The organism is Mesorhizobium sp. Root552, from assembly GCF_001427285.1.
Classification (GTDB): Bacteria; Pseudomonadota; Alphaproteobacteria; order Rhizobiales; family Rhizobiaceae; genus Mesorhizobium.
This window is the reverse complement of sequence record NZ_LMFV01000002.1, coordinates 1-57444: the sequence shown is the minus strand read 5'-3', so window position 1 is coordinate 57444 and position 57444 is coordinate 1. Positions and strand designations below refer to the sequence as shown.

The 57444-nt window shown below is 60.9% G+C and carries 52 protein-coding genes (1 of these 52 only partly in view); 22 read left to right on the top strand and 30 right to left on the bottom strand.

Going from position 1 to position 57444, the window contains the following annotated elements; translation table 11 throughout:
- Positions 1-1608 carry the 3' portion of an ABCB family ABC transporter ATP-binding protein/permease gene (locus tag ASD50_RS01585; protein WP_056234950.1) on the top strand. 285 nt of this gene lie to the left of the window's left edge, so 1608 of the gene's 1893 nt are visible here — the last part of the coding sequence; its start codon lies beyond the left edge, outside the window; it ends in the stop codon at positions 1606-1608.
- Positions 1609-1694: 86 nt separating this feature from the next.
- Positions 1695-2072, top strand: a complete 378-nt coding sequence (locus tag ASD50_RS01580) for a YciI family protein (protein ID WP_056234946.1) — start codon at positions 1695-1697, stop codon at positions 2070-2072.
- Positions 2073-2078: 6 nt separating this feature from the next.
- Here ASD50_RS01580 and chrA read toward each other — a convergent pair whose 3' ends face one another.
- Both chrA and ASD50_RS01570 read right to left on the bottom strand, forming a co-directional pair.
- Positions 2079-3488, bottom strand: a complete 1410-nt coding sequence (chrA, locus tag ASD50_RS01575) for a chromate efflux transporter (RefSeq protein ID WP_056234943.1) — start codon at positions 3486-3488, stop codon at positions 2079-2081.
- Between the two features lies 1 nt (position 3489).
- Positions 3490-4311, bottom strand: a complete 822-nt coding sequence (locus ASD50_RS01570; protein WP_056234939.1) for a chromate resistance protein ChrB domain-containing protein — start codon at positions 4309-4311, stop codon at positions 3490-3492.
- Positions 4312-4517: 206 nt separating this feature from the next.
- Here ASD50_RS01570 and ASD50_RS01565 point away from each other — a divergent pair, with 206 nt between their 5' ends.
- The gene (locus ASD50_RS01565) at positions 4518-5216 is read left to right on the top strand and encodes a phosphatidylserine decarboxylase (RefSeq protein WP_056234936.1); all 699 of its coding nucleotides are present in this window, start codon (positions 4518-4520) and stop codon (positions 5214-5216) included.
- 8 nt (positions 5217-5224) lie between these two features.
- On the top strand, positions 5225-6049 hold the full coding sequence (pssA, locus tag ASD50_RS01560; protein ID WP_056234931.1) for a CDP-diacylglycerol--serine O-phosphatidyltransferase: 825 nt from the start codon (positions 5225-5227) through the stop codon (positions 6047-6049).
- A 95-nt stretch (positions 6050-6144) separates the two neighbouring features.
- On the opposite strand, the gene ASD50_RS01555 is transcribed toward pssA, so the two are convergent.
- The 3 genes from ASD50_RS01555 to ASD50_RS01545 all read right to left on the bottom strand — a co-directional run bounded on the left by ASD50_RS01555 (position 6145) and on the right by ASD50_RS01545 (position 10480).
- Complete coding sequence (locus ASD50_RS01555) at positions 6145-8373, bottom strand: AMP-binding protein (protein ID WP_056234928.1); 2229 nt, start codon at positions 8371-8373, stop codon at positions 6145-6147.
- A gap of 263 nt (positions 8374-8636) precedes the next feature.
- Positions 8637-9539, bottom strand: a complete 903-nt coding sequence (locus tag ASD50_RS01550; protein ID WP_056234925.1) for a DMT family transporter — start codon at positions 9537-9539, stop codon at positions 8637-8639.
- Between the two features lie 56 nt (positions 9540-9595).
- Positions 9596-10480, bottom strand: coding sequence for a DMT family transporter (locus tag ASD50_RS01545; RefSeq protein WP_056234920.1), 885 nt, complete (start codon positions 10478-10480; stop codon positions 9596-9598).
- Positions 10481-10664: 184 nt separating this feature from the next.
- Between ASD50_RS01545 and ASD50_RS01540 the strand changes: the two genes are divergently transcribed.
- A complete protein-coding gene (locus ASD50_RS01540) occupies positions 10665-11171 on the top strand; it encodes an OsmC family protein (protein WP_056234916.1) in 507 nt (168 codons plus the stop codon).
- A 23-nt stretch (positions 11172-11194) separates the two neighbouring features.
- Here the strand turns inward: ASD50_RS01540 and ASD50_RS01535 are convergent, their stop codons facing one another.
- The 3 genes from ASD50_RS01535 to ASD50_RS01525 form a co-directional block, all read right to left on the bottom strand.
- Positions 11195-11425: a hypothetical protein gene (locus tag ASD50_RS01535; RefSeq protein ID WP_082549456.1), complete on the bottom strand. Its 231-nt coding sequence runs from the start codon at positions 11423-11425 to the stop codon at positions 11195-11197.
- A 178-nt stretch (positions 11426-11603) separates the two neighbouring features.
- The gene (locus tag ASD50_RS01530) at positions 11604-12230 is read right to left on the bottom strand and encodes a hypothetical protein (RefSeq protein ID WP_056234909.1); all 627 of its coding nucleotides are present in this window, start codon (positions 12228-12230) and stop codon (positions 11604-11606) included.
- 175 nt (positions 12231-12405) lie between these two features.
- Positions 12406-13167 (bottom strand): SDR family NAD(P)-dependent oxidoreductase, encoded by a 762-nt coding sequence (locus ASD50_RS01525; RefSeq protein ID WP_056235093.1) that lies wholly within the window; start codon positions 13165-13167, stop codon positions 12406-12408.
- A gap of 167 nt (positions 13168-13334) precedes the next feature.
- Between ASD50_RS01525 and ASD50_RS01520 the strand changes: the two genes are divergently transcribed.
- Positions 13335-13739 carry a DoxX family protein gene (locus ASD50_RS01520; RefSeq protein ID WP_056234905.1) on the top strand — a complete coding sequence of 135 codons (405 nt, stop codon included), beginning with the start codon at positions 13335-13337 and terminating at the stop codon, positions 13737-13739.
- A 27-nt stretch (positions 13740-13766) separates the two neighbouring features.
- On the opposite strand, the gene purF is transcribed toward ASD50_RS01520, so the two are convergent.
- The 11 genes from purF to ASD50_RS01465 form a co-directional block, all read right to left on the bottom strand.
- Entirely contained in the window at positions 13767-15236 is a 1470-nt protein-coding gene (gene purF, locus ASD50_RS01515) for an amidophosphoribosyltransferase (RefSeq protein ID WP_056235089.1), read from the bottom strand.
- 349 nt (positions 15237-15585) lie between these two features.
- Positions 15586-16245, bottom strand: a complete 660-nt coding sequence (locus ASD50_RS01510; RefSeq protein WP_056235084.1) for a CvpA family protein — start codon at positions 16243-16245, stop codon at positions 15586-15588.
- A 27-nt stretch (positions 16246-16272) separates the two neighbouring features.
- On the bottom strand, positions 16273-17688 hold the full coding sequence (radA, locus tag ASD50_RS01505) for a DNA repair protein RadA (RefSeq protein WP_056234900.1): 1416 nt from the start codon (positions 17686-17688) through the stop codon (positions 16273-16275).
- Positions 17689-17697: 9 nt separating this feature from the next.
- Positions 17698-19188 (bottom strand): replicative DNA helicase, encoded by a 1491-nt coding sequence (locus tag ASD50_RS01500; RefSeq protein ID WP_056234897.1) that lies wholly within the window; start codon positions 19186-19188, stop codon positions 17698-17700.
- A gap of 193 nt (positions 19189-19381) precedes the next feature.
- Positions 19382-20347, bottom strand: a complete 966-nt coding sequence (locus ASD50_RS01495; protein WP_056234893.1) for a small ribosomal subunit Rsm22 family protein — start codon at positions 20345-20347, stop codon at positions 19382-19384.
- Positions 20348-20350: 3 nt separating this feature from the next.
- Positions 20351-20674 (bottom strand): YnfA family protein, encoded by a 324-nt coding sequence (locus tag ASD50_RS01490; protein ID WP_056234890.1) that lies wholly within the window; start codon positions 20672-20674, stop codon positions 20351-20353.
- A gap of 95 nt (positions 20675-20769) precedes the next feature.
- Positions 20770-22089 carry an SAM-dependent methyltransferase gene (locus tag ASD50_RS01485; protein WP_056234887.1) on the bottom strand — a complete coding sequence of 440 codons (1320 nt, stop codon included), beginning with the start codon at positions 22087-22089 and terminating at the stop codon, positions 20770-20772.
- Between the two features lie 133 nt (positions 22090-22222).
- Positions 22223-22801 (bottom strand): 50S ribosomal protein L9, encoded by a 579-nt coding sequence (rplI, locus tag ASD50_RS01480; protein ID WP_056234884.1) that lies wholly within the window; start codon positions 22799-22801, stop codon positions 22223-22225.
- 255 nt (positions 22802-23056) lie between these two features.
- A complete protein-coding gene (gene rpsR / locus ASD50_RS01475; protein WP_024923879.1) occupies positions 23057-23305 on the bottom strand; it encodes a 30S ribosomal protein S18 in 249 nt (82 codons plus the stop codon).
- Positions 23305-23790, bottom strand: a complete 486-nt coding sequence (rpsF, locus tag ASD50_RS01470; protein WP_056234881.1) for a 30S ribosomal protein S6 — start codon at positions 23788-23790, stop codon at positions 23305-23307. The genes rpsR and rpsF overlap by 1 nt, the downstream gene beginning before the upstream one ends.
- Before the next feature lie 297 nt (positions 23791-24087).
- Positions 24088-24465: a YkvA family protein gene (locus ASD50_RS01465; protein ID WP_056234876.1), complete on the bottom strand. Its 378-nt coding sequence runs from the start codon at positions 24463-24465 to the stop codon at positions 24088-24090.
- 256 nt (positions 24466-24721) lie between these two features.
- Between ASD50_RS01465 and ASD50_RS01460 the strand changes: the two genes are divergently transcribed.
- Positions 24722-25882 (top strand): iron-containing alcohol dehydrogenase, encoded by a 1161-nt coding sequence (locus ASD50_RS01460; RefSeq protein ID WP_056235082.1) that lies wholly within the window; start codon positions 24722-24724, stop codon positions 25880-25882.
- Between the two features lie 4 nt (positions 25883-25886).
- Positions 25887-26321, top strand: a complete 435-nt coding sequence (locus ASD50_RS01455) for an acyl-CoA thioesterase (RefSeq protein ID WP_056234871.1) — start codon at positions 25887-25889, stop codon at positions 26319-26321.
- Here the strand turns inward: ASD50_RS01455 and ASD50_RS01450 are convergent.
- The 5 genes from ASD50_RS01450 to topA form a co-directional block, all read right to left on the bottom strand.
- Entirely contained in the window at positions 26318-27499 is a 1182-nt protein-coding gene (locus ASD50_RS01450) for an MFS transporter (protein WP_056234865.1), read from the bottom strand. The two genes, ASD50_RS01455 and ASD50_RS01450, sit on opposite strands and share 4 nt — an antisense overlap.
- A gap of 129 nt (positions 27500-27628) precedes the next feature.
- On the bottom strand, positions 27629-28369 hold the full coding sequence (locus tag ASD50_RS01445) for an NUDIX hydrolase (RefSeq protein WP_056234861.1): 741 nt from the start codon (positions 28367-28369) through the stop codon (positions 27629-27631).
- Between the two features lie 92 nt (positions 28370-28461).
- On the bottom strand, positions 28462-28896 hold the full coding sequence (locus ASD50_RS01440; protein WP_056234857.1) for a DUF983 domain-containing protein: 435 nt from the start codon (positions 28894-28896) through the stop codon (positions 28462-28464).
- The gene (gene rnr / locus ASD50_RS01435) at positions 28896-31196 is read right to left on the bottom strand and encodes a ribonuclease R (protein ID WP_056234854.1); all 2301 of its coding nucleotides are present in this window, start codon (positions 31194-31196) and stop codon (positions 28896-28898) included. Before rnr ends, ASD50_RS01440 begins: the two co-directional genes overlap by 1 nt.
- Positions 31197-31201: 5 nt before the next feature.
- The gene (gene topA / locus ASD50_RS01430) at positions 31202-33823 is read right to left on the bottom strand and encodes a type I DNA topoisomerase (protein ID WP_056234851.1); all 2622 of its coding nucleotides are present in this window, start codon (positions 33821-33823) and stop codon (positions 31202-31204) included.
- Positions 33824-34103: 280 nt separating this feature from the next.
- On the opposite strand from topA, the gene ASD50_RS01425 reads away from it, so the two are divergent.
- The gene (locus ASD50_RS01425) at positions 34104-34307 is read left to right on the top strand and encodes a hypothetical protein (protein WP_056234847.1); all 204 of its coding nucleotides are present in this window, start codon (positions 34104-34106) and stop codon (positions 34305-34307) included.
- A gap of 56 nt (positions 34308-34363) precedes the next feature.
- On the opposite strand, the gene ASD50_RS01420 is transcribed toward ASD50_RS01425, so the two are convergent.
- Positions 34364-34741, bottom strand: coding sequence for a hypothetical protein (locus ASD50_RS01420; RefSeq protein ID WP_056234844.1), 378 nt, complete (start codon positions 34739-34741; stop codon positions 34364-34366).
- Between the two features lie 179 nt (positions 34742-34920).
- Here ASD50_RS01420 and ASD50_RS01415 point away from each other — a divergent pair, with 179 nt between their 5' ends.
- The 4 genes from ASD50_RS01415 to ASD50_RS01400 all read left to right on the top strand — a co-directional run bounded on the left by ASD50_RS01415 (position 34921) and on the right by ASD50_RS01400 (position 39949).
- Complete coding sequence (locus tag ASD50_RS01415) at positions 34921-35667, top strand: cytochrome c biogenesis CcdA family protein (RefSeq protein WP_056234841.1); 747 nt, start codon at positions 34921-34923, stop codon at positions 35665-35667.
- Between the two features lie 128 nt (positions 35668-35795).
- Entirely contained in the window at positions 35796-37145 is a 1350-nt protein-coding gene (gene glmU, locus ASD50_RS01410) for a bifunctional UDP-N-acetylglucosamine diphosphorylase/glucosamine-1-phosphate N-acetyltransferase GlmU (protein WP_056234838.1), read from the top strand.
- 155 nt (positions 37146-37300) lie between these two features.
- Positions 37301-39127 carry a glutamine--fructose-6-phosphate transaminase (isomerizing) gene (gene glmS / locus ASD50_RS01405; RefSeq protein ID WP_056234833.1) on the top strand — a complete coding sequence of 609 codons (1827 nt, stop codon included), beginning with the start codon at positions 37301-37303 and terminating at the stop codon, positions 39125-39127.
- Positions 39128-39199: 72 nt separating this feature from the next.
- The gene (locus ASD50_RS01400) at positions 39200-39949 is read left to right on the top strand and encodes a DUF502 domain-containing protein (RefSeq protein WP_056234830.1); all 750 of its coding nucleotides are present in this window, start codon (positions 39200-39202) and stop codon (positions 39947-39949) included.
- On the opposite strand, the gene recG is transcribed toward ASD50_RS01400, so the two are convergent.
- Positions 39901-42009: an ATP-dependent DNA helicase RecG gene (gene recG / locus ASD50_RS01395; RefSeq protein WP_056234827.1), complete on the bottom strand. Its 2109-nt coding sequence runs from the start codon at positions 42007-42009 to the stop codon at positions 39901-39903. The genes ASD50_RS01400 and recG overlap by 49 nt on opposite strands.
- Positions 42010-42244: 235 nt before the next feature.
- Between recG and ASD50_RS01390 the strand changes: the two genes are divergently transcribed.
- A complete protein-coding gene (locus tag ASD50_RS01390; protein WP_056235079.1) occupies positions 42245-42529 on the top strand; it encodes a succinate dehydrogenase assembly factor 2 in 285 nt (94 codons plus the stop codon).
- Positions 42530-42554: 25 nt separating this feature from the next.
- Positions 42555-46043: a transcription-repair coupling factor gene (gene mfd, locus ASD50_RS01385; protein WP_056234823.1), complete on the top strand. Its 3489-nt coding sequence runs from the start codon at positions 42555-42557 to the stop codon at positions 46041-46043.
- An 86-nt stretch (positions 46044-46129) separates the two neighbouring features.
- Here the strand turns inward: mfd and ASD50_RS01380 are convergent, their stop codons facing one another.
- The gene (locus ASD50_RS01380) at positions 46130-46810 is read right to left on the bottom strand and encodes a DsbA family oxidoreductase (protein ID WP_056234820.1); all 681 of its coding nucleotides are present in this window, start codon (positions 46808-46810) and stop codon (positions 46130-46132) included.
- A 61-nt stretch (positions 46811-46871) separates the two neighbouring features.
- Entirely contained in the window at positions 46872-48689 is a 1818-nt protein-coding gene (locus ASD50_RS01375; RefSeq protein ID WP_056234817.1) for an extracellular solute-binding protein, read from the bottom strand.
- A 221-nt stretch (positions 48690-48910) separates the two neighbouring features.
- Here ASD50_RS01375 and ASD50_RS01370 point away from each other — a divergent pair, with 221 nt between their 5' ends.
- From ASD50_RS01370 to ASD50_RS01340, 7 genes are all read left to right on the top strand, one after another.
- Complete coding sequence (locus ASD50_RS01370; RefSeq protein ID WP_056234814.1) at positions 48911-49534, top strand: invasion associated locus B family protein; 624 nt, start codon at positions 48911-48913, stop codon at positions 49532-49534.
- Positions 49535-49704: 170 nt separating this feature from the next.
- Positions 49705-50760, top strand: a complete 1056-nt coding sequence (locus ASD50_RS01365) for a glycerophosphodiester phosphodiesterase family protein (RefSeq protein WP_056235077.1) — start codon at positions 49705-49707, stop codon at positions 50758-50760.
- Positions 50761-51460: 700 nt separating this feature from the next.
- A complete protein-coding gene (locus tag ASD50_RS01360; RefSeq protein WP_413813863.1) occupies positions 51461-52849 on the top strand; it encodes a DEAD/DEAH box helicase in 1389 nt (462 codons plus the stop codon).
- 210 nt (positions 52850-53059) lie between these two features.
- On the top strand, positions 53060-53848 hold the full coding sequence (locus ASD50_RS01355) for a hypothetical protein (RefSeq protein WP_056234808.1): 789 nt from the start codon (positions 53060-53062) through the stop codon (positions 53846-53848).
- Between the two features lie 127 nt (positions 53849-53975).
- Entirely contained in the window at positions 53976-55448 is a 1473-nt protein-coding gene (locus ASD50_RS01350; protein ID WP_200952367.1) for a type I restriction endonuclease subunit R, read from the top strand.
- A gap of 99 nt (positions 55449-55547) precedes the next feature.
- The gene (locus ASD50_RS01345) at positions 55548-56054 is read left to right on the top strand and encodes a hypothetical protein (RefSeq protein WP_156464893.1); all 507 of its coding nucleotides are present in this window, start codon (positions 55548-55550) and stop codon (positions 56052-56054) included.
- 263 nt (positions 56055-56317) lie between these two features.
- Complete coding sequence (locus ASD50_RS01340; protein ID WP_082549454.1) at positions 56318-57022, top strand: outer membrane protein; 705 nt, start codon at positions 56318-56320, stop codon at positions 57020-57022.
- A gap of 26 nt (positions 57023-57048) precedes the next feature.
- Here ASD50_RS01340 and ASD50_RS01335 read toward each other — a convergent pair whose 3' ends face one another.
- Both ASD50_RS01335 and ASD50_RS23345 read right to left on the bottom strand, forming a co-directional pair.
- Positions 57049-57228 carry a hypothetical protein gene (locus tag ASD50_RS01335; protein WP_056234796.1) on the bottom strand — a complete coding sequence of 60 codons (180 nt, stop codon included), beginning with the start codon at positions 57226-57228 and terminating at the stop codon, positions 57049-57051.
- An 18-nt stretch (positions 57229-57246) separates the two neighbouring features.
- Positions 57247-57444 (bottom strand): hypothetical protein (locus ASD50_RS23345; protein WP_162251972.1); only part of this gene is annotated, 198 nt, incomplete at its 5' end.

The following is a 57444-nucleotide window of genomic DNA, read 5'->3' as shown; positions in this document are numbered from 1 at the left end:
CTTGCGTTCAATCAGTTGCGGGATGCGCTTTTCGCTCGCGTTGGCCAGCATGCAGTGCGCCAGCTTGCCTATCGCACCTTCGTCCACATGCATCAGTTGTCACTGCGCTTCCATCTGGAACGGCGTACCGGCGGTCTCTCGCGCATCATCGAGCGGGGCACCAAGGGCATCGAGACCATCGTGCGTTTTACGGTGCTGAATACATTGCCGACCATACTGGAGTTCGGCCTCACGGCTGGCATCTTCGCTTCCGCCTATGGCTGGAAATATGTGGCTGTGGTCGCGGTGACGGTATGGATCTACACATGGTTCACGGTGCGGGCGAGTGATTGGCGCATCGATATCCGCCGCGACATGAACGACAGCGATACCGACGCAAACACCAAGGCCATAGATTCCCTGCTCAATTTCGAGACGGTGAAATATTTCGGCAACGAGGCGATGGAAGCCGAGCGCTTCGACCGCTCCATGGCCCGCTACGAAATCGCAGCCACCCGCATCTGGACTTCGCTCGGCTGGCTGAACTTCGGCCAGGGCGTGATCTTCGGCATCGGCATGACCGTGGTGATGGCGATGTCCGCACTGGAGGTACAGGCCGGAACGCAGACCGTTGGCGACTTCGTCTTCATCAACGCCATGCTGATGCAGCTTTCGATACCGCTTAACTTCATCGGCTTCATCTACCGCGAAATCCGCCAGGGCCTCACCGATATCGAGCAGATGTTCGACCTGCTCGACGTCAGGCAGGAGGTGATCGACAAGCCCGGCGCAACGGACCTCGGGGTCGGTCTGGGCAAGGTCGAGTTCCGCGATGTCCATTTCGCCTATGAGGAAAACCGCAAGATCCTGAAAGGCGTGAGCTTCGAGGTGCCGGCGGGCAAGACGGTGGCCATTGTCGGCCCCTCGGGCGCGGGCAAATCGACCATCTCGCGCTTGTTGTTCCGCTTCTACGACATCCAGTCGGGCGCGGTGCTGATCGACGGCCAGGACATCCGTGACGTGACGCAGGAAAGCCTGCGCGCCGCCATTGGCATGGTGCCGCAGGATACCGTGCTCTTCAACGACACCATCGCCTACAACATCCGTTACGGCCGCACGGGAGCCAGCGAGGAAGATGTGCGCAAGGCCGCCGAACTGGCGCAGATCGGGCCGTTCATCGAGCGCCTGCCGGAAGGCTACCGCACCATGGTGGGCGAACGCGGCCTGAAGCTGTCTGGCGGTGAAAAGCAGCGCGTTGCGATTGCCCGCACGATCCTGAAAGCACCGCCGATCCTCATTCTGGACGAGGCGACCTCGGCGTTGGACAGCCATACCGAGCAGGAAATCCAGGCCGCGCTTGATCTGGTCAGCAAGGGGCGCACCACCATCGTGATCGCGCACCGGCTTTCGACGGTTATCTCCGCCGACGAGATCATCGTTTTGAAGGATGGCCAGATCGCGGAGCGCGGCACCCATGCGGCGCTGATGCGCGAACATGGCCTCTATGCCTCGATGTGGGACCGCCAGCGCGAGGCGACCGAGGCGGAAGAGCGGCTGCGCATCGCCCGCGAAACCGACGAACTTGGCGTCATCGTGCGGCGGCGCACGTCGGAGGTGTCGCAAGACTGATAGCCGGGGGTTGGATCATCGCACATCGGATGCGATAGTCGGCATGCTGAGGCCTGCGCCGGCGTACATGACGAAGGGCATATTCGATGTACTACGCAATCCTTGCCTACCATGTCGAAGAGATCGTCGAATCATGGTCGCCGCAAGAGGATGCGGCCCTTATGACGGAGCTGCACAAGATCCATGACCGGTTGACTCGCGCAAGGACGCTTGGGCCGGCGGCCAGGCTGAACTCCACGCATGAAGCCTGCACGCTGCGCGGGCCGGGCGAAGGCATGGTGCTCGATGGACCATTTGCCGAAACCAAGGAACAGTTGCTGGGTTTCTATGTGGTGGATTGCGAAACGCGCGATGCGGCAATCGAGGCCGCGCGCGACCTGCGCCGCGCCAACCCCACCGCCGTCTACGAAATCAGGCCGGTGCTGCTTTATCTGCCCGGCACGCCCCTTGATGCGGGATCGTGACGAAGGTCAAATCCTTCCGCTGGCGATGTAAAACAGCATGCCCGCAAGCGAGCAGGCGGCAAGTGTCGGGATCATTCTGGCGCCGAAGCGGAACGTCGCCAAAATTGCCGCCAGCGTCAGGATGACGGCTGGAATCTGCACGGACTGCCAGACGGGCACGTTGACCGCAAATCCGTAACCTTGCCATTTATCGACATGGCCAAACAGGACGTGCAGGGCGAACCATACGGCAAGGTTCATGATTACGCCCACTACGGCGGCCGTGATCGCCGACAACGCCCCGGTCAGGGCCTTGTTGCCGCGCAGCACCTCGATGAACGGAGCGCCCAGGAAAATCCACAAAAAGCAAGGCACGAACGTTACCCAGGTGGTCAGTATGGCGGCAAGGGTCGCCGCCAGCATGGGATCGAGGGTTCCCGCACCTCGATATGCGCCCATGAAGCCGACGAACTGCACAACCTGGATCAGTGGTCCGGGCGTCGTTTCCGCCATGCCGAGGCCATCCAGCATTTCGCCCGGTTGCAGCCAGTGATAGTGCTCGACGGCCTGTTGCGCGACATAGGCCAGCACCGCATAGGCACCGCCGAACGTCACCATCGCCATCTTGCTGAAGAAGATCGCGATCTGGCTGAAGACGTTGTCGAACCCGAGAAACACGATCAGCAGAACTACCGGCAGCAGCCACAAGGCCAAAAACACGCTGGATATCTTGAGCGACCACGCCCAGTTGGGGCGCGCATGGGCGGGCGTGTGTTCGCCCAGCGCTGAATCGGCGTCGGCCAGTATTTTACCGGCGCTCTTGTGCCCGCCGCCGACGCGAAACAGGGGTGAGCCCGAGCGCCCGCCGACAAAGCCGATCAGCCCGGCTGCAAGGATGATCAACGGAAACGGGATCGCGAAGAAGAAGATCGCGACGAAGGCGGCAACCTCGATGGCAATCATCATCGGGTTCCTGAGCGCGCGTTGGCCGATGCGCGCCACGGCCTGTAGGACGATTGCCAAGACCGCCGCCTTGAGACCGAAGAACAGGCCCTCGACGATGCCGACATTGCCAAATGCGGCGTAGACGTAGCTGAGCGCCAGGATCGACAGGAAGCCGGGCAGCACGAACAACGTGCCGGCAACGAGGCCGCCCTTGGTCTTGTGCAGCAGCCAGCCGATATAGATGGCCAATTGCTGCGCCTCCGGTCCAGGCAGAAGCATGCAGTAGTTCAACGCGTGCAGGAACCTGTTTTCGCCGATCCAGCGCTTTTCGTCGACCAGGATGCGGTGCATGACCGCGATCTGCCCGGCAGGTCCGCCGAAGCTCAAGGCGGCGACTCGGACCCAGACTTTGACGGCCTCCGAGAAGGCGATGCCGTGCCCGCCGGAGGAGGGCAGGCCGGAGCGAAGCGCCGACGCGGAAATCTCGCTCATCTCACGCTCCCGGCTTCTTGGCCGTGGGCCAATTGTGCGTTTCCTCGGTAGCATCCCTGCACCACCTGTAGAACGCGTCATAGAGCGTAAGACCGGCTGCAAGCTGTTCGAGGTCGTCCACATACATGCGCGAAAGCCCGAGCGACGCGGCAAGCAGTCCGGACGCTTCAGGCGCGAGGTCGAGCCTGGCGGTGTCGGCGGCGCGAACGATGGCAGCCAGCCGGAGCAAGGGTTCGGTGGCCAGCCCGAACTCCTCGACCATCACATCGAAGGTGCACAGTTCGCCGCGATGGCTCCAGAAAACATCTTCTATGTCGAATGGCTCCGCCTTGAAGCGCTCTCCGACAGCCACAACCTCCGACGGTGCGACATAGAGAAACACCGCGTCCGGGTCGACAAAGCGGCGAATGAGCCAGGGGCAGGCGATCCGGTCGATCTTGGGCCGGGCCCTCGTCACCCAGACGGTATGGCCTTCGCGGTCAAGTCTCGGCAGCTTGGCCAGGGGCACGGCCGGCAGTCCGGCTGAGATCCAGGCTTCAAATCCGCCTTCGAGGCTGTCGGACGAGATGCCGCGATGGCGCAGCCAGGCCGCCGTGCCGTGGCTGAGCTTCAATCCCTTCTGGCAAATCACGATCGCAGAGCGCCCGACGAACTGCGAGGACCAGTCGAGCACGTCGAGATGGCTGCGGCGCTGCGATCCGGGGATCAGCCTTGGATCGAGGGCGAAATCCTCATCGTTGCGCACGTCGATGAGTGCGGGGCAATGCGGCGTACCGACAAGGCGGGCAAGCTTTTCAATGGAAATGGTGGTTGGAGATGACATGACGCGTCCTTCCGGTTCTCGGGTTTCTGGACGCGATTCTTGGGCCGTAGCCTCATGGGGAGATCGCAATCCCCATGAAGTGATTCAATCACGCCGATAACCGTTATTGTCAAGCGAATGAGTTTTGTCGGTCCGATTGCCGCGTTGCGGCGCGGGATCGTTTCCGCTAGACAGGCCGCACCTGAAACGGACCCGGTGCCGACTCGATGCAACTTGCCGATACGATCCGAAACGTGTTCGTTCCGATCCATCGCGAAGGCTATCCGTTCATCGCCATCTTTGCGGCGGTGACGCTTGTCCTCGGCTATTTCTCGACGTTCCTGTTCTGGATCTGCCTCATCCTCACTGCCTGGTGCATCTACTTCTTCCGCGATCCCGAGCGTGTCACGCCTGTCGATGACAAGCTGGTGATCAGCCCCGCAGACGGTGTGGTGTCTGCTGTCGGTCCGGCCATTCCGCCGCGCGAACTTGGCCTCGGCGGCGAGGAAATGACGCGCATCTCGGTGTTCATGAACGTGTTTTCCTGCCATGTGAACCGCGCCCCGGTGCGTGGCCGCATCAGCCGCATCGAGCATCGGCCCGGCCAGTTCCTGAACGCCGAACTCGACAAGGCCAGCACTGAAAACGAGCGCAACGGCCTCGTCATCGACAGCCCCAATGGCACCGTTGCTGCCGTGCAGGTCGCCGGGTTGGTCGCGCGCCGTATCGTCTGCTGGGCTGAAAGCGGCACCGCGATTGCCATCGGCGAGCGCTTCGGCCTGATCCGCTTTGGCTCGCGCGTTGACGTTTATCTGCCCGCTGGTGCGGTGCCGCGCGTTGCAATCGGCCAGACGGCGGTTGGGGGTGAAACCGTGATCGCCGAGTTCGGCGGTACGGCATCTGCCCCCTTGGTTCGAGTGTCGTAGTCGGTTCGATGGCACCCCCTTTCAAGAAATTCGAGGCACACGGTTCGGGTGGGCCACGCATTCGTGAAATCCCATTGCGGATGATGTTTCCCAACCTGGTCACGCTTCTGGCCGTGTGCGCCGGCCTGTCGGGTATCCGTTTTGCTTTCGAGAATCGCTTCGAATCCGCCGTCGTGATGGTCCTGATCGCTGCTTTCCTCGACGGCGTCGATGGCCGGCTGGCAAGGTTGCTCAAGGCCACTTCCAAGTTCGGCGCGCAGATGGATTCGCTGGCCGATGTTATCAATTTCGGCGTCGCGCCCGCGCTGGTGCTCTATGCATTCCTGCTCGACAGGGCCGGGTCGCCGGGCTGGATCGCCGCGCTTCTGTTCGTGATCGCCTGCGGCATGCGGCTGGCACGGTTCAATGTGCTGGAGGAGGATCACGACCGCCCCGCCTGGCAGGGAGAATATTTTGTCGGTGTGCCGGCTCCTGCCGGGGCAGTGGTGGTGATGCTGCCGCTTTACCTGGCGTTCCTTGGACTTGAGCCGACCCGATACGCAGCCTTCATCGGCACCGCGTTTACGATAATCATTGCCTTCCTGCTGGTCAGCCGCCTGCCGGTCTATTCGGGCAAGAGCCTGAAGATTCCGGGCGACCGCATGCTGTTGGTCATCCTCGCTGTCGTGCTCTACATCCTGCTTCTGGTGAGCTACCCGTGGTACACGCTGACCGTTTCGGTCTGTGTCTACCTGCTTTTCCTGCCCTTCAGCGTTCGCGCTTATTCGCGCCGGGCCAAGAAGGAAGGGGAGGCCGAACTGCCGCCGGACGTGGATGCGCGCTCGACGGAATGATCGACCCGGACAAAGCGGCGGGTTCCCAAATCTTAGCTGAGCGAAAACAATGTCTTGAATCGGTTTTCCGATTCAAATCATGAGAACCGCATGGCCTAGGCTGCGGCACTCAGGCCCAGGTGATCGAGTGCCAGCCGGCGCGCCGAAATGTAGTCGGTCTTGCCCGAGCCGAGGACCGGGATCTCCTTGACCTTGATGATGTCGGCTGGGACCGCGAGTTCGGCGGCTCCTGCCTTCCTGCCGTATTGACGCAAGGCTTCGGGACTGGCATCTGCCGCCGTCGTCACCAGTACGATGCGCTCGCCGCGCCGCTTGTCAGGTACCGAGACAGCCGCGTGGTGTTCTTCCGGCCACAGGGATTGAACCAGCATTTCCACGGCGCCCAGCGAAACCATCTCGCCGGCCACCTTGGCGAAGCGCTTGGCGCGGCCGCTTATGGTGATGAAGCCTTCGCGGTCGACCGAAACGATGTCGCCGGTGTCGTGCCAACCTTCGGAAACAGGTTGCAGTTCGCCGGGCCGGTCGGCGGTCATGTAACCCATCATCAGGTTCGGGCCGGTTATCCAGAGGCGGCCGCCTTCGGCAATGCCTTCTACCGGTTCGAGCCGCATGCGCATGGCGGGCAGAAGTCGGCCGACCGTGCCTTCGCGGCCATGAATGGCAGAATTGACCGCAACCACAGGCGCAGCTTCGGTCAAGCCGTAGCCTTCGACGATCTCCGTCTGGAATCGTTCGCGCCAGACGCGCCGGGTTTCCGGCTTCACGGCTTCCGCTCCCGCCACGACAAAGCGCAGGCTGGAAAAATCGTCGTCCTTGGCGTTGCGGGCATAGTTGGCGAGGAATGTGTCGGTCCCGAACATCACCGTCGGGCGGACCTTGCGGGCGATTTCGGGGATGATCTTGTAGTGCAGCGGCGAGGGATAGAGGAACAGCTTGATGCCGGCGACCAGAGGCAGGATGGTGCCGCCAGTCAGTCCGAACGAGTGGAACACCGGCAATACATTGAGCAGCGTGTCCGCCGGCGAAACACTGATGCGCGCTTCCGCCTGCATGGCGTTGGCAACGAGATTGCGGTGAGACAGGACGACGGCCTTCGGCGTTCCCTCGGAACCGGACGTGAACAGGATGACGGCGGGTTTTTTCGCGTCCTGCACATGAAGCGGCCTTTGCCACATAAGTGCTGCGGTGAGCTTTTCGAAGCCGGAAACTTCGGACCTTATGTCCTCCAGCCACAAGAGTTTCGCGCCGCCTTCCTCGATGGCGGCAACGATGTCGGCAAGGCCAGCCTTTTCCACGAAAGCATGTGAGGAGATGACGGTATGGATCACAGCTGTCCGGATTGCGGCAGTGACGCTTGCCGGCCCGGCGGTGTAGTTGATCATTGCCGCGACCTGGCCCGCAGAGGAGAGGCCGAGCAGCGAAAGCACGACGCCATTTGTATTGGGCAGCATGACGCCGACAGGCTCGCCCGGCGCACTGACCTGCATGAAGCGGCGACCCAGAACTCGTGCCCCAATGAGAAGCTTGCGGTAGGTCAGCGCGCCACTGACGACATCCTCCACGATAGGATAACTCGCGCCAACGCGATGGGCGGCATCGCGAACGGCCTGGAACAGGCTGCGGTTTGGATTGGTAGCCGAAAAGCGCGCCTCGGCTACCCGGTCGAACAGGGCGTTTGCCGAACTGCCTGACGGATCGGTCGTCTGCGCCAGCAGTTCCGAAACAGACATCGGCTCCAGAACCGAGATGGAAAGGGCGGGAAACCAATGGCGCGGGGCCTTGGCGGACTCGGTCATGGAAAAGGGTAGGTTGCGTGAGCCGCCAACGAAAATCGGCACGATGCGCGCGTCCGACTGCAGCGCAATGCGCGAAATGGCGCGATAGAGGCGAAATGATTTGACGTCCGGTTCGACGGCCTCCGGAATGTAGACTGCAAGCCGTCCCTTGCCTTTCAGGACACGAACCAGCCGGCGGCTGACGAACACGTGCTCGGCGTTGAAGGCAATCGTGCGTGCCAGTTCCCGCCACGGCTCGAGCCAGTATGACTTTGCCGACGCCGGATCCAGGATGTGCAATGTGCTGTCCGGCAGCAGGGAAAGCATCAGCGCGGGATCGATGCGGGACTGATGGGTAACGAGGTAGATCACCGGTGCATCGGCATTGCGGGCCGCTTTGATGCGGTCGTCGTCTATCCGGTAGGCGAGCTTGAACGGCACGTAGAGCAGCGACTGCGCGAGGCTGAGGCCGAACCGCACTTTTTCGATGGTGCCGATCAGTAGCCAGGCAACGGCTATACCAGCGAGCAACGCCAAGGTCAGGACCATGCGGACATCACTCCCTAAATGTGCGTGCACGGCTCTTCCCGGCCGTTTCGATGCGAAGGGTAACGAAAGTCATGTCGGCGTCAACCAAAAGGATTAGGCATCTGAAAAGGCTCGATTTTCCAAATCTGGCCTTCGATGGCTGCGGTCGAAAGAAAAAGCCGGCTTTGAGGCCGGCTTTGAAAGAGGACGGGCAGGGGTTTGGGGGACTTGGGGACGCCCGTCGCACCAACAATGCATTCGCGTGGGAAAGGTTCCGCAAAAAATCAGATTTCCGGCGAAAGCACGACAGGTGTCCTGCGTGCGCTGCGCCAGTCATAACCGGCATGGACGAAAACGGCGACAAGCACGATGGCGCCGCCGATGAAACTCGCCATCGGCGGTATTTCGGTGAGGAAGAGCCAGGCAAACAGGATCGCGAACGGCACTTCCGCTGAGCCGAGAAGTCCTGACTCGGCTGCAGGAATGAGCCGCGCGCCTTCCGTCCACATGATCGAGGCAAGGGCGAACGATGCTCCGAAGGCGGCAAGCAGATACGCATCGCGCATCGAAATCGCCAGTGGATCGGTCACGAACCAGCCGAGCGCGAACAGCATGAAGGCCGAAACGGCGCCTGCCCACACCACTGGCGTGTCGCGGAACTTGCGGATCAGCACCATGTAGAGCGCGCTTCCGAGTGTCATCAACAACGCTAGCCCGTCTCCGAACGGATGTCCGGCACCGATGGTCGAGGTGACCATGACGGTGACGCCAGCCAGCGAAAGGGCGGCGGCTATCATGGTCAGCCGGCGCGGATATTCGCGGACGATCATCCAGCCGAACAGGGCAGCAACGAAGGGCGCTGTGGCGTAGATGATGGCCACATTGGCGACATAGGTGTTCTTGAAGGCAGCGATAAAGGCCACGCTGGCGGCAGCGCCGATGGTTGCCATGAGCCACCCCCGCCAGCCGAGGCGCAACGAGGAATCGGGTTTGTCCGACCGCGCGCGCCGGTAAAGCACATAGGCGGTTACCAGCAACCCGCCGACGAAACCGCGCCAGCAGTTGATGGTCAACGGATCGGTTTCGATCGACTTGGTGAGCACGCCGGCCAGGCCGAAAACAGCAGCCGAGCCGGCGACCAGGCATATGCCCAGTATATGTTCGGCTGAGGCTCTGCTGTTTTCCATTGTCGATTGTCTCTCGCTATGCCCGACCGTATCGCAATCGTGCTGACACCCTTCTGTCAGGATTTGCGCAGCCGCTCGCTGGCGACAACAATCAAGCCGGCGCAGACGATAAGCGCAGCGCCAATGAAGACCTCGGTTCTCGGCACGTCGCCCCAGATGATGAAGCCGAGCGCGAAAGCCCACACCAGAGAGGTGTATTCGAACGGGGCGATGATGGAGGCTGCGGCCTTTTTCATGCCCTCGAACAGCAGGAACTGGGCGGAGCCGCCAAGCACGCCCACGCCGATCAGCAGCGCGAGAGCCGCCGGGTCCGGCGTGCGCCAGAAATGCAGCAATGGAATTCCGGCAATGACGAGGAAAAACGCGTTGTTGAGGATGAGCTGGATCAGCGTGCGCTCCTGCAGGGCAATTTTTCGCAGCAGCACGATGGCCAGGCCCCAGAAGAAGGCAGCGGTCAACACAAGCAGGACCGGGATGGAGAAGCCGAGCCGAGTGGGGTCGCAGGCAATGAACACGCCGGCGAAGCCCAGCAGCACTGCGGCCCAGCGAAAGGCCGGAACCTTCTCGCCCAGAAGGAAGATCGACAGCACGGTAACGATGATGGGAGCGGCGAAATAGATTGTCGTCAGCTCGGCCAACTGCAGGTGCTTTGCCGCCGTGTAATAGCACAGCCAGGCAATGAGGGTGAGGAAGCTGCGCAACAACATCGCCTTGACGATGGGCGAGCGGGCCGCCTCGCCGTAGATCTTTGCTCCGCCAATGAGGCCGCAGCCGGCCAGGACCGTGACGCTGCGGAAAAACAGGATCTGCCAGACGGTAATCTCGGTGACGAGAAGCTTGATGGCCGCGTCCTGGCTGGAGAAGAACAGGTAGGCCAGGCTGGTCAGCAAAATGCCGGCCAGCACGCTTTGACGCGACTCCAGAACGGCGACGTTGGTCATGCGATCTCCCGGCCCTTATTTGCATTGCCGGGAAACCGGCTCGATCGGGCGGTCCCAAGCTACACGATGTGCATGTCTCGAACTGCTGTGCCAGGGCCAGCCATGCTTTGGCTCAGGGCAACCCGACATTGCCGTATAGGTGAGAGGCGATGCGTAGTAATGTGCCCCCATGCAGGAGTGAACAATGGACGCCGCCGAACTGAAAGCCATGCAATCGCCGCTCAAGGACGCTTATCGCGAAGATGCTGCGCGGGCGGTAATCACCTTGCGCGCCAGGGGCGCACTCGACGATCAGTCGATAGCCTGCAAGGTGGAGACGGGCAGGGCGCTTGCCGTTGCAGGCCTGCACCCGGCTACCGGCGGCTCAGGGCTGGAGCTTTGCTCCGGCGACATGCTGCTCGAAGCGCTGGTCGCTTGCGCGGGCGTAACGCTGAAGGCTGTTGCGACAGCGCTGGAGTTCCGCCTCGGCGCAGCGACCGTGGAAGCGGAAGGCGACCTCGATTTTCGCGGCACGCTGGGCGTCGCCAAGGATGCGCCGGTCGGCTTTCGCGCCATCCGGCTGGCATTCCGCCTCGACACCGATGAACCGCAGGAACGCATCGACGCATTGCTGAAGCTGACCGAGCGCTATTGCGTGGTGTTCCAGACGCTCAATTCCCGGCCGGAATTGAGCGTTAGCGCCGCGCGTTGACGCAGTCGTTCGCGCCTGAAGCTCTACTGGGCGGGCTCCGCCGCTGACGGCTCGTCATCGCCGAGGTCGTCGGCATAGGGCGAAGCGCCCGGAATGCACTGGACGGACCAGCCGGCCGGAGCGGGCTGCTTCTGGTATTCGGTGATCGCACCATTGCACTGGTCGTGGGTATCGAAGGCGGTCGGCAACACGACCATGCCGCCTTGCGGTCCGGCCACCACCATGTACCAGACCATCGCTACTGTCGCAGACATCAAAATTCTCGCTTTGCATTCCGGCCGGACCAGCCGTGGCTGTCCGGCTTACCTGTTCTCAAGCGCATGGGCGAAGGCCCTGCGCCAGCAAAAAGGGCGAACCGGAAACCGGCCCGCCCTTGCAAATATCTGGAATGCAATCATGGCCGCGCCGTGACAGGCACGGCGTTGTCCGAGCCTAATTGGCCACGAAGCAGTAGAACAGGCCGTCGCCACCGGTGCCCTTCAGTGCTTCCTGGCTGCATCCGCCGCGCGAGCCATGCGAGGAGTTCCACGACTTGGCTGCCGCCGAGTCGTCAAGGCCGGTGCGGTCGGAATGGCCCATCATCGCGACCCCTTCCGCGCCGCTCATCGTCCAGTCGCCGCAGGTCTTGTCGGCAACTTTTGTTCCGTCCGGGTTGGAGCCGGTAAGGATGTCGTGGCGGTTGGGCGTGTCGCCCCGCCCGTTGATGACCTCGCCCTTTTCATCGAGCGCTGTCTGTTTGGTCAGGTTGTTGGCGTCGCCATGCAGGCTGGCGGCATCGTCGGCGATCTTTTCGCCCTTGGCATTGAACCAGGGGCCAGCGCCGATGCGGTCGCGGGCGTCGGCGTCTTTCGTGGACAGATAGGCATGCCATGTCTTGCCGGTCACACCGGCGGCTTCCGCAAGCGACGCGCAATGTGCATCAGCGCCGGCGAGGCCACCGAGGTCGGCACCTTTGCCGGAGCCGGCGCTGGTCACGAAGAAACTCATCGAAGTGTCCTGGGCAAATGCCGCGCCGCCGGCAGCAAGGGTCAGGGCAGTCACGAGCAGCAGTTTTCGCATGATGGTTGTCCTCCAGCTTGTTGACGGTCGTTACCTGCTGGAAAACGATAGGAGGTGGCAAAATCGTCCACCAATCACGACTTCGTGTGGCGGTAGGAGAGATTTTGTGCCGAGACCGATCATCGGGGGTTTAAAAAATCGGGTCAGGCCGCCATCACGCGAATATCGACATATCCTATTCCGGCATGCGGTAGGCGACCCACCGATCATGCTTGGCCTGGTAGATCATGCCGGTTTCGGTCAGCGACGGATTGGCGAGATTGACGATGCGGGCCGCGATTTCGGAAGGATGCGGCAGGGTCATCGGGTTTTCACCCGGCACGGCCTGCGCGCGCATGGCGGTACGCGTCGCGCCCGGATCGACCGAGTTTACACGCAGCGGCATGTTGCGGGTTTCGTCGGCCCAGGAGCGCCCCAGCGCCTCGACCGCTGCCTTGGAAGCGGCATAAGGCCCCCAGAAGGCGCGCGCCGAATGGGCAGCGCCCGACGAGATGAGGATCGCGCGGCCAGCGTCCGACATGCGCAGCAGCGGATCGACCGAACGGATCAGACGCCATGTCGAGGTCACGTTGATGGTCATGACCTTGTCGAAGGTCTTGGCTTCGACATGGCCGAGCGGTGAGATGGTACCCAGCACACCCGCATTGGCGACCAGAATGTCGAGCTTGCCCCAGCGCTCGTGGATGGCACCGCCGAGCCGGTCGATGCCCTCCATGTCGGCAAGGTCGAGCGGAACCAGCGTCGCTTCACCCTTGCCGGTCTTCTTGCGCTCGGCCTTGATCTCATCGTCCAGCTCTTCCAGCCCACCGACGGTGCGCGCCACCGCAATGACATGCGCGCCGGCTGCCGCCAGGTGTTTGGCGATGAAATAGCCGATGCCGCGCGAAGCGCCGGTAACGACGGCGATGCGGCCGGTGAGATCAATGGCAGAGGTCATCGTTGTTTCCACTTTAAGCGTGCGCACCAGATAAGATGAATCCGTCCAAGAAGGAACCCTGTGGTGGGTGATCCATTTTGCCCCAGCCCTGCGAAAACTGACGCATGGATGTCGGGACTGGCAGCGCTGGTCCGTCCTAGGGCCAGACCAAGTTGGAGAAGGGATCTATGAGCAGAACCGTCGCAATCCTGATCGCAAGGCTGATTTTCGCCGGCATCTTCGCCATGGCGGCCACCTTCAAATTCGCCGGCACGGCCGACACGGCCGCCTATATCGCCGCCGCCGGCTTTCCATTCCCGCTGTTGCTGGCATGGCTGGCGGCAATATTTGAAGTGGCGCTTGTGCTGGCCTTCCTGACCGGCGCGTTCTTTTCAGAGGCGTCGCTTCTGGCCGGGGCCTATGTGATATTTCTCGCCTTCGCCTTCCACGGCCCATCGCATTGGGAAGGCAACCAGGCCGAATTCGGCTTCTTCGTCGACCACTTCACATTCCTCGCCGGACTGCTCTATGCAGCCGTGCATGGCCCCGGCGACAAACTGGCGATGCAGCACGGCTTGATCTGGAGGCGGTAGAGACGAAAGACCGGCTGGTCGAACCGACTACGATCCGCTTGCTGCCAGCAGCGAAAGGGTCCGCACATTGTCGGAGCCTTCAAAGTCGGCCAACCGGGTCGGGTATTCGCCCGTGAAACATGCGTCGCAGAACTGCGGCTGCTCGTTGTTGCGGTTTGCCTCGCCAACGGCGCGGTAAAGCCCTTCGATGGTCAGGAAGCCGAGCGAATCGACGCGAATGAAATCGGCCATTTCCTCGACCGACATGCGGGACGCCAAAAGCTTCGACTTTTCCGGCGTGTCGACGCCGTAGAAGCAGGATGCGCGCGTCGGCGGGGAGGCGATGCGCATATGCACTTCTTTGGCGCCCGCGTCGCGCACCATCTGAACGATCTTCTGGCTGGTGGTGCCGCGCACGATGGAATCGTCGACGAGCACGACGCGCTTGCCTTCGATCATCCGGCGATTGGCATTGTGCTTCAGCTTCACGCCCATGTGGCGGATGGAATCACCCGGTGAAATGAAGGTGCGTCCGACATAGTGGTTGCGGATGATGCCGAGTTCGAACGGCATGTTGGCTTCCTGCGAAAAGCCGATGGCAGCCGGCGTGCCGGAATCCGGCACAGGAACGACAAGGTCCGCGTCCACCGGGTTTTCACGCGCAAGTTCAGCTCCGATGCGCTTGCGCACTTCGTATACGTTGCGGCCTTCGACAGATGAGTCCGGACGCGCGAAATAGACATATTCGAAGATGCAGAAGCGTGTCTTCTGCGGCTCGAAGGGAAACAGGCTTTCAACGCCCTTGGACGTTACCACCACCATTTCGCCGGGCTTCACGTCGCGCACGAAGCGCGCGCCGATGATGTCGAGCGCGCAGGTTTCGGATGCAAGAATCCATGCGCCGTCGAGGTCGCCCAGCACCAGCGGGCGGATACCCAGCGGATCGCGGCAGCCGATCATCTTCTTCGATGACAGCGCAACAAGCGAGAATGCGCCTTCGATCTGGCGCACGGCATCGATGAAGCGGGCGTTGAGATCGCGTTCCTTGCTGGTCGCCACCAGGTGCAGGATGGTCTCGGTGTCCGAGGTGGACGAGAAGATCGAACCCTGCTTTTGCAGCACGCGCTGCACGGTCATGGCGTTTGTCAGATTGCCGTTGTGGGCGATGGCAAATCCGCCATCCGCCAGCTCGGCGAAGAAGGGCTGGATGTTGCGCATGCCGGCGCCGCCGGTGGTGGCATAGCGGGTGTGGCCAATGGCTCGGTTACCCTGCAGGCTGTCGATGACGCGCTGCTTGGTGAAGGTGTCGCCGATCAGGCCGACATGGCGCTCGACGTGGAACTGGCTGCCGTCATAGGAAACGATGCCGGCTGCTTCCTGGCCGCGATGCTGGAGCGCGTGCAGGCCAAGCGTGACGATTGCCGCGGCGTCCTGCCGGCCGAAAATGCCGAACACGCCGCATTCGTCATGGAAATGGTCATCGGCCTCGGCTGAGAGAACGTCCTGTTCGTCTGCCATCAAGCTCAAGCTCCGTTAGGGTCAGGACCTGCTAATCTGGTCGAAATGGTGTGAGGCCATATGGCCGGATACGAGGAGCGAAGGCGAAGTAAATATCCATCATTTTCAAGACCTTCGCGACGAAGTAGCGGGCCATATGGGCCACACCCTTCGGACGCCTGAAACGGCGTTGATCTGCGGCGTCGAAGCCCTTGACCGATGGCTGGCCATCGATCTGCGGGCTTCTTCTTGCATCTCTTAGCCGTTTCAGGCGCCATTTCGATCAGATTAACAGGTCCTGGCCCTCAAGCCGCCATATAGTCTCACCATCGCCTTTCGGCAATGGGAAGTTCACGACCGTGCGACGCCGTCAGTTATTGGTCGCCGGGGCTTCTTCATCCGGCGGCACGTCGGCGCCGTCTTCCGGTGGGGTTGCGTCGTTGCCGTCTGCTGCCGGCGCTTCGGCTCCGGGAGCTTCAGTGGCAGGCGGTGCGGCTGTTCCGCTTTCGGGGGTCTGCTGGCCTTGATTGAGGCGCTTGAGGATGGCGTTTTCGGGATCTTCCGGCAGCAGGCTTTCAAGCTTTGCGCCGACCGATTCCAGGAGCGGCCTTGACTTTGCAGCTTCAATCCATGCGGGTGCCTTGTCGCCGGCCAGCCAGTTGAAGAACAAGAGGCCGACAGCCACCACGAGGATGCCGCGCGCCGCGCCGTAAAGGAAGCCAAGCGTGCGGTCGAGCGCACCGATGCGCGAATCGATGATGAAATCGGCGATCTTCATCGTGATCACCGTCACCACGATCAGCGCGATGATGAAGACGATGCCAGCCGCCGCCGCCATGGCGATCTTGTCATTGTCGATATAAGGCTGAACGTAGGGCAGCACCGGCTTGTAGAAGAAGAACGCTGCTGCTGCGGAAGCCGCCCAGGAGGCGATCGACAGCACTTCGCGCGAAAAGCCGCGCACCATTGCCAACATCGCCGAAACCAGTGTGAAGCCGACGAGAATTCCGTCAAGCAGCGTAATCGGCATGGTCATCGCCCCACTTCATGAGCCGCATCATTCGTCTTCGTTGGCGCGGCTGCGGCGGGAGCCGGCGATGCGCGCCACCAGGTCGGCAAGCTCGGTGGGTCGAAAAGCACCAGCCCCAATCCCTCCGGTGATTTCCTCGCTGCCCTTTGAGCTTGCCAAGGGCAGCACCGCGCTTCCAAAACCCAGCTTTTCGGCTTCCTTGAGGCGCTGTTGCGCATGGGCAACCGGCCTTATTGCACCCGAAAGGCTGATTTCGCCGAAATAGACGCAATCGGCGGGAAGGGCAAGGCCGGTGAGCGATGAAACCAGGGCAGCGGCAACCGCCAGATCGGCGGCAGGCTCCGAAATCCGGTATCCGCCGGCCACATTGAGATAGACGTCATGCTGGGAAAAACGCACGCCGCAATGTGCTTCCAGCACCGCAAGGACCATGGAAAGCCGCGCGCCGTCCCAGCCGACCACGGCACGCCTTGGCGTGCCGAGCGAGGAGGGAGCGACAAGCGCCTGGATTTCCACCAGCACCGGCCGCGTGCCTTCCATGCCGGCAAAGACCGCCGCGCCGGGCGATTTGGCATGTCGTTCGCCAAGAAAAAGTTCGGACGGGTTGGCCACTTCGCGCAGGCCCTTGTCCGACATCTCGAAAACGCCGATCTCGTCGGTCGGTCCAAAACGGTTCTTCACAGTGCGCAGGATGCGATAGTGGTGGCCGCCTTCACCCTCGAAATAGAGCACGCCGTCGACCATGTGCTCGACCACGCGCGGGCCGGCGATCTGGCCTTCCTTGGTGACATGGCCGACCAGAACGATGGCGGCACCGGTCGATTTGGCATAGCGGATCATCGCCTGCGCCGCCGCGCGGACCTGCGTGACGGTACCGGGAGCCGATTCGGCAAGGTCGGTCCACAAGGTCTGGATCGAATCGAGGATGACGAGGTCAGGCCGCTTGCCGTCGGCTATGGTGGCGAGGATGTCCTCGACATTGGTTTCTGCGGCGAGCTCGACCGACGTGTCGGCTACGCCGAGACGCTGGGCGCGCAGCCTGATCTGGGCGACGGCTTCTTCGCCCGAGACATAGACGATGCGGTGGCCGCGATTGGCCAAAGCCGCTGCCGCCTGCGTCAGAAGCGTCGATTTGCCGATGCCGGGGTCGCCGCCGACCAGAAGTGCCGAGCCGCGCACGAAACCGCCGCCGGTGGCGCGGTCAAGCTCGCCGATGCCGGAGACGATGCGCGGCGCATCCTCGATCTCGCCGGACAGGGTAGTGAGCACGACGGCGCGGCCCTTGCGGGCATTCTTCGCCGATGCCGGCCCGGAGCCGATGCCGCCGCTGGTGCCTTCCTCGACGAGCGTGTTCCATTCGCCGCAGCCATCGCATTTGCCGGCCCAGCGCTGATGCACCGAACCGCAGTTCTGGCAGATGAATTGAACGCGAGACTTGGCCATATGAGGGGCTTACTCGAACCTCTCCGGCAGATGGCTGTCTTCGGCGAGGTCGAAGAAACGGGTAAATTCGCCCTGGAAGCCGAGGCTGATCGTGCCGGTAGGGCCATGTCGCTGCTTGGCGATGATGACTTCTGCCTTGCCGCGGGCTTCGTTCATCTCGTTTTCCCACTGCACATATTCGGGCGTGCCGAGCTTGGGTTCCTTGTTCTTGAGATAATATTCCTCGCGGAACACGAACATCACCACGTCGGCGTCCTGCTCGATCGAGCCCGATTCGCGCAGGTCCGAAAGCTGCGGGCGCTTGTCGTCGCGGCTTTCCACCTGTCGCGACAGCTGCGACAGCGCGATGATCGGCACCCCCAGTTCCTTGGCCAGAGCCTTCAGGCCCGTGGTGATCTCGGTCACTTCCTGCACGCGGCCCTGGCTCGCCTTGGCGGACGAGCCCTGCATGAGTTGGATATAGTCGATGACGATGACGTCGAGGCCGCGCTGGCGCTTCAGGCGTCGCGCGCGCGCTGCAAGCTGCGCGATCGAGATGCCGCCGGTCTGGTCGATGAACAGCGGCAGTTTCTGCATGGTCTGCGAGCAGGCGACCAGCTTTTCGAAATCCACTTCGCTGATTTCGCCGCGGCGGATTTTCGATGACGGAATTTCCGTCTGCTCGGAAATGATACGGGTTGCGAGCTGTTCCGACGACATTTCAAGCGAAAAGAAGCCGACCACGCCGCCATTTGCCGCCTTGAACGAGCCATCCGCCTGCTGGGCGGGTTGATAGGCCTCGGCGATGTTGAAGGCGATGTTGGTGGCCAGCGACGTCTTGCCCATGCCGGGGCGACCGGCAAGCACGATCAGATCGGAGGATTGCAGGCCGCCCATGCGCCGGTCGAGGTCGCGCAGGCCGGTGGCAACGCCTGAAAGGCCGCCGTCGCGCATATAGGCGGCATTGGCCATGTCCACGGCGGTCTTGACCGCATCGGTGAAGCTTTCGAAGCCGCCGTCGTAGCGCCCGGTTTCCGCCAGTTCGAACAGCCGCCGCTCTGCATCCTCGATCTGGTCCGATGGCGACATGTCGACAGGCGCGTCATAGGCGATGTTGACCATGTCCTCGCCGACCGTGATCAGGGCGCGGCGCGTGGCGAGATCGTAGATGGCGCGGCCATAGTCGGCAGCGTTGATGACGGTGACGGCTTCGGCGGCGAGGCGGGCGAGATAATGCGCGACCGTCATGTCGCCGACCTTCTCGTCCGCCGGCAGGAAGGTCTTGATCGTCACCGGATTGGCCATCTTACCCATGCGGATCAATTCGGCCGAAACCTCGAAGATCTTGCGGTGCAGCGGTTCGTAGAAATGCGAGGCCTTGAGGAAGTCCGAAACGCGGTAGAAGGCATCGTTGTTGACGAGAATGGCGCCGAGCAGCGCCTGCTCGGCCTCGATATTGTTCGGCGCCTCGCGATAGAGCGGTGTTTCCGGCACTCCGAACTTGCGCGCTGCCTCAGCCATGATTCCCTCTAATGCTAATCCGGCTCCTCGATATCAGAACGACGAAAAGGGGTGCTGACATATCTGCATCACAACCAACCGAACGACCGTTCTTGCCCGCGATTCACAGCCAGACGCCTCCGGTGGAAAGAATCCTCATTGACTCGAATCGAGATCGGGATTTCCAGGAACAAAACAGGAATATATGGCTGCGTCAATCGGCGAGCGTGTCGCCCCAGCCGGCCCGGCGCGCGCGCTTGAAGGCATCGCCGTCTCGCTTGGTAAACAGGCGTTGGCTCGCTTGCCCGTCCGTTCCGCAAAGCTTCAGGTCCACCTTGCCCGAGCCGGCTTTCGGCGGGGCAAGCACGCGTGGCCCCGCCGCGGCCAGCGGCTGGCGGGTGGCCGCAAGATAGATGAATTTCTCGTCCTCCCACGGCACCTCGGCATCCTTGGCGAGCCTGTGAAGCCGCGAACGCGCCACGCGGCGGGCGAAATGGCACCAGTCCGGCGCGGCAATCGGGCAGGGCTGTTGGTGGGGGCAAGGGGCCAGCACATGTGCTCCGGCGGCGATCAATTGGGTGCGTGCCGCCAGGATCCGTCGCCACCCGGATGGCGTGCCGGGCTCGACCAGAAGCAGCGTGTCGGCACTCAATTGCCACAGCCGCTCGATCAGGTTCGGCAGCGAAGAGGGTACGATCTCGTCCAGCACATAGGCGGCTGTCACCAGTTCTGCAGCCTGCAACTCGTCAAGATCGATCGTTGCGTCGCCGCTTCTCCAGTCCAGGGGCACGGCAACTCCTGCGGCCAACCTTTCACCGATGCGCCGAGCGGCGGCACTTGCCTCAAGCAACGTCGCGCCCTGAAGTTCCGGCCATGCGTCGAAAGCCGCCCACAGCACGGTTCCGGGGCCGGCACCTATGTCGAGCAGGCTCTCCGGCGTCCAGTCCGGCCTTGCGTCACCAATGGCGTCGAGACTGGCGCGCACGGCGGCATAGGTCGCGGGCAGGCGGGTCGCGAGATAGGCCTTGACCGCCAGATCCGCGGCCATGTGAAGGCGACCGTCGCGGGTTTCCGTGCGATAGCGATCCGACAACGTTTTGGCCGCCGCCTTCAGGTCGGCAAGCGGCGTGTTTTCCAGCAATTCATCGACGGTTTGCCGGAGCTGTGCAGGCAGTTCCAAGGACTAGGCCCCGCGCGGCGCGAAAAGAATGAGCGATGCGCCCGCCAGGCACACCATCGCGCCAAGCATGTCCCAGCGATCGGGCCGCACGCCTTCGGCCAGCCAGAGCCAGCAAAGCGAAGCGGCAATGTAGATGCCGCCATATGCGGCATAGGTGCGCCCTGCTGCGTCACTATCCACCAGCGTCAGCAGCCAGGCAAAAAGAATCAGCGAAACCAGCCCTGGCGCAAGCCAGAGCGCCGACTTGTCCAGCCTCCACCATGCCCAGAACGCGAAGCATCCGGCGATCTCGGCAAGTGCGGCGGCAGTGTAGAGAACATAGGTCATGGCGGGCTCCCGGCGGCGACTCCACCCTATTCGCCGCAATCGGCACTGTTTACAAGCAGATGCAGCCAAGAGGCCGGCAATCGCGTGGCCGTGGGTTATTTTCCGTCGGAAACCCTGCCATTGCGGCTGGTCTTGGGTCTCGCCTTTGTCCCGTTTGCCGGCTGATCCTGCGCGACGGCCTTGCCGTGCGCCATTTCATGCATCTCCAGCGTCTTTTCGCATTTGGAGATATAGTCGCGCGTCATCGGCAGGACGTCGTTCTTGCGGGTCAGTTGAACCTGGAAATTGACCAGGTCCTGCCAGCGGAACGAAGCTTCCGATCCGCAAAGATAGAACTCCCACATGCGGCAGAAGCGTTCGTCGTAGATGTCCTTGACCTTGTCGCGGTTGGCGAGGAAGCGTTCGCGCCAGTGCTTCAGCGTCTCGGCATAGTGCAGGCGCAGGATTTCGACGTCGGTGACGGCAAGCCCCGATTTCTCGATGGCCGGCATCATTTCCGACAGCGCGGGAATGTAGCCGCCGGGGAAAATGTGCTTGCGAATAAAGGCGTTGGTGGTTGTCGGCGGCGCTGTGCGGCCGATCGTGTGCAGGAGCATCACCCCGTCCGGCTTCAACAGGGTCGCGCACTTGTCGAAGAAGGTCTGGTATTGCGTGATGCCGACATGCTCGAACATGCCGACCGAGACGATGCGGTCGAAGCGCTCGGACAGGTCGCGATAGTCGCGGATTTCGAAATGCACATTGCGGTCCAGCCCCGCCGCCTGCGCTCGTTCCGTCGCCACCTGATGTTGTTCGTGGGATAGGGTGACGCCGAGCACCTCGGATTCGAAGGTCTTAGCGATGTAAAGGCCCAGTCCGCCCCAGCCGCAGCCGATGTCGAGCACGCTCTGGCCGGGCTTGATGCGGAGCTTCGCGGCGATGTGGCGCTTCTTGGCCAGTTGCGCCTCCTCCAGCGTCATGTCCGGCCGCTCGAAATAGGCGCAGGAATACTGCATGTCGTCGTCGAGGAAGAGTTTGTAGAGCGCGCCCGAGAGATCGTAGTGATGCTCGACGTTCTTCTTGGAACGCCGGGTGGTGTTGAGCTGCTGCAAGGGCCTGAACGCCAGCCGCGCCGAATTGAGCAGCTTGCCCCAGCTTGAATCGGTCCACGAAATGCCAAGGTTCTGGTAGATGAGGTGGAGGAAGCTCAGCACGTCGCCTTCGACGAAATCGAGCTCCTGCTCCATGAATGCTTCGGGGATCGCGAGTGACGGGTGCAGCGCAATCGCGCGCTCGGCCCGCTTGGTGTGAATGACCATGTGCACCTTGTCGCCGGTGCCGTCGCCATAGGTTCTGGTGGCGCCGTTCGGGCCGGTGACTGTCAGATTGCCGGTGTGGATGGCCTTGTCGATAATCCGTTGCAATAAGATGTTCATGGCTCGCCCTCGGTCAGACAGCGCTGCTGCCCGATCTTGCGCGAAAATCACTGTTTTGAAAAGTTGTTTCCTGGCATAAAAAACCCGGGCAGGAGCCCGGGTTCTTGGTCCAGATGTTCAGGTCTGAACGAAATCAGGCTTCTTCGCCCTCGAACTCGGCGTTCGGGTCGAAGAAGTTCTCCGGACGGGCGTTGTCGTTGATGTCGTCGCCGTAGATTGCCTCGGCGGTGGTCAGTTCTTCGCCCTGTGCCTGCCGCTCTGCCTCGTCGGTGGAGCGAGCGATGTTGAGGGTGATGGTAACCTCGACTTCCGGATGCAGCGAAATCGCCACGTTGGTCAGGCCGATGGTCTTGATCGGGTGGTTCAGTTCGACCTGGTTGCGGGCAACGCTGAAGCCTTCGGCGGTCAGCAGGTCGGCGATGTCGCGGGTCGAGACCGAACCGTAGAGCAGGCCGGTTTCACCAGCCGAGCGCACGATCACGAAGCTCTTGCCGTCGAGCTTGTCGGAAACCGCCTGGGCCTCGGACTTGCGCTCAAGGTTGCGGGCTTCGAGCTGGGCGCGCTGGCCTTCGAACTTCTTCTTGTTGGCTTCGTTGGCGCGCAGGGCCTTGCCCTTGGGCAGAAGGAAATTGCGGGCAAAACCGTCTTTGACCTTGACGGTGTCGCCCATCTGGCCGAGGCGCGAGACGCGTTCGAGAAGGATGACTTCCATGTTCTTGTCCTTTCATGCCCCAAGGGGCGGAAACGAATAGGAAAGGCAGGAAGCTCGGAGGGCGCTTTCGCACCTTTTTCGCTGTCCTGCCCCATTGCGGCAGTTAGAGGCGGGAAAACCGTCTCAACTCGGGATTTTTCCAGCTTCCAGCCATGCCCGTCACGGTGGAAGGAAGCGGGCGCAGGACCGCCCGCTCCGATTTCTTAAGGTCGCATGATCTTATCCGAAAAGTCTGCAACTTTTCGGGATCATGCTTTAGCGTACCACATAGGGCAGCAGGCCGAGGAAGCGGGCGCGCTTGATCGCCTGGGCGAGTTCACGCTGCTTCTTCTGGCTGACGGCGGTGATGCGCGAAGGCACGATCTTGCCGCGCTCGGAAATGTAGCGCTGCAAAAGACGCACGTCCTTGTAGTCGATCTTCGGGGCGTTGGCGCCGGAGAACGGGCAGGTCTTGCGGCGGCGATGGAAGGGGCGCCGGGTCGGGATCTGGTTGATGTCGACCATTATTCTGCACCTCCTTCAAAGCTGCGCGGGGCGCGCGGAGCACGCTCGCCGCCACCATCGCGGTCGAACGAGCGAGCCGGGCGGTCGCCACGGTCACGGTCACCGAAGCCGCGCGACGGACGGTCGCCGCGGTCGCCGAAGCTGCCGCGTTCGGAGCGCTCTTCGCGCTTCTGCATCATCGCCGAAACGCCTTCCTCGTGCTTGTCGACCTTTACGGTCATGAAGCGCAGGACGTCTTCGGACAGGCCCATCTGGCGCTCCATTTCGTTGAGCGCTGCCGGCGGGCAGGTGAGGTCCATAAGCGTGTAGTAAGCCTTCCGGTTCTTCTTGACCCGGTAGGTGAGTGACTTCAGTCCCCAGTTCTCGACCCGGCCAATCGAGCCGCCGCCTGCGGTGATGACGCCCTTGAAACGTTCAACGAGCTCATCGACCTGCTGCTGCGACAGATCCTGCCGGGCAAGGAACACATGTTCGTAAAGAGCCATTTGTCTTGCCTTTCTTCGTTTCTCTCCCGGACCCCGGCGGCTAAAGCCTCTGCAACTTCTCTTGACCCGTTGACACGGGGAAGAAAGGAGCATTTCGAGACGGTCGAGAGCGGAGACACGGGAGGCAAAAGCGCTTCTGGCTTCCTGTCGTAGGTTCTTGAAAACCTACGGCCCTCCGTTCAGCCCCCAGCCAGGACCGGCAGATTGCGGGCGTCTATACAGGAAATTGGCGGGATGACAAGGGCCGAGCGCAAAGCCTGCCGGTCTTCGTGCTTTCCGAACGGCCTCGGATCGCCGTCAGCCTGTCTGGAGTTGTATCCAGTACCAGAGCGCCGTGAGCGACAGCACCCATATCGCTGCAATCATTGCGGCGGCAACCAGGCTGCGGGGGCGGTTTGCCGCTTCGGCGGCCTTCGCGCGGTATTCTGCCATGAGTTCGGGCGGAACAAGGCGGATGGCGAGTGCGATACCCAAAGGTACGATGACGAGATCGTCCAGATAGCCGAGCACCGGCACGAAGTCCGGAATGAGGTCGATGGGGCTCAGCGCATAGGCGGCCACTGTGCCGGCAGCCAGTTTGGCATACCACGGCGTGCGCGCATCGCGCGCGGCGATCCAAAGCGCCACCACATCTCGCTTGAGGGTTCGCGCCCAACGCTTTGCTCGTTCCAACATCGAACACGGTATCCATTGGCGCGCATCTGCCCGCGGAGGCGTGTATGCCGCAGCCCATATCATTCTAAAGAAGGGGTGACGAGCGAACAAATGTGCCGTGCCGGTCGTTGCCCGGTAGCATCGACGGTCTGTAAGGTATCGTCGCTGTCCGTTTCTCCGCTGGAAGTCGTGCAGAAAGATTTCAGCGATCCGGTGCGACGCCGCGTCCGATTTGGAAAGCTTCGCATCCTGGACGATTGCAGATGGAATGACTGAAATGACCCCCTTCACCTTCGCCACGACCCCTTCCATTGTTTTCGAGGCGGGCGCGTCGAAGCGCCTCGGCAAGCTTGCCGGCAAGAAGCTCGGCGCGCGTATCCTGCTCGTTACCGATCCGGGCCTGCGCAAGCTTGGCCTTTGCGACGGCGCCATCCGCTCGCTGGAAGATGAAGGCGCCAAAGTGACCGTTTTCGATGCGGTCGAAGCCGATCCTTCGCTGGCGACGCTCAACAAGGCGGTGGAGGCGGGGCGTGCTGCCTCGATCAGCGGTGTCGTGGGCTTTGGTGGCGGATCATCGCTCGACGTCGCCAAGCTCGCTGCCTTGCTGGTCGGCTCTGGCGAAGCGCTCGACGAGGCCTGGGGCGTTGCCAATGCCAAGGGGCCGCGCCTGCCGCTGGCGCTTGTCCCCACTACCGCCGGTACCGGTTCCGAAGTCACGCCGGTTTCCATCATCACCGTGGGCGAAGAGGAAAAGCGCGGCGTGTCGTCGCCGGTCATCCTGCCGGATATCGCGTTGCTCGATGCCGAACTGACGCTCGGCCTGCCGCCGGCGATCACCGCTGCCACAGGCGTTGACGCCATGGTGCACGCGATCGAATCCTACGCTTCGACCAACGCCAACAACAACCCTTTGTCGAAGATGCTGGCCCGGCAGGCGCTGCAATTGCTGGGCGCAAACATCGAAACCGCAGTCAACAATGGCAAGGACATCGCCGCTCGCGGCGCCATGCTTTTGGGTTCCATGCTGGCAGGGCAGGCCTTCGCCAATTCGCCGGTCGCTGCCGTGCATGCGCTGGCCTATCCCATCGGCGGTACGTTCCATGTGCCGCACGGCCTCTCGAATGCGCTTGTCCTGCCGCATGTGCTGCGCTTCAACGCGCCACAGGCAGCGCATCTTTATGCCGAGATCGCGGCCGATGCGTTTCCGAAGCTCGACGCAGGCGAGGGTGCACAGGGGCGCTGCGCCGCCTTCATCGAGGAACTGGCAGCATTGTCGAAGCGGCTTGGCCTGCCGCCGCGGCTGCGCGATGTCGGCATCGGCGAGGAGCATCTCGCCAAGATGGCGTCGGATGCCATGAAGCAGGCCAGGCTTCTGGTCAACAATCCGCGCCCGCTTGCCGAGGCCGACGCGTTGGCGATCTACAAGGCGGCCTGGTGAAACGATGAGCGAACGCCCGGCGCCTTCGACACGCGATGCCTACAAGGTGTTCCGCACCATCCCGACCCGCTGGCTCGACAACGACGTCTACGGCCACATGAACAATTCGGTGCATTACACGTTGTTCGACACGACAGTAAATTGCTGGCTGATCGAAAACGGCCTGCTCGACATTTACGGCGGCGACCGCATCGGGCTGGTTGTCGAAACCGGCTGCCGCTATTTCGCGGAAATGGGCTATCCGGATACGATAACGTCAGGTCTGAGAGTGGGAAAGCTGGGCACTTCGTCCGTGCGCTACGAGATTGCACTGTTTCGCAACGACGACGAACGCGCGGCGGCCGAGGGCTTTTTCGTCCACGTCTATGTCGACCGCACGACAAGGCGGCCGAACCCCATTGGCGACAGGCTGCGCACCGCGCTGGCGTCGATTTCCTAGCCTTTCGATACCTTCAGGATCACGCGGCCGATAGCCAGCACCATGTAGCCACCGAAGAACAGCGCCAGTGACCATCCGAAACCGGCAGGGCCTAGCAGATCCATGCCGATGCCGATGGCCTGGGGGCCGAGCACCATGCCGATGCCGTAGCACAGGACGAAGGCGGCGTTGGCTGACGCAAGCTCATGGCCGGACAGTTGCGAGCCGAGATGCGCAAGCCCGACCGTGTAGAGCGCCGCCACGACGCCGCCCCAGACGAACAGCAGGCCGGCCATCAGGTGCCAGTTCTGCGCAAACAGCGGCATGAACATGGTGCCGAGCAGGCCAACGGCCGCGCACAAAAGCAGGATGTAGCGCCGGTCCCTGACCCTGTCGCTGATCATGCCGATCGGGATCTGCAAAAGCACATTGCCGAGGCCGATCATGGTCAGAAGCAGCGCGGCGTCCGCTTCCGAATAGCCGATGCGGTTGCCGTAGACGGGAAACAGCGCGAAACCACCGGTCTCTACCGCGCCGAATACCAGCACAGCCGCAGTCGCGGTCGGCACCAGCCAGATGTAGCGGATGAAGCCTGCATGGTCCTCGTGCGGAGAAATGACGGGGCTTTCGTTGCGCGCCGCCAGCACCGGGATAGCTGCGAGCGTGACCAGCACGATGGTGACGCCGAACGGCATGAATCCGGTGCTGCCCAGTTGCGCGAACAGCCACGGACCTGCGGCAAAACCCAGCGACAGCACGGTTGCATAGATGCCGAGCACAAGGCCGCGCCGCTGCGGCGGGGCAGACGTGCTGATCCAGAATTCCGACAGGATGAACAGGATGGTGAGCGCCAGATGCAGCATCGCGCGCAGCGGAAACCACATCCAGAACGCCGGTGCGAAATGAAAGCCGACAAACGAGAGTGCTCCGATCGCGATCATCGCTAGCATTGTCCATGCCACCCCAAAGCGCGTCGCAAGCGGCGTTGCAAGGGGCGCAGCGGCAATGGAGGCGACGCCCGCAACAGCCGTGTTGAGGCCGATCATCGTGGCGGAGTGGCCGCGTGTTTCGAGAATGACGCTGAGCAGTGGCATGCCGAGGCCGATGGCGATGCCAACCACGCTGATCGAGGAAATGGCCGCGATCATCGGCAGCCAGTGAACGCGCTCCGCTGCCTGTGTGTCGGAATCAGCCGTCATTGCCCGGCTACCCGTTCGACACTGAGCTGTCCGAAAACCAGCCGCGCCCGCCTGCTGGAGCAGGTGCGACCTTCGGGGCAGCAAGGGGTGTTTTGAACCACCAAGGCAGGAAATCCGTACTGGAACTGATTAAAGGAAATCGCGGATGAAACGGTTGTGCTGCATGCGATAGAACGGCACCGGCCCGCCGGGTCGCAACAGGGGGTCGTCGGCGAGCCGCCTTTCAACTTCGCCCAAAATGGTGCGGGTAATCGTGGGGACGTCGGTTTCCTTGGCTTCGTCAAGCGGCAGCCAGACCAGCTCTTCAAGCTCGTTGGTCGGTCCGCCGTCAGGCAGTTCCACGGCCACGTCGCTGCGCCAGGCGGCCAGAAAGCGCGTGTCGAAGCGCCGCACGCGCCCAGGCGGTGTTATCGCGCGGGCAACGAACCGCACGCTCGCAAGCGATGGCTGCACGCAGTGCGTGACGAAGCCTTGCCAGTCGTGCTTGCTGCTTGAGAAAGGCCCCTTGGTGCCGATTAGCAGGCCTGCTTCCTCGTAAGTCTCGCGGATGGCCGAAAGCGCGATGGCCCGGGCTCGCACCGCACTCGTGCGGCCGGCTCGAGCCGTCAGCTTGGCTTCTTCTGCGGGATGGAGGTTCGAGGCTACGTCGATGCGGCTGTCGGCAGGGTCGGTGCGCCCGCCGGGAAACACGAACTTGCCCGGCATGAAAGCGTGATTGGCGTGACGGCGACCCATCAGCACCAGGACCTCGCTGCCCTTGCGGTCGAGCAAAAGCAGCGTCGCCGCGTCACGCGGGCGCAGCGGGGCAGCCTTGACTTCCATTTCGGCGCTTTCGACCTTGTCGACTTCCGCCCGTGTCAATCCATGCATGTACTCGACCTAGCGGAAACTTGACCGGCATGAAAGAGGCGATCGCCGGTGCACCATTGCGCCACGCCGGCAATTTTTTGCCGGCCGACGTCCTAAAGCTCCGGATGAGCTTCCAGTTGGTCCGGTTCACCGCCGAAGCCATGCATATAGTTCGCCCATTGCAGGCCGATGACAGCGCCCTTGATCGGTTGCAGCAACCCGAGCGCCATGATCAGCGTCACCGGTGTCCACAGCGCCATATGCTGCCACATCGACCACGTCGAGGTCATCTCAATGGCCATGAAGCCGCCTAGCACGACGTGCCCGACGACGACGATTACCAGATAGGCGGGAAGGTCGTCCGAGCGGTGATGGTGCAGGTCTTCGCCGCAAACCTCGCATTTGTCGACCGGCTTGACGAACGCGCGGAAGAGCTTGCCTTCGCCGCAGTGCGGGCAACGGCCGAAAAAGCCGTGCTTCATCGCTTCCCACAAAGGTCGCGCCGGTCTGCCGGACTGGTGTTCGCCACCGAAAACCTGTTGTTCCATCATCGTCTCCTGCCGCGCGGGCCCGGTCGATTCTGCGAGGCGCGGGCACGGCCCTTCGCCTTGTGAAACGATCGCCTGGAGCCCGGCAGCGGTTTCGGCTCGGTCAGCATCTCGAAGCGCATGGCACCTGCCATCGGGGCGACTTCGACGAGGCGAACCTCGACCCGGTCCGCAAGCTGATAGCCTTTTCCGCTGCGCTCTCCGAAAAGCGATCGCGCCGTTTCGTCGTATATATAGTAATCGCCACCCAAGGATGACACCGGGATAAAGCCATCTGCGCCGTACTGCGGCAATTGGACAAATAGTCCCGCCTTGGTGACGCCGGAGATGCGGGCGTCGAAGCGGTCGTCGATGCGCTCGGCTAGATAGGCTGCGATCAGCCGGTCCACCGTATCGCGCTCGGCTGCCATGGCGCGGCGCTCGCTGGCCGAAATCAGCGCCGAGATTTCCTCAAGCCGTGCCTCCTCGTCGCGGGTCAGCCCACCTTCACCAAGTCCAAGCGCAGCAATCAGCGCGCGGTGCACGATCAGGTCGGCATAGCGGCGTATCGGCGAGGTGAAATGGGCGTAGCGCCTGAGATTGAGCCCGAAATGGCCGATATTGGCTGGCGAATATTCGGCCTGGCTCTGGGATCGAAGCACCACTTCGTTGACCAGCGCCTCGTTGTCGGCGCCGCGAACGCGCTCCAGGATACTGTTGAACTGGGATGGCCGCATCTGTGCGCCGCGTGCCAGCGACAGGCTGAGCGTTTGCAGGAATTCGCGCAGCGATTCCTGCTTGGCGAGCGATGGCGCGTCGTGGATGCGATAGATCAGCGCCTGCTTCCTGCCTTCCAGCGTTTCGGCTGCGGCCACGTTGGCCTGGATCATGAATTCTTCGATGAGCTTGTGCGCGTCGAGCCGCTCCGGCACCACCACCTTGTCGACCGTGCCGTCTTCCTTGAGCAGGATCTTGCGCTCCGGCAGGTCGAGTTCCAGCGGTTCGCGCGCATTTCTGCCCCGCTTGAGTACGGCATACGCCTCCCAAAGCGGTTTCAGCACGGTTTCGATGATAGGACCGGTCTTGTCGTCCGGTGCGCCGTCGATGGCAGCCTGCGCCTGTGGATAGGCAAGCTTGGCAGCCGACTTCATCAGGATGCGGTGGAAGGAATGCCTGACCTTGCGGCCATCGGCCGAAAAGGTCATGCGAACGGCAATCGCCGGCTTGTCCTCGCCCTCGCGCAGCGAACACAGATTGTTGGAGATGCGTTCGGGCAGCATCGGCACGACACGGTCGGGGAAATAGACCGAGTTGCCACGCTTCAGCGCTTCACGGTCGAGCGCGGAATTGGGCCGTACATAGGCCGATACATCGGCAATGGCGACGGTGACGAGGACGCCGCCGACGTTCTTCTCGTCGGTATCCGGCTCGGCAAACACGGCATCGTCATGGTCCTTGGCATCTGCCGGATCGATGGTGATGAGCGGCAGCGCGCGCCAGTCTTCGCGGTTGCCCAGCGTCACCGGCTTCAATGCCTCGGCTTCGGCAAGCACGTCCTGCGGGAAGATGTGGGGAATGTCATGCGCGTGGATGGCGATCATCGAGACCGCCTTTTCGCTGGTCAGCGATCCCAGCACGGAAATCACCTTGGCGCGCGGCAGGCCATAGCGGTTGGCGCGCGCAGGCTCCACTTCGACTAGGTCGCCGTTATTGGCGCCGTTCTGGAATTCCTTGTCGACGATCAGTTCCGGCTGGCGCCGCTCGACCGGCTCTATGCGGAAGCTGCCGTCCGGGAGCACGCGAAAGACGCCGAGCACGGCGTCGTTGCGCTTCTCGAAAATCTTCATCACCCGCGCCGTGTAGGCGGGTCCGGAAGGATCGTCGGTCGGGAAGGCCTTGGCCAGTACGCGGTCGCCAATACCCGGCGCAACGCCGCCGCGAGAGATGCGGATCGCCACCACAGGCGGGTTGCCGTTGCCGGAAAATTCCGTCGGGTGCGCCAGGAGAACACCGTCGCCGTCACGGCCGTAGATGTCGAGCACCGCCACATGCGGAACGGCGCCAGCGCGGGTGAGCCGCTTGCGTTCCTTGGTGAGCAGGCCCTCGTCAGCCAGATCGCGCAACAGGTCCTTCAACCAGATGCGGTCGTCGCCGCGCAGCGAAAACGCCTTGGCGATGTCGCGCTTGCCGGTCCGATCCGGATTTTCAGCGATATAGCGCAGGATTTCGTCGCGCGAGGGCCGGTACTGGTCGGCTGACCCTCGGCGGGTGTCGGCAGAGCGCGGATCGCCATGGCTTCGTCCCGAGATCCTGCGCGCCACGCTGGCTATTCCTTCTTTTTCGAAGCCGGCTTCTTGGCAGTTGTCTTCTTCGCCGCCGGCTTGCCGTTCCCCGCCGCCTTGCGGAATGGCTTCTTGCCGCCGCCGCCCTTGGCTTCCTTTTCGGCGATCAGGGCCAGTGCCTCGTCCATGGTGACGGTCTGCGGGTCCTTGCCCTTCGGCAGCGTCGCGTTGACCTTGCCGAAATTGACATAGGGCCCGTACTTGCCGTCGCGCACGACAATCTTGCCGCCGCCATCCGGATGGTCTCCAAGTTCCTTGAGCGCTGCCGGCGTGCCGCCATTGCGGCCGCCTTTGCCCTTCGACTGCTTTTCCGCAATCACGGTGACGGCGCGATTGAGGCCGATCGAGAACACATCCTCGATCGAGTCGAGGTTGGCATAGGTGCCGTCATGCAGCACGAACGGCCCATAGCGTCCCAGCCCGGCTGAAATCATCTTGCCGCTTTCGGGATGCTTGCCGACGTCGCGCGGCAATGACAGAAGCGCCAGCGCCTTCTCATGGTCGATGGTCGAGGCGCTCCAGCCCTTGGGCAGGCTCGAGCGCTTGGCCTCCTTGCCGTCGCCGCGCTGTACATATGGGCCAAAACGGCCAGACCGTAGCGTGATCTCCTCGGCGGTGTACGGGTCCTTGCCCAACACCCTGGTACCGTCGTCGGCCGCACCGTTTTCGCCATTGCCGTTGCCGTTTTCGCCGAGCTGGCGCGTATAGCCGCATTCGGGGTAGTTCGAGCAGCCGACGAAGGCGCCGTATTTGCCAAGCTTCAGCGACAGGTTGCCGCTTCCGCATTTCGGGCAGATGCGTGGGTTCGAGCCGTCTTCCCGAACAGGGAACACCAGCGGAGCCAGCTCTTCGTTCAGCGCATCGAGCACGTCGGTAACGCGCAGTTCCTTGATGTCGTCGACCGAAGTCGAGAAGTCCTTCCAGAAATCGCGCAGCACGTCCTTCCAGGCGAGCTTGCCGTCGGAAATCTCGTCGAGCTTTTCCTCGAGCGATGCCGTGAAGTCATACTCGACATATTTCTCGAAGAAGCTTTCCAGGAACGCCGTCACCAGCCGGCCCTTGGCCTGAGGGATCAGGCGTCGCTTGTCGATGGTGACATATTCGCGGTCTTCCAGCGTCTTCAGCGTCGCCGCATAGGTGGAAGGGCGGCCAATGCCGAGCTCTTCCAGCTTCTTGATCAGCGAGGCTTCCGAGTAGCGCGGCGGCGGCTCGGTCGTATGCTGGGTCGCGTTGATCGTTTCACGCGCCATCTGCTCGCCGGAACGGATTTCGGGCAGGCGACGGTTTTCCTCGTCTTCCGAATCCTCGTCGCGATGGTCGGTATAGGCGGCGATGAAGCCGTCGAAGCGGATCACCGAACCTACGGCGCGCAGGGCAGCGTTGCGCGGGCCGTTGACGGCTTCGATCTCGGCCGTCGTGCGTTCGATTTCGGCGGCGTTCATCTGGCTGGCGATGGCGCGCTTCCAGACGAGATCGTAGAGCCGGAACTGGTCGGCATCGAGATATTGCCTGACCGAAGCCGGCGTGCGGAAGAAGTCGGTCGGGCGGATCGCCTCGTGCGCTTCCTGAGCGTTCTTGGCCTTGGCCGAATAGTAGCGCGGCTTTTCCGGCAGGTATTTGTCGCCGAATTCCTTGCCGATGGCGGCGCGCGCGGCCGAAATCGCCTCCGGCGCCATCTGCACGCCGTCGGTTCGCATGTAGGTGATGAGACCTGCGGTCTCGCCGCCTATGTCCATGCCCTCATAGAGCTTCTGCGCCACCTGCATGGTGCGGTTGGCCGAAAAGCCGAGGCGCGAGGAGGCGGCCTGCTGCAAGGTCGACGTGGTGAAAGGCGGTGCCGGATTGCGCTTGGTCGGCTTTGCCTCGACCGACAAGGCCCGGAAGGTAGCCCCTTCCAACATCGCCTTGATGCCGTCGGCCTGGTCTTTGTTCTTGATGTCGAGCTTCTGCAGCTTCTTGCCTTCATAGGCGGTCAGCCTCGCCTCGAAGCTTTCCTTGCGCGGCGTGCCGAGGATTGCGGCAATCTGCCAGTATTCCTCGCGGATGAACCGTTCGATCTCCGATTCGCGCTCGCAGACGAGCCGCAGCGCAACCGATTGCACGCGGCCAGCCGAGCGGGCGCCGGGCAACTTGCGCCACAGAACAGGCGACAGCGTGAATCCGACGAGATAGTCGAGCGCTCGCCTCGCCAGATAGGCGTCGACCAGCGGCACGTCGATCTGGCGTGGATTGGCCATGGCGTCGAGGACGGAATTCTTGGTGATGGCGTTGAAGACGACCCGGCTGACCGGCTTGTCCTTCAAGACGCGCTTTTGTTTCAAGACCTCGAGCACATGCCATGAAATCGCTTCGCCCTCGCGATCCGGGTCGGTGGCGAGGATCAGGCCGTCTGCGTCCTTGACTGCCTTGGCGATATCGGCAAGCCGCTTGCCGGAGGCAGTATCGACTGACCAGGACATGGAAAAATCATCGTCCGGACGTACCGAGCCGTCCTTGGCCGGCAGGTCGCGGACATGGCCGAACGAGGCCAGAACCTTATAGTTCCGCCCAAGGTACTTGTTGATGGTTTTCGCTTTGGCCGGCGATTCGACGACGACGACGTCCATTTCTGCCTGTATTTTCTTGGTGAGGCGGAAGGGAATATGCCGCCACGACACATTTCTCTAAATCGTCCGTCAAATGGCCGTGCTTTTCCATTCGGTCAAGGGTCATCCCTCAATTTGACCCATATACAACTAAAAGTTGCATAAAAAGAAACATTTGCAATTTAAGATAAGCGATCTAGACTTGCCGCACACTCGAAAGGGGCAAATCACTCTCGGGTAGATTGACGTGAATTCGATCGTGCGGTGATGTCGCGCGGCCGGAAGAGGAACTGTTTTCTTGATGCGGCACACTTATGCAAGACGGCGCACGGAAACGCTCGATTACATGCAGTCGATGCTTGGCCAGTTGCGCACGATGGCGGAAGCCGAGCGCTGCGACATGCTCGCCTACCTGATCGAGATGGCCTATGTTGAAGCCAGCGACATCATCCGCGGCGAGCGCCCCGCGCGGGTCCAGCAGGATGGCCGCAAGGGCGTGGCATGAAAATGGCTCCGGCCGCCTTTGCGCCCGGAGCCTCAATCCGAATACCGAACCGGATATCAATCCGGCTTGGCGATGTGCCACACACCGCCGACGCCGTCGCCGGTCACATCACCGGCCTTCTGGTCCTTGATGAAGGTGTAGACGGGCTTGCCTTCGTAGGCCCACATCTTGGTGCCGTCGGTGCGGTCGACGATCGACCATTCGCCCTCGGCCTTGGCGTCTGCCTCGGCTTTCAGCGGCGGCCAGTTCGTGGCGCATTTGTCGTAGCAATTGGTCTTGCCGGCTTCGTCCTTGTCATAGGTGTAGAGCGTCATGCCCTTGGCATCGGTGAAGATCTTGCTGCCGCCGGCATCGGCTTCCATCCATGCCTGTGCCGCAAAGCTCGACGCCGTGCTGAGCAAGAGCGCGGCCAGTCCGACTGTGATCGCCTTCATGTTTCATCTCCCTGGGATCGCTTGAAAGGGTCAATGAGACGCGACAAATCGCGCGCCTCGTTACAGGAACGCGTTCACATGCCGCTTTCTTCCCGGACAGCGGCGACTTGCCACGCAACTGTGACTGGAAGACCGCTTCTCCTGCCGCTATGTGAAGGCCGGTAAGCTGGAACGGCGACATGGCTTTGGACATCGGTTACGTCAGTGCGGTCGGGGCAGGGGCACTTTCGTTCCTGTCGCCTTGCGTGCTGCCGCTTGTCCCGCCTTATCTGTGCTACATGGCCGGCGTTTCGGTCGATGACTTTCGCGGCAATGCAGGCGTTGCCGCCAAGGCAGGCGCGCGCGGCGCCCTGATTGCGGCATCCATCGCTTTCGTCCTCGGCTTTTCTACCGTCTTCGTGGCCCTTGGCGCCGGCGCCTCGAGCATCGGTCGCCTGTTGCGCGTTTGGCAGGAACCGCTAGCGATGGCGGCCGGGGTGCTCATCATCATAATGGGCCTGAACTTCCTAGGCGTCCTGCGCATTCCGCTGCTTTCGCGCGAAGCCCGCTTTCAGAGCGAAGGCAAGCCTGCAAGCCTCCTCGCAGCCTATGTCATGGGCCTTGCCTTCGCCTTCGGCTGGACGCCCTGCATCGGCCCGGTGCTGGGGCCTATCCTGACCCTTGCAGGCGGGCGCGAAACGGTTGGCGAAGGCGCGTTGCTGTTGGCGGCCTATTCGCTCGGCCTCGGCATTCCGTTCCTGATCGCCGCCCTGTTTTCGGGCGCATTCATGCGCTTCCTCGGCAAATTCCGCGTTCATCTCGGCCGCGTCGAAAAAGCCATCGGCGCGCTATTGGTGGTCGCCGGTGTGTTCTTCCTGACCGGCGGCGTACAGGCGGTATCCTACTGGCTGCTCGAGAACTTCCCGGTGCTGGGGCGGCTTGGCTAAAGCACGTGGACCCGCTGATTAAGAGTCAGCTGCTTCGCGATCCTCACCCGAATTTAACCGCATTGGTGCAGCAAGGCGGCGGTGCTACATAGCGCTCATCCGTGCAATTCATTTCCCGGTTATCATCCATGAGCCAACGTACCTGCCTGTCGATCATCCTCGCCGCCGGCGAGGGCACGCGCATGAAAAGTGCTATCCCGAAGGTGCTGCACAAGATTGCCGGCCTGCCCATGGTCGCGCATGTGGTGAGGGCGGCTGAGACGGCGGGCGCAGGCAATCTCGCACTGGTGATCGGCCATGGTGCGGACCAGATGCGCGAGGCGGCGGCAAAGTTCGCACCGAAAGCCGAAACCTTCGTGCAGGAAAAACGCCTTGGCACGGCCCATGCGGTATTGGCTGCCCGCGCCGCCATCGAGCGCGGCCACGACGACATCCTCGTCATGTTTGGCGATACACCCCTGATTGATCCCGGCGCGCTGACGGTCGCCCGCTTGAAGCTCGCGGAGGGCGCTGCGGTGGTCGTTATCGGCTTCCGCACCGACAACCCGACCGGCTACGGCAGGTTGATCGAGAAGGGTGGCAAGCTCATAGCCATTCGCGAGGAAAAGGATGCGAGTGCCGAAGAGCGCGCTATTACCTTCTGCAATGGCGGCTTGATGGCGATTGCCGGCAAGCACGCACTGGGGTTGCTGGATACTGTCGGCAATGCCAACGCCAAGGGTGAATATTACCTCACCGACATCGTTGAAATCGCCAGCCAGCGCGGCCTCGATGTCGTCGCCACCGAGGCGACCTTTGAAAATGCACTCGGCATCAACAACCGCGCCGAACTGGCTGCGGCAGAAGCCATCTGGCAAAGGCGCCGTCGCCATGAGGCGATGCTTTCAGGCGTCGCGCTGATTGCGCCCGAGACGGTGTATTTCTCGCACGACACAGAAATTGGCGCGGACACCGTCGTCGAACCGAATGTCTGGTTCGGACCGGGCGTGACCGTCGAGGGCGGCGCGACCATCCACGCGTTCAGCCATCTGGAAGGGGCGACCATTGCGTCAGGCTGCGAGGTCGGCCCGTTCGCCCGCCTGCGGCCCGGTGCCGATCTCAAGACCAAGGCCAAGGTCGGCAATTTCTGCGAGGTCAAGAAGGCGGTGGTCGAGAAGGGCGCCAAGGTCAACCATCTCACCTATATCGGCGATGCGGTGATCGGCGCGGGAGCGAACATCGGTGCCGGCACCATCACCTGCAACTATGACGGCTATTCGAAATTCCTCACCGAAATTGGCGAAAACGCCTTCATCGGCTCGAATTCCTCGCTGGTTGCCCCGGTTTCGATCGGCAACGGCGCTTATGTGGCGTCGGGCAGCGTCATCACCGAAAACGTCCCCGACGATGCGCTGGCGTTTGGCCGCGCCCGCCAGAAGACGATGCCCGGTAAGGCAAAGGAATTGCGCACCCGCCGTGCAGAAGCTGCGAAAAAGTAAGCAATTCTGCTAACTGGATTGCAACGCCATTCTGGAAACATGATGTGCTGCGGCAATCCAGGTCATTGCTACGTGGCGAAACGCAATGTGATTTTCTCGGATGAACTGCGCTTCCTAAACAGCGCACATCGAATATCGGGTCAGGGGCAAGGCAAATGTGCGGGATTGTAGCTATTGTTGGCCATTCGCCAGTGGCGCCGCTGATTGTCGACGCGCTGAAGCGTCTTGAGTATCGCGGCTATGATTCGGCAGGCGTCGCCACCATCGAGCGCGGCGAGTTGTCCCGCCGCCGGGCCGAAGGAAAGCTGGTCAATCTTGAAACGCGGCTGAAGAACGAGCCGCTGTCCGGCACCATCGGCATCGGTCATACCCGTTGGGCCACCCACGGCGTGCCGAACGAGACCAATGCGCATCCGCATTTCTCCAACGGCGTGGCCATCGTCCACAACGGCATCATCGAGAATTTTGCCGAACTGCGCACCGAGCTGATTGCAGACGGCTACCAGTTTTCCTCGCAGACCGACACCGAGGTGGTCGCCCATCTGGTCTCGCGTGAAATGGCGCGCGGCGCCAAGCCGGTGGAAGCGGCCCACAACGCCTTGAAGCGCTTGCAGGGCGCTTTCGCGCTCGCCATCATGTTCAAGGGCGACGAGGACCTGATCGTCGGCGCCCGCAACGGTCCGCCGCTCGCCGTTGGCCACGGCCAGGGTGAGATGTTCCTGGGCTCCGATGCCATTGCGCTCGCCCCTTTCACCAATTCCATCACCTATCTGGAAGATGGCGACTGGGCGGTAGTACGCCGCAACGACGTGTCGATCTTCGACATGGAAGGCAAGGCGGTCGAGCGCAAGCGCCAGAAATCGCTTGGCACCTCCTATCTGGTCGACAAGGGCAACCACCGCCATTTCATGGAAAAGGAAATCCATGAACAGCCGGAGGTTATTTCGCACACGCTGGCGAACTATCTCGACTTTACCAACGGTGCGACAAAGCCGCTGGACCTGCCGTTCGACTTTGCCAAGATCAATCGCCTCGCCATCTCGGCCTGCGGCACGGCCTACCTTGCCGGCCTGATCGGTAAGTACTGGTTCGAGCGTTACGCCCGTCTGCCGGTCGATATCGATATAGCCTCGGAGTTTCGTTATCGCGAAATGCCGCTGTCGTCCGGGGACGCCGCACTCTTCATCTCGCAGTCGGGCGAGACCGCCGACACGCTGGCCTCGCTGCGCTACTGCCGTCAGGCGGGCATGAAGATCGGCGCGGTCGTCAACGTGCGCGAATCGACCATTGCCCGCGAGGCCGACGTGACCTTGCCCACTCTGGCGGGTCCGGAAATCGGCGTTGCCTCCACCAAGGCGTTCACCTGCCAGCTGTCGGTCATTGCGTCGCTTGCGGTGCATGCTGCCGCTACTCGCGGCACCATTTCCACTGATGAGGAAAGGGCGCTGGTGCGCGCTCTCTCTGAAGCGCCGCGCTACACCAACCAGGTGTTGAATACACTCGACGGTCAGATCGAAAGACTGGCCCGCGAACTCACCCGCTACGAGCATGTGCTTTACCTTGGCCGCGACACCAATTTTCCGCTCGCCATGGAAGGCGCTCTGAAACTCAAGGAAATCTCCTACATCCATGCAGAGGGCTACGCTGCGGGCGAGTTGAAGCACGGGCCGATCGCGCTCATCGATAAAAAGATGCCGGTCATCGTCATCGCGCCGCACGACCGCATCTTCGAAAAGACCGTGTCGAACATGCAGGAAGTGGCTGCGCGCGGCGGCAAGATCATCCTCATCACCGATGCCAAGGGCGCGGCCCAGGCGAGTGTGAATACGCTCGAAACCATCATCCTGCCGGATGTGCCGGAAATCATCTCGCCCATCGTCTATGCGCTGCCGATCCAGTTGCTGGCTTATTTCACCGCCGTGTTCATGGGCACCGACGTCGACCAGCCCCGCAACCTCGCCAAGTCCGTGACGGTGGAATAGGGCAAGACCAACTTCGCTGTTCCAAACAGCGCCCCGCTCGCCTAATGTTGCGCCGCAACGAAGCGGGGAGCGATGTCGGACGTAATCAAGACTTCAGCCATGACGCGGCTCAGGAACTATTTCCTGACCGGCTTCATCGTCTGCGCACCGCTGGCGATCACCGCCTATCTCACATGGTCGTTCGTTGGCTGGGTCGATTCGTGGGTGAAGCCCTATATCCCCTCCCGCTACAGCCCGGACACCTATCTGCCATTCGCCGTTCCCGGCTTCGGCCTCATCGTCGCGCTGGTTCTGATCACGCTGATCGGCTTCCTCACCGCCAACATTGTCGGCCGCGCCATCGTCAATTTCGGAGAGCGCCTGCTTGGCCGCATGCCTCTGGTGCGCGGTATCTACCGTTCGCTCAAACAGATTTTCGAAACCATCTTGTCCAACAAGGGCGACATGTTCAAAGCGGTCGGGCTGGTTGAATATCCGCGCAAGGACGTGTGGTCGCTGGTCTTCGTCCCCGGCGAGAAGCAGACCGAGATCAACGAGAAGCTGGATGCCGGCGACGATCCGCTGCTCGCCGTCTTCATGCCGTGCACGCCCAATCCAACCACGGGCTTTTTGATGTATGTGCGCAAGTCCGAGATCGTCATGCTGGACATGACCATCGAAGAGGGTGCCCGTCTCATCGTTTCTGCCGGTTTGGTGGCCCCGGACCTCAAGACCAAGCAGGCCGGTCCAAAAGGCGGGCCGATCAAGATTTCCAATCCGACATTTGAAGAAGCTCAGCCGGCGCGCAGCAAGCGCACCGCTTCGTCCCTGCCGAACAAGTAGAGCAGCAGCCGCAGGGCTTCGCCGCGCTCCTTTTGCAATTCGGGGTCTTGCGTCAGGATCAGCCGTGCATCGTCGCGCGCAGCTTCGAGCAGGTCGCCGTGCGCTTCGATACGGGCGATCTGGAAGCCCGGCGTGCCTGATTGGCGCGTGCCCAGTACTTCTCCTTCGCCGCGCAATTTCAAGTCTTCCTCGGCGATGACGAAGCCGTCTTCCGTCTCGCGCATCACCGACAATCTGCGCTTTGCGGTTTCGCCGAGCGGGTCTTTGTAGAGCAGCACGCAGGAGGAGGGCTTGTCGCCGCGCCCGACCCGCCCGCGCAACTGATGCAGTTGGGCAAGCCCGAAGCGCTCGGCGTGCTCGATCACCATGATGGTGGCGTCCGGCACGTCCACGCCCACTTCGATGACGGTGGTAGCGATCAGTACGCGTGTCTCGCCTTCCTTGAAGGCGCGCATCGCTTCATCTTTCTCGGCCCCTTTCATGCGCCCGTGCACGAGGCCCAGCCGGTTGCCGAACACCGGTTTCAGCGAAGCGAAGCGATCCTCCGCCGACATCAGTTTTACTTCCTCGGATTCTTCGACCAGCGGGCATATCCAGTAGATTTTCTGGCCATCCGCAACGGCATCGCTGATGCGTCCGACCAGTTCGTCCAGCCGTTCGAGCGGCAAGGTGACGGTGCGGATCGGCCGTCGCCCGGCCGGCTTTTCGGTAAGCTTGGAAACGTCCATGTCGCCGAAGGCGGTGAGAACCAGCGTGCGGGGAATGGGCGTCGCCGTCATCACCAGCATGTCGGGCGCGTCGCCCTTGGCGGTGATGGCCAAGCGCTGATGCACGCCGAAGCGATGCTGCTCGTCCACCACGGCAAAGACAAGGTTCTTGAACGTTACGCTTTCCTGGAACAGCGCATGCGTGCCGACCACGATGTCGATCGAGCCATCAGCGAGGCCGGCCAAGGTGTCCGTGCGCTCGCGGCCCTTTTCGCGGCCGGTCAGGATGGCGGTCTTTAGCCCCGCCTGTGCGGCCAGTGGCGCAATCGTCGCCAGATGCTGGCGGGCGAGGATTTCGGTCGGCGCCATCAGCGCCGCCTGTCCGCCTGCTTCCACCGCTCGCGCCATGGCAAGCAGCGCCACCACCGTCTTGCCGGAGCCGACATCGCCTTGCAGCAGCCGCAGCATGCGCTCCGGTTCGGCGAGGTCTGCAAGTATCTCGGCAAGCGCGGTTTCCTGCGAGTTGGTCAGCGAGTAGGGCAGGGTGGCGCGCAGCTTTTCCACGACGCGTCCGTCGCCGGTCAGCGGTCGCCCGGAAAGTCGCCGCACCTTTGCCCGCACCAGCGCCAGCGACACCTGTCCGGCCAGCAATTCGTCGTAGGCGAGCCTGCGCCACGCGGCCCCTTCCACGGCAACGTCGAGCGGATCGGCGGGGTTGTGGACGCGCTCAAGCGATGTCCGGAAATCGGGAAAGCTCTGCTTGCGCATGAAGGCGCCGTCCTGCCATTCCGGCAGCGTCGGCACGCGCTCCAGCGCTTGGCCGACGGCGCGGCGCAGCACCTTGCCGGAGAGTCCAGCCGTCAGCGGATAGACCGGCTCGACCAGCGGCAGATTATGCGCTTCGCTGGCCAGCGCGATGTGGTCAGGGTGCACCATCGACGGGCGGCCGTTGAACCACTCCATGCGGCCTGAAACCAGAACCTGCTCGCCCTCCGGCATCGCCTTTTCCAGATAGGCGGCATGGGCATGGAAGAAGGTCAGCGCGATTTCGCCGGTGTCGTCATGCGCATAGACCCGGTACGGCACCGACTTGTTGCCGCGCGGCGGCGGCTGGTGCCGGTCGATGCGCACCTCGAGCGTCACGATCGCGCCTTCCGCCGCATAGGCGATGCCGGGCCGGCTGCGGCGGTCGATCACCGAATTGGGCAGCACGAACAGCAAATCGCCCGCGCGTGCCGACCGTTCGCCAAGATCCACCGGCAGCACGCGTTCGATCAGCGTTGCCACCTTCGGGCCGACGCCGGCCAGCGAAGTAATGGGCGCGAACAACGGATCGAGCAGGGAAGGGCGCATGGCTACACTTTCGCCAGCCAATTACCCCCACCCCTAACCCCTCCCCGCAAGGGGGACCGGAACCCTGAAGCGATGGCGTCCCCCTCCCCCTTGCGGGGAGGGGTTAGGGGTGGGGGTTCGGTCCGAAATGCAACGAGAGACATCGGCAGAGATTAAGAACTCCGTGCCGCGTTGCAAGGCTGACACCGGCCTCTATCCACGCTATATGCGCAACCAGCCGACGAGGAACAAGCATATGACCGGAACGACGAGAACAAGCGAAGGGCTGGAGCCCCGGCGCGCCAAGCTTCTGTTCCGCTCATGGCATCGCGGCATGCGCGAGATGGATCTCATCCTCGGGCGCTTCGCCGATGCCGAGATCGGCGTCTTGACCAGCGACGAGATCGACCAATATGAAAGGCTCCTCGACATCTCCGATACCGATCTTTTGCCGTGGATCACCGGCCAGCAGCCGATCCCGGAAAATCTCGGCCTGCCGATCCTGCACAAGGTCATCGCCGCGCGGGATGTCTCTGTCTGAACGATAGCCTTCGAAAAGCAGTCTCATGAGCCTCCTTCCCATAATCGGCCTGCCGAAGACCGGCCTTGGCGCATTCATCGTCGATGGCGTTGCCGATGGCTATGAGGCCTTTGCCATCGCGCAGGCGGTGAAGGAGGCAAATCCCGATGGCCCGCTTTTGTTCGTGGCCCGCGACGGCCAGCGTCTGCCGGCCATCGTCGAGGCGCTTTCTTTCGTCGCGCCTGGCCTGCCGGTACTGGAACTCCCGGCCTGGGATTGCCTGCCATACGACCGCGTGTCGCCGGGCTCCGAGGTCGCTGCCCGCCGCCTCGACGCGTTGACCGCCATGATCGCGCTGGCCGCCAAGCCGCATCGCGCCGTCATCCTCACCACCGCCAACGCGCTGTTGCAGCGCATCCCGCCAGCCGATCTGGTGGAAGCGCAGACCTTCCACGCCAGGCCCGGCAACCAGATCGATATGAACAGGCTGGTGGCGCGGCTGGAAACCTCCGGCTTCGAGCGCGTGCCGACGGTGCGCGGCGTTGGCGAATTCGCCGTGCGCGGCGGCATTCTCGATCTTTACGCGCCGGGCTGGAGCGAATCGCTGCGCCTCGATTTCTTCGGCGATACGCTGGAATCGATCCGCGCCTTCGATGTCGCCAGCCAGCGCACCATCGGCCAGCGCAACGCCATGTCCTTGCAGGCCATGAGCGAGGTGGCGCTGACGCCCGAAACCATCAGCCGCTTCCGCCGCGCCTATATCGAAGCCTTCGGCGCGCCCTCGCGCGATGACGGGCTTTACGCCGCGGTCAGCGAAGGCCGCCGCTTTGCCGGCATGGAGCACTGGCTGCCGCTTTTCTACGAGCGGCTGGAGACGGTGTTCGACTATTTGCCCGGCTTGCCTGTGGTATTCGACCACCTGACGCATGAATCGCTTGCCGAACGCCATAAGCTGATCCTCGATCACTACGAGGCGCGCACGGCGCAGGCCGGTGGCGCGCTAAAGGAAGCGGTTCCCTATAAGCCGGTCGAACCGGCGCGCATGTACCTCTCGCCCGATGATGTCGCTGCCGCGCTGCAAGAACGCCTTGCCATCGAGTTCACGCCCTTCGACGCTCCCGATGCCGGTGGGCGCAAGGTGTTCCATGGCGGTTCGAGGTCCGGCCGCAGCTTTGCCGAGGAACGCGCCGACCCCAACGCTAATGTTTTCGACGTGGTGGTCAGGCACATTGCCGAGGAACGCGCCAAAAAGCGCCGCGTCGTTGTTGCCGGCTGGACCGAAGGCTCGCTCGACCGGCTGACCCAGATCCTCGACGAGCATCACCTTGGCGGGTTGAAGCCCGTCGCCACCTTGGCCGAAACCGAAAAGCTGGAAGCAGGGCAGGTGGGCCTTGCCGTGCTGCCGCTCGAAACCGGCTTCGAGACGGATGAACTGGTCGTCGTCGCCGAGCAGGATATTCTGGGCGACCGCCTCATCCGCCGCTCCAAACGCAAGAAGAAGGCGTCCGACTTCATTGCCGAGGCGGCGTCGCTGTCGTCCGGCGACATCGTCGTCCACGCCGATCACGGCATCGGCCGCTTCATCGGCCTGAAGACCATACAGGCCGTAGGCGCGCCGCACGATTGCCTCGAAATCCACTATGCCGGCGACGACCGCCTGTTCCTGCCGGTCGAGAACATCGAACTTCTGTCGCGCTACGGCTCCGACTCAGCCGAAGCAACGCTGGACAAGCTGGGCGGCGGCGCATGGCAGGCGCGCAAGGCAAGGCTCAAGAAGCGCCTGCTCGACATGGCTGGCCAGTTGATCCGCATCGCCGCCGAGCGCCAGATGCGGGCCGCCCCGACGATGATCCCCGCCGATGGTCTCTATGGCGAGTTTTCCGCCAGGTTCCCTTACGAGGAAACCGACGACCAGCAGACGGCGATCGATTCCGTCATGGAGGATTTGTCCGCCGGCAGGCCGATGGATCGGCTGATCTGCGGCGATGTCGGCTTCGGCAAGACCGAGGTTGCGCTGCGCGCCGCCTTCATCGCCGCGATGGAAGGCTTCCAGGTTGCCGTCGTCGTGCCGACCACGCTTTTGTCGCGCCAGCACTTCAAGACCTTCGCGCAGCGCTTCTCCGGCCTGCCGGTGCGCGTTGCCCAGGCTTCGCGGCTGGTCGGTGCCAAGGAATTGGCCGAAACCAAGAAGGGCATTGCCGAGGGCACGATAGACATCGTCGTCGGCACCCATGCGCTGCTTGGTTCGTCGATTTCGTTCAAGCGGCTCGGCCTGCTCATCATCGATGAGGAGCAGCACTTCGGCGTCAAGCACAAGGAACGGCTGAAGGAACTGAAGAGCGACGTGCATGTGCTGACGCTGTCGGCCACGCCTATCCCGCGCACCTTGCAACTGGCGCTGACCGGCGTGCGCGAACTGTCGCTGATCGCCACGCCGCCTGTCGACCGCATGGCCGTGCGCACCTTCATCTCGCCCTTCGATCCGCTGGTCATCCGCGAGACGCTCCTGCGCGAACGCTATCGCGGCGGACATTCCTTCTATATCGTGCCGCGCATCAGCGATCTGTCGGAAATCCAGGATTTCCTGCGCGAAAACGTGCCGGAACTGAAGGTCGCCGTCGCGCACGGCCAGATGCCGCCCGGCGAACTCGACGACATCATGAACGCCTTCTACGACGGCCAGTACGATGTGCTTTTGTCCACCACCATCGTGGAATCCGGCCTCGATATCCCGACCGCCAACACGCTCATCATCCACCGCGCCGACATGTTCGGGCTGGCCCAACTTTACCAGCTGCGGGGCCGCGTCGGTCGCTCGAAGGTGCGCGCCTATGCGCTGTTCACGTTGCCGGCACGCAAGAAGCTCACCGACACCGCCGACCGCCGCCTGAAAGTGCTGCAATCGCTCGATACGCTGGGCGCAGGCTTCCAGCTTGCCAGCCACGACCTCGATATCCGCGGCGCAGGCAACCTGCTTGGCGAGGAACAGTCCGGCCACATCAAGGAAGTTGGTTTCGAGCTTTACCAGCAGATGCTGGAGGAGGCCGTTGCCGAGGTGAAGGACAGCGGCGAGGTGCAGGATGGCGGCTGGTCGCCGCAGATCGCGGTCGGCACAGCCGTGATGATCCCGGAAGGCTACGTGCCGGACCTGCAACTGAGGCTCGCGCTCTACCGTCGCCTGGGCGATCTCGAAACGCCGGAAGAGATCGATGCTTTCGGCGCGGAACTGATCGACCGCTTCGGTCCGCTGCCCGACGAGGTCAAGCACCTGTTGAAGATCGTCTTCATCAAGGCGCTCTGCCGCAAGGCCAATGTCGAGAAGCTGGACGCCGGTCCAAAAGGCGTCGTCATCCACTTCCGCAAGCGCGAATTCTCGAACCCCGCCGGGCTGGTCAAGTTCATCGCCGAGCAGGGCTCGATGGCCAAGATCAGGCCGGATCAGTCGGTCGTCTTCATCCGCGACTGGCCGAATTCGGACAAGCGGCTCGCCGGCTCCGCCATCATCATGACGCAACTGGCCAAGCTAGCGGCGTAGAGAAAAACATCTCTCATCCGATCTCGCTTCGCTCGGATGAGGGGTGTTGCTGGACGCAGACTTGCGAAAGAAGCCCAAAAACTCGCTTACCCCGCGTTCTCCAACACCCCGTTCGCCTTTGCCTGGGCAATCTGGCGGATGGCGTCGGTAAGCGTGGCGGCATCCTGAGCACCCATCACCGCATATTTCCCTTCCAACAGGAAACACGGCACGCCGGTTATGCCCATGCGCGATGCGGTGGCGATTTCGTTCTGCACCGCTTCCACGTCGGCGTCGGAAGGCAGCAGTGCCTCCACAACGGATACATCCATTCCGGCCTCGCGCGCGGCCTCGATCAGCACGGCGTGATCGCCGAGATTGCCGCCCTCTTCGAAATTGATCTGGAACAGCCGCCGAACCAGCCGGTTCTGCACCTCTTCGCTCATGGCGCCCGCCCAGCGGATAAGCCGGTGCGCGTCGAGCGTATTGGGCGCGACCTTGATGGCGTCGAAGGCGAAATTGATGCCCTCTACATCTCCCAACGGCTCGATCCGGGCATGGATTTCGCGAATGCGTTCTTCGCTGCCGAACTTGCCCAGCATGTAGTCGCGCCTGTCCTTGCCCTGCGGCGGGATGGTCGGGTCGAGCTGGAACGGACGCCAGCGAACGTGGACCTCGACATCGCCTGCTGCGGCTATCGCCTTGTCCAGCCGTTTCTGGCCGATGAAGCACCACGGGCAGACGACATCGGACACCACGTCCACGGTAATGGCGGTCGGCTTGCTCATGGTCGTCCTTTCAGGGAAATCCGGCGGAAATGGCGAGTTTGCAGACCTTAACGGTCCAAACCTAGTTCGTCTTCCGCCACCATGTAGGTAACTGATATCCGAAAAGCGAGGTCTTGTCCGGGTGCGCAAGGTAGGCCCAATACGCGATCCATTGCTCGCTGTTGTGTTGCATCGGCACCATGTAGGCCCCTGAAATCAGCAACCGGTCGAGAACGCGCACCGCCGCGACAAAATCTTCTTTGTCGCGCGCGTTCACCATCGCGTCCATCGCCGCGTCCACGGCGGGGTCAGCGACACCGGCCAGATTGAAAGAGCCTTCGGTTTTCGCCGCTTCCGATCCCCAGCGCCCGATCTGCTCGATGCCGGGCGAAAGCGAATTGTTGAAACCGGTAGCACCAATCAGCATGTCGAAGTCGAAGCGCTGCTTGCGCGCCTGGATCTGGTCGCCGTCCAGCGCCCTGATCGTCACTTCGATGCCGATCTTTGCCAAGGTACGTTGGTAGACGGCGGCAAGCCGCTGCTCATCCTGGGATGAGGTCAGGATTTCGAAGGCCAGTGGCCGGCCCTTGGGATCGTGCAGCGCGCCATCGCTCATCTTGTAGCCGGCGCCCTTCAGCATATCGAAAGCCGCGCGCAGCACCTTGCGGTCCTGTCCCGATCCATCCGTCACCGGGGGTCGCCACGTCCCGTCCATCACGTCAGCCGGCACACGGTTGGGGAAGGGGGCAAGCAGCGCCTTTTCCTTGTCGCTTGCAGGATGGTCGAGCGCCGACAGTTCCGAACCTTGCCAGAAACTCATCGTGCGCTTGAACTTGCCGCCGAACAGGTTCTTGTTCGCCCATTCGAAGTCGTAGAGCATGCCGAGTGCTCGCCGCACCGTCGGGTCGGCGAATTTTTCCAGTCTCGTGTTGAACAGGAAGCCGGTCACCACCGGCGGAATGCCGCTCTTGAAGTTTTCCGCGACCACGCGTCCTTCCTTGAACGCCGGGAAGTCCATGTCGCGGGCGCGCTTGACCGGATCGACTTCCGTGTTGATGGCGCACAGGCCCTTCTTGAACGCCTCCAGCTGGGCGTTGGAGTTGAGGAAATATTCGATGGTCACCTTGTCGTAATTGTCGAAGCCGCGTTTGGCGGGAATGTCCTTGCCCCAATAGGCCGGGTTGCGCTTGAACACGATGCGCTGCCCCGGCACCACCTGGTCGATCACATAGGGACCGCTGCCGATGACCGGCTTCAAGGTGGTCTGGTCGAAAGTTTCCAGCTTAAACGCATGGGCCGGCAGGATCGGCGTCATTGCGATGATCAGCGGAAATTCGCGGTCGGCCCTGTCGTTGAAGGTGAAGCGCACGCTGCGCTCGCCGGTCTTTTCCAGCTTGGCGACCTTTTTCATGCGGTCGGAATAGGGCGGCCGGCCCTTTTCGGTATAGGCCTCGTAGGTGAACAGCACGTCTTCGGGCGTGACCGGCTGGCCGTCCGACCACTTGGCATTCGGATCGAGATGAAATTCGATCGATTTGCGCTCGTCGTCCATGTCGGCGGTGTCGGCAAGCAGGCCGTAGAGGCTGAAAGGCTCGTCGGCATTGCGCTGCATCAATGGCTCGAAGACGAAATTGCCGTAGATTGTATCGATCACGCCGCGCGCGGTGGTGCGCAGGCTCTTAATGATGAACGGGTTGAGGTTGTCGAACGTGCCCACCACGCAATAGGTGATTTCGCCACCTTTGGGTGCGTCGGGATTGGCATAGGGAAAATGCGTGAAATCTGCCGGCAACGCCGGGTCGCCCTGCATGGAGATGCCGTGCTTGGGTGCCGCCAGCAGGTTTTGCGGCGCAAAGGCGATAAACGCGGCGGCGGCCAGCCAGGCAGTAGTTCGGCGCATCGCAGACTCCGATTTTGGACCTGGGGATGATTCGAACGCCAGACTACCATCCTGGAGGCTGTGCGCCCCCTCAAGAAATGCGTTGAACAGGCTGGATTTGCCAACGCTGTCAGTGTAACACCCGCGCCAAAGCCATTCTGTTGCCTCATTTGCGCAACAGGTAGCGTGGCCATTCGGCGCCCTGAATGCGTCGCAGGCAGAGTCGAGAGGAAGCACACCATATGAAGAGCTTGAACTCCAACGCTTACCGCCTGTCGGTCATCGCTGCCGGCGTGGCAGGTTTCCTGGGCGTGGGCCTCGTGGAAGTGTCCGCTCAGCAGCAGGTTCCTCAGGGCTGGTTCAAGGCCTGCTCCAAGCAGGAGGACGTCGATATCTGCAACGTGCAGAACATCGTCACTGCCGGCAACGGCCAGCTTGTCACCGGCGTCAGCCTCATCGACCTGCGCGGCAAGGTCAACCGCAAGGTTTTCCAGGTCACGGTGCCTACCGGTCGTCTCGTGCCTCCCGGCATCGGCTTGCAGGTTGACGGCGGCAAGGCCCAGAAGCTCGACTACGTGATCTGCTTCCCGGATCGCTGCGTGGCCGAGGTTCCGATGACCGACCAGCTCGTGGCGTCGCTCAAGAAGGGCTCCGAACTGACGCTGACCTCGGTGAATTTCCAGAACCAGCCGAACCCGATCAAGATTTCGCTTCAGGGCTTCAGCGGTGCGTTCGACGGCCCTGCCATGCAGCAGTCCGACCTCGAGGATCGCCAGAAGAAGCTGCAGGAGTTCGTTACCAAGAACAACGAGGACTTCGCCAAGAAGCTCAAGGAAGAGCAGGACAAGGCCAAGACCGGCAATTGATCCTGCTGAGCGCCTTTACGGCGCACAGCCTCAAGGTATGATTTCAAAAAGGCCCCGGTTTTCCGGGGCTTTTTCGTTTCGGCTCGCGTCTTAGAAGCCGGCTTCGTTCACGGCGCCGTCATGGCATTCGCTTAACTCACGGCCACGACAGGTCCGACGAAGTGAGTCTGATGCGAATGGCGTGGTTGACTTGGGCGCTTGCCGCTCTTTTCCTGATCCCTGCCGGAGCGGCGCATGCGACGGATACCCGCGCCGGCCGGATCCTGGAACGCTTCGAGCATGCCAACCAGTGGCGCGATCATGTCATGGTGGTCGCACACCGCGCTGGTGGCCTTCAGGCTGGCAAGACGCGCTTTCCTGAAAACTCGCTCGCCGCGCTGGAAGCCGCCATCGCCGCCGGTGCCGAAATGGTCGAGGTGGATGTCCGCCGTTCCGCCGGCGGCGCCTTGATCGTCATGCACGACAGCTGGCTCGATCGCACCACCACCTGCAAGGGCGAGGCCGCGAGCCGAACGCTGGCCGAATTGAAGACATGCCGGCTGGTTGTCGAAGGCACCGGCGTCGCCACCGGCGAACCGGTCTCGACCCTTGCCGAATTCCTTGCAGCGGCGAAGGACCGCATTCTCGTCAACATCGACAACAAGCTTGCCCTGGCGGACCTGCCGGAAATGGTAGCCGTCGCGCGCGACCTGGACATGGCCGGCCAGGTCGTCATCAAGGAGAACCTGTGGAACGAGCGCCGCATCGCCGAGGCTGGCGAGATGCTGCGCGCGGCTGGCGGCGGCTTCCATTTCATGCCGATCATCGCCGACGATGCGGTGAGCGACGCGCGTTTCGCCGAGACGGTCAGGGCTGCCTTGCCGGCCGATGCGATGGAGATGATCAACTGGCGCGCCGGTGCCCAGACGCTCACTGAAACCGGCGGGCCGCTGTTTTCCAACCGCATGCGCGCCGCGGCTATACGCGGCGACTGGCACATCTGGGCCAACACCTACGCCATCGTCAACAAGCCGGGCGGCTATCTCGCAGGCGGGCGCGGCGATGAACTGGCCACGGCTGCCAGCCTTCCTGCCGAAAGCTGGGGCTTCTGGGCCGAGCGCGGCGTCACCATCATCCAGACGGACGAACCCGCGGCCGCCATCGAATGGCTCTCCGTCAACGGTTACCGCGTGCCCTATGGCGATCAGCAGCCTGTCTCGTCCGGCCAGACCGCCAGCATCAACTGACTGCCGATCCAGCCCACGCAAACAAAAAGGCCGCCCGAAGGCGGCCTTTCCGATCTGGTGCCAGCACCGTGGCGCTTAGCGCTTCGAGAACTGATATCTGTAAAAAGTATTGTTTTATAATATGATAGAGGCAAATGATTTCTTTGTAAAATTTTTGTCAATCGATGCGGGATCGTCAATGGACTCGTGGCAAATCGACCGCAGCAATCTTTTGTCTTCCGATAGAGGTTAGGAAAATACTCCGCAAACCGAAACTCTCGTCTGAATGCTTTGGGGCTTACGCCACAGTATCTTGCGGCTTCTGCCAGCGTGAGAAGTCGCTTCTCTCTACAATCGGCTCGTTCAGTTTCCTCCATATGCGGCCTCTTTCAAATGGGTATTGGAGTGAAATAGGCGCTTTCGGTGGGAATTCAAGTATAGATTGGTAAAAAAAATATTATTCCACCAAGGCACCCATTTTGTTCTACATTTTACTAATGTATAAAAACCGGCTATTTTTGGTCAGATTTCGCACGAATACTAGAAAATAATGCTAATAATCGTTGTTTTTACACTGATTACAGCAAAATCTCCCGAGAACGTCTGAAAATCGCTGTTGACAAGCCGCATGTACCCGCTCTATATATACGAAAGTATTGATTGAAGAAATATTAAATCAGTGAATTTATATATTTCGATTATATAGAAAAACGTTAGTTGCATGATAGAATATTTAAATGCACCGGCTGGGTCCGGTAAATCGCACGCTGCCATTTTGGAGTATGCTCATGAGCGAGCCATGGGCGGCGAACGTGTCCTGATCGCCATGCCGACCAAGAAGGTCATAGCCGAGACAATGACGGCGCTGGAGATCGGCTGCTCTGACAACGTTCGGGTTCAGGAAATCCTGTCCGATGATGGGGACGAGCAGTCTGAGGCGGTCATCCGGCGCTTGCATCGATGCCTGAAGAAGCCGGAATCGAATGGTGGCGAGATTGTTTTCATCACCCATCAAGCCCTGAGCATGTTTCGCTACCATGGCGGGCTTGATTGGCATCTCATCATCGATGAAGCACCGCAGGTCCATCATGCCTTTGATCTGATGATCGATGAGGAAGTCCTGAAACTGGCGGGTGCCTGTTCGAAGTCGCCAACCCCTTGGGGCGATCTGACGGAGCTTTCTCTGCGCAAGCATCCGGAGAAGGTGATCGCTTTCCCGGAAGATGTCGCCGACAGAACCGACATTCATAGACTGGCATGGAATGCCCGTGCGGATCACATCAGCGTGTATGCGCCAAAGACCAGCATCGATGCGCTGGGCTCAGATGACCGGTTCGGAAAAAAGCTGAATGCCTTCTCGCTGGTTCGCCCAGAAGTGGTGAAGCCTTTTCAGAGCACCTTGATCCTGTCGGCAAATTTCAAGAACACGCTGATATATCAACTGTGGTCGATGCTTGGTGTTCGCTTTGTCGAGAACAAGAAACTGGCATCGGGACTGCGGTTCCAAGAGCATGATGGAAGCCGAGCGACAATTTCCTATGTCATGGATCGGCCATGGTCTGGAAAGCTTCAAGGCCGTCAATCAGAGATTGATGGCTCTTCTCTCCATGACCAGATTGTTCAAAAGGTTTCTGCCCATTTTGGCGATGAACCGTTTCTCTGGGTCGCCAACAAGTTGCATGGCGAGAACCTGTTTCCAAACAATCCAAACGGGATACATCTGCCGAGTATTTCCCATGGCCTGAACTGCTATCAGCATGTGGACAATGTCGTTTTCCTGTCGGCCTTGAATCCGAGTCCATCCGAACTGTCCTATTTTGAGACGCTTGGCTTGACCGAGGAACAGGTGAAGGTCGCCCGATTTTATGAAACCGCCTATCAATCGATCATGCGGTGTTCACTCCGATCGCCGAATGACACGCAACCTGTCCAGATTATCGTGATGGATAGAGCGACCGCCGATCATCTCCATTACCTGTTGCCCGGATCGACAATCGAGAAACTGGATTGGTTATCCGGCCATCAGATGGAGTCAAAAAAGTCTGGGAGAAGAAAGAAATATAGAAATAATGCAACAAGACAGGCTGCATACAATTATAGAAGAAGATAAGCTAAAGACCATATTGAATTTATCAACAAGTGTAACAAAATTATTCTGGATGATATCTCCGATGATTCTCGCTGTTACGAAACCTATATTAATAATAATATACAAAACGTAACAAGTTGGTTCTATGGAATGCAATTCCCATCTATAACTGCCAAAAATCCTGAGGATTATATACTATATGAATCTAATCGGGAATTCATCGAATTCTTGATGCATCAATCGCAGAGAACCATTCCCGACCGGGCAGATAACTCCTTGATCAGTCCGGCCTATTTTAATGCAAAAGAAGGCGTGAATACCCAGCGGGGGCTGAAGAATGTCGAATTCCTTCGAGGAATCTGGCTCGACAATGATGGCGGTGATCTCGAACCGGAAAAATTGGCCAAACTTTTTCCCGGTCTCGAAATGGTGATTTTCAACACCTTCAGTTCCACTAGAGCCAAACCACGATATCGAGCCTATATTCCGACAACGACCGTCTTCAGTGTTCAGACCCACAATACGATCATGAACGAATTCTGGTCACGGTTTGAATCGGCTTCTGCGGATCATGGTTTTGATCCGAGAAAGAAGAACGCAGCCAGTCTGTTTTACCTGCCCTGTCAGGCGGCTGATCTATCTGGGAATATTTTCCTTGAGTTCAAAGGTGGCAAAAGGAAGCCATTGGAACCAAGGGAATGGATTCAAAAGTATCATCGAAAGCCGCCAGAGGCGGAGCCGTCCATCCCGGCCACTGACTGGTTGATGGATATTGCGATCAAACCCATCAAGGAGGAATGGCGGAAAGTGGCCAATATTCCGGGTGCTGGAAACGACAATTTCTTTGAATTTGCCCTGAAATTGCGATCTGCCGGCATGGACGATGCCAATCTCAAACTGATCCTGCATCAGGAAGCGGCTTACGCTCGCAATCCCGAGGATCGCAGGCGACAGATTCCATCCATCATTCAGTCATTTAAGAACTATGGGAAGGTCGGCGTCGATCCGAAGGCCGCATAACCGGTAACCTTTGACAGAGTTTGATAGCGTATCCTGCGACAAAGGTTGCCTTGATGATCGGCTTTCATGCTGGTCAGATGGGCGTGGAATTTTCGGGGCATACGCATGAATCATCAAACTCTATTCAATGCGGCAGGCGATAGAGGAAGGTTTTATCCTCGATGTGCTCAAAAATTATACGCCGTACAGACTGGCCTTCAAATTGGCAAATGGCGGTCAGGAATGGGATGACAGGCAGGTTGAGCGTGATGCTGCGCTGAAAGGCATCATGCAATGGGTTCGGCTTCATCCCTACAACATCAGCCAGAAGGTTCAGATTGTCGTTGAGCATTTTCGGGAAAATGTCGCTCCGCTGCTCGATGGCAAGGCCAAGGCGATGGTGGTTTTGGCCAGTCGCAAGGAAGCGGTTCGCTGGCAGATTGCCGTTGAAAAATATATCAAATCCAAAGGCTACAAGATCGGCTCTTTGGTGGCGTTCTCAGGTGAGGTTGACGACAAGGAAAGCGGTCCCGATCCATTCACCGAAAACAGCAAGGAATTGAATCCGAACCTCAAGGGCCGGGACATTCGGGAAGCATTTGCGGGCGAGGAATATCAATTGCTTCTGGTGGCCAACAAATTCCAGACCGGTTTTGATCAGCCGCTCTTGTGCGGCATGTATATCGATCGGCGGCTTGCCGGCATTCAGGCGGTGCAAACCCTGTCACGTCTCAATCGGGCGCATCCCGGCAAGGACACCACCTACATCTTGGATTTCGTGAACAGTTCGGAAGATATCCTGTCTGCCTTCCGGACCTATTACGACACGGCGGAACTGGAAGCCGTCACCGATCCGAACCTGGTCTTCAATCTGCGCACCAAGCTCGATGCTTCCGGCCATTACGATGACTATGAAGTTGATCGGGTTGTTCGGGTCGAAATGGACCCCAAAGGCCAGCAGGGGCAGCTTGTGGCGGCTATCTCGCCAGTGGCTGACCGATTGCTCAAGAAATTCAAAATCGCTCAGGAAAGGCTGAAAACGGCGCTGGATAAGGGCGATGATGCCGATGCCACGACCGCTCGTGATGAGTTGAATTCTCTGGTTCTGTTCAAGGGTGACATGGGCGCATATCTGCGACTTTATTCCTTCCTGTCGCAGATATTCGACTACGGCAACACCGATATCGAAAAGCGCTTCATCTTCTATCGCCGGCTCATTCCATTGTTGGAATTTGGCCGGGAGCGGGAAGGCATCGACCTGTCGAAAGTGAAGCTGACGCACCACAGTCTGAGATCGCAGGGTCGGTTGCCGCTATCCGTGGACGGTGGGAAAAAAGAAAAACTGGCTCCATTGACGGAAGCCGGTTCGGGCAGCCTTCAGGAGAAGGAAAAGGCGCTTCTTGCCGAGATCATAGCCAAGGTGAACGACCTGTTCGAAGGTGAACTGACCGACGATGATCAGCTTGTCTATGTGAACAACGTCATCAAGGGAAAGCTGCTGGAATCGAAGGAACTGGTCACACAGGCCAGCAACGACACCAAGGCCCAGTTCGCCAACTCGCCTACGCTGTCCGAGGAAATCCTGAACGCCATCATGGACGCCTTGGCGGGCATACCGTGATGAGCAAGCAGGCGCTGGAGTCGCAGAAAGTCCGGGATGGCCTGAAGGATGTTCTGCTTGGTCCGGGCCAGCTTTACGAAGCGTTGAGGGAGCGGGGTAATGAAGCAGAGACTGATGTTGGCGGTATTGGTGCTGCTGGCGATGCTGCAACCGGGTAGAGCTGACCAAGCCCAATATGAAGTAACCATAATCATCCAGACCGGCTTAAATCAGACTGGCGACTACAACGGTTCAATTGACGGAATGTGCGGCGTCGATACTGCCGATGCAGCTAACCACTACATGATCCGAAAAGGCGAGCTTACCGCAAGCGAAAAGGTTGAAACGAACGAATTCTGCGAAAATCTTCCTGCCTATTACTTTGCTGTTTTCAAGGGAAAAGAACCCTTCGCTATCGAAAATCAATTGGGATTTGAGACGGTGAGCAGAAGCGAAGTGGAGAGATTGTTCAAAAGTTGTGGAAGGCAAACCCCAGACGACGATCTAGATTTCTTTGCGGATGGCTCAAAGGCGGCCATGTTTGGAGTGTTTGAGCTAATTCTCGAAACGCCTACTGACGAAAAGGATGACGAAAGCTACCGCTGCATGTTGAGGCAGGGGCGCTAGTTCTTGATGAGCAAGTTGGCACTGGAATTGCAAAAGATCAGGGACGGGCTAAAGGATGTTTTGCTTGGTTCGGGGCAGCTTTACGAGGGGTTGAGGGAGCAGGGAAACGCAGAATCCAGCGAAGAATGACTCGCCAGTGGCAAAATCGCCACACTGCAAGCTTAAATAACGTTCCTTGTCGCTAAGCTCTTTGCCTTTCAGTTGAGCATTGTGTTGTTCTAGTATTCTCTATTCGGAATTCAGGCTATTGGGGCAGCAGTGCTATGATAAATGTTATTTCACGATCAGCTATTTTAGCAATTTCTATGATTGGGCTTGCTTGCTTCCCCACTTTTGCTGCCGATGCGGGAATGCCATTGCCTTCGGAAAAATTGCCGGTAGCTACGAGATTCTATGCTTCAGTTTTTGCCGGTGCGAGTTTCGATTCAGAATATCGAGCAGATATCGACCCCATAAACTGGCATTACATCTATTCGCTCGATACGGGCTGGTCGCTAGGCGGCACGCTAGGGGCTCGGATCAATGACTGGTCAAGGGTAGAAGCAGAGCTCTCCCATCAAAGATTTGGTATAGATACGGACGAAGCGTTTGGGAATATCGTCTTCGGCCCATTTGATTTCACTGGAACCGGAGGTGTTAACGCCACCTATCTCCTAGCCAATGTCTGGATAGATATTCCTTTGAACATGGCGCTAAAACCCTACGTGGGTGGAGGTGCCGGTGTGGCATGGCTAGAGCCGGACTGGACGGATGGATTTAGTCCCTACGGTCATCACGATGGCGGCGTTTCGTTCGCATGGCAGCTAGGGGCTGGTGTTCAGTACGACCTAGGGAATGGTTGGGCAATTGATGCTGGATATCGCTATAAGAAGATCGAAAACGCTGATATCACCGACACAATGGGCGACGTTTTGGCAGGCTCTCTGCATAGCCACAATCTCCAATTGGGTGTTGTCCTCAACTTCTAGGGCGGCCTAATCTGCCGACAATGCCCTTAGTGGTCATTGTCGTTCCCAGCCTTTTCGGCCATTTCTTTCTTTTTCTCTGCTTCAAGCCATTTGTCGAAGGGGTCCATCAGGTTGGTATAGGGCGGAATTTTTCCGGCTTCTTCCAACTCCTTCAGGCTGAACGTCGGAATCTTGCGCCGCTTTTCCTTGGTTGATTTGCTGTTCAAAACGGCTCCGGTCGCTCTTTAGAAATTCTCGATCTTTTCAAGATCGGCTTTGTGCTCTCGCCAGTGCTTGCTGAAATTCTCGATGCCGGTTTCCTTCAGTAGTCGATCGATTTGTAAGCATGCGCCGTAGGCCGCCTTGTTGAGAAGTATTTCGGCGTTCAGCTTTTCGCGTTCGTAATCCGGCAGCATTGCCGGCAGCGGTGCTGGAGAGCTTTG

Coding starts and splice junctions, on each gene's coding strand:
- ASD50_RS01580 (WP_056234946.1), top strand. CDS start 1,695: ATGTACTACGCAATCCTTGCCTACCATGTCGAAGAGATCGTCGAATCA.
- chrA (WP_056234943.1), bottom strand. CDS start 3,488: ATGAGCGAGATTTCCGCGTCGGCGCTTCGCTCCGGCCTGCCCTCCTCC.
- ASD50_RS01570 (WP_056234939.1), bottom strand. CDS start 4,311: ATGTCATCTCCAACCACCATTTCCATTGAAAAGCTTGCCCGCCTTGTC.
- ASD50_RS01565 (WP_056234936.1), top strand. CDS start 4,518: ATGCAACTTGCCGATACGATCCGAAACGTGTTCGTTCCGATCCATCGC.
- pssA (WP_056234931.1), top strand. CDS start 5,225: ATGGCACCCCCTTTCAAGAAATTCGAGGCACACGGTTCGGGTGGGCCA.
- ASD50_RS01555 (WP_056234928.1), bottom strand. CDS start 8,373: ATGGTCCTGACCTTGGCGTTGCTCGCTGGTATAGCCGTTGCCTGGCTA.
- ASD50_RS01550 (WP_056234925.1), bottom strand. CDS start 9,539: ATGGAAAACAGCAGAGCCTCAGCCGAACATATACTGGGCATATGCCTG.
- ASD50_RS01545 (WP_056234920.1), bottom strand. CDS start 10,480: ATGACCAACGTCGCCGTTCTGGAGTCGCGTCAAAGCGTGCTGGCCGGC.
- ASD50_RS01540 (WP_056234916.1), top strand. CDS start 10,665: ATGGACGCCGCCGAACTGAAAGCCATGCAATCGCCGCTCAAGGACGCT.
- ASD50_RS01535 (WP_082549456.1), bottom strand. CDS start 11,425: ATGTCTGCGACAGTAGCGATGGTCTGGTACATGGTGGTGGCCGGACCG.
- ASD50_RS01530 (WP_056234909.1), bottom strand. CDS start 12,230: ATGCGAAAACTGCTGCTCGTGACTGCCCTGACCCTTGCTGCCGGCGGC.
- ASD50_RS01525 (WP_056235093.1), bottom strand. CDS start 13,167: ATGACCTCTGCCATTGATCTCACCGGCCGCATCGCCGTCGTTACCGGC.
- ASD50_RS01520 (WP_056234905.1), top strand. CDS start 13,335: ATGAGCAGAACCGTCGCAATCCTGATCGCAAGGCTGATTTTCGCCGGC.
- purF (WP_056235089.1), bottom strand. CDS start 15,236: ATGGCAGACGAACAGGACGTTCTCTCAGCCGAGGCCGATGACCATTTC.
- ASD50_RS01510 (WP_056235084.1), bottom strand. CDS start 16,245: ATGCCGATTACGCTGCTTGACGGAATTCTCGTCGGCTTCACACTGGTT.
- radA (WP_056234900.1), bottom strand. CDS start 17,688: ATGGCCAAGTCTCGCGTTCAATTCATCTGCCAGAACTGCGGTTCGGTG.
- ASD50_RS01500 (WP_056234897.1), bottom strand. CDS start 19,188: ATGGCTGAGGCAGCGCGCAAGTTCGGAGTGCCGGAAACACCGCTCTAT.
- ASD50_RS01490 (WP_056234890.1), bottom strand. CDS start 20,674: ATGACCTATGTTCTCTACACTGCCGCCGCACTTGCCGAGATCGCCGGA.
- ASD50_RS01485 (WP_056234887.1), bottom strand. CDS start 22,089: ATGAACATCTTATTGCAACGGATTATCGACAAGGCCATCCACACCGGC.
- rplI (WP_056234884.1), bottom strand. CDS start 22,801: ATGGAAGTCATCCTTCTCGAACGCGTCTCGCGCCTCGGCCAGATGGGC.
- rpsR (WP_024923879.1), bottom strand. CDS start 23,305: ATGGTCGACATCAACCAGATCCCGACCCGGCGCCCCTTCCATCGCCGC.
- rpsF (WP_056234881.1), bottom strand. CDS start 23,790: ATGGCTCTTTACGAACATGTGTTCCTTGCCCGGCAGGATCTGTCGCAG.
- ASD50_RS01465 (WP_056234876.1), bottom strand. CDS start 24,465: ATGTTGGAACGAGCAAAGCGTTGGGCGCGAACCCTCAAGCGAGATGTG.
- ASD50_RS01460 (WP_056235082.1), top strand. CDS start 24,722: ATGACCCCCTTCACCTTCGCCACGACCCCTTCCATTGTTTTCGAGGCG.
- ASD50_RS01455 (WP_056234871.1), top strand. CDS start 25,887: ATGAGCGAACGCCCGGCGCCTTCGACACGCGATGCCTACAAGGTGTTC.
- ASD50_RS01450 (WP_056234865.1), bottom strand. CDS start 27,499: ATGACGGCTGATTCCGACACACAGGCAGCGGAGCGCGTTCACTGGCTG.
- ASD50_RS01445 (WP_056234861.1), bottom strand. CDS start 28,369: ATGCATGGATTGACACGGGCGGAAGTCGACAAGGTCGAAAGCGCCGAA.
- ASD50_RS01440 (WP_056234857.1), bottom strand. CDS start 28,896: ATGGAACAACAGGTTTTCGGTGGCGAACACCAGTCCGGCAGACCGGCG.
- topA (WP_056234851.1), bottom strand. CDS start 33,823: ATGGACGTCGTCGTCGTCGAATCGCCGGCCAAAGCGAAAACCATCAAC.
- ASD50_RS01425 (WP_056234847.1), top strand. CDS start 34,104: ATGCGGCACACTTATGCAAGACGGCGCACGGAAACGCTCGATTACATG.
- ASD50_RS01420 (WP_056234844.1), bottom strand. CDS start 34,741: ATGAAGGCGATCACAGTCGGACTGGCCGCGCTCTTGCTCAGCACGGCG.
- ASD50_RS01415 (WP_056234841.1), top strand. CDS start 34,921: ATGGCTTTGGACATCGGTTACGTCAGTGCGGTCGGGGCAGGGGCACTT.
- glmU (WP_056234838.1), top strand. CDS start 35,796: ATGAGCCAACGTACCTGCCTGTCGATCATCCTCGCCGCCGGCGAGGGC.
- glmS (WP_056234833.1), top strand. CDS start 37,301: ATGTGCGGGATTGTAGCTATTGTTGGCCATTCGCCAGTGGCGCCGCTG.
- ASD50_RS01400 (WP_056234830.1), top strand. CDS start 39,200: ATGTCGGACGTAATCAAGACTTCAGCCATGACGCGGCTCAGGAACTAT.
- recG (WP_056234827.1), bottom strand. CDS start 42,009: ATGCGCCCTTCCCTGCTCGATCCGTTGTTCGCGCCCATTACTTCGCTG.
- ASD50_RS01390 (WP_056235079.1), top strand. CDS start 42,245: ATGACCGGAACGACGAGAACAAGCGAAGGGCTGGAGCCCCGGCGCGCC.
- mfd (WP_056234823.1), top strand. CDS start 42,555: ATGAGCCTCCTTCCCATAATCGGCCTGCCGAAGACCGGCCTTGGCGCA.
- ASD50_RS01380 (WP_056234820.1), bottom strand. CDS start 46,810: ATGAGCAAGCCGACCGCCATTACCGTGGACGTGGTGTCCGATGTCGTC.
- ASD50_RS01375 (WP_056234817.1), bottom strand. CDS start 48,689: ATGCGCCGAACTACTGCCTGGCTGGCCGCCGCCGCGTTTATCGCCTTT.
- ASD50_RS01370 (WP_056234814.1), top strand. CDS start 48,911: ATGAAGAGCTTGAACTCCAACGCTTACCGCCTGTCGGTCATCGCTGCC.
- ASD50_RS01365 (WP_056235077.1), top strand. CDS start 49,705: ATGCGAATGGCGTGGTTGACTTGGGCGCTTGCCGCTCTTTTCCTGATC.
- ASD50_RS01360 (WP_413813863.1), top strand. CDS start 51,461: ATGATAGAATATTTAAATGCACCGGCTGGGTCCGGTAAATCGCACGCT.
- ASD50_RS01355 (WP_056234808.1), top strand. CDS start 53,060: ATGCATCAATCGCAGAGAACCATTCCCGACCGGGCAGATAACTCCTTG.
- ASD50_RS01350 (WP_200952367.1), top strand. CDS start 53,976: ATGCGGCAGGCGATAGAGGAAGGTTTTATCCTCGATGTGCTCAAAAAT.
- ASD50_RS01345 (WP_156464893.1), top strand. CDS start 55,548: ATGAAGCAGAGACTGATGTTGGCGGTATTGGTGCTGCTGGCGATGCTG.
- ASD50_RS01340 (WP_082549454.1), top strand. CDS start 56,318: ATGATAAATGTTATTTCACGATCAGCTATTTTAGCAATTTCTATGATT.